Below are 57,671 nucleotides of genomic sequence, written 5' to 3'. Positions count from 1 at the left end.
CGCTTTTTATCTATATAATAACGTGTTTCACTCTATGATAATTCCATCATATATCTTTACAATGAAAATGTCAATAGCTGTGTTTTAATTAGCTCTTGTCTTCCTCCCGTTCGGCATTATCATCATCGGTATAAAAATCCTCCTCTTCAATATCGGCATTCAGAATTTCCGTCGCCTCTTGCAGCTTGTCCTTATGAACTAGCAAATCTATCCCGGATATGGGAACTCCTAAAATGATTTGCGCAAATCCGTCTACTCCTCTTACACTTCTTATTACAGGGATATTGCTTGCCTTGAGCAAGCCGGCAACCATTTCAAACTCAATATCATTAGGCACGGTAGTGAGATGAACCCAATCCTTTTTGTCCTCATTCTTTGCCATTTAAACACCCTCATTTCCTTTTATTTATATCTATTATACCATCTTTTATATACGCTTAAAATATAATATTCCAATACAAGATGCATAAAATATATCTGACACAGCATTTCGGAAAATCACCATAGGGATTACAATTTAAGCACCTTTTTCACATAACAGCATAATTATCCAAGAAAATGGTTAAAAAGAGCCAATATATTATGGCGTTTTATTCCAAATCCAGATTTTTAATAAGCTCCCTATCTATCTTCCCCTCACTTTGAGGGGAAGGAAAAGAAGGTCCATGTAGGACTTGTAGGATGTCTCTTCATTTCTTTTGCTAGCTGCTTTACATGCGCCTGCGTTGTTCTTCTCATTTTCTTCTCCAGCGCCCTTCTTTTTCTTCCCCTCGATGTGAGGGGAAGATAGAAGGGGAGTTAATATTTGCATTTTCGTCACTTAAATTAAATACACCCTCCAATGCAGTATGCATAAAATAAAAGGGGAGAAGAAATTTTCAAAAAATCACAAACCGCCCTCGTTAATTTATTTAAATTCCAGAATCTTTCCCGTATCCGGCTCCATATATATAAGCCAATACCCAAATGCCCCGTATCTAGGCTTGTTGCCCTCTATCTGAACCCATCTGCACAAATCTCCGAACGGCTTATCATCTACGCCGTAGACACCGGGAATTCCGCAAACCATATAATCTCTCTTTTTTGTTTTGTCCTCATATATACCGACTATAAGATACCTGTATTTATAATGGGCCATCATTACCAGAGGATTAAAGAAAAAAGGCGCCCTTATGCTGCTTTGATGAAAGATATTTCCAAGCTGTACAGGATTGTTCACCTTCCACCATTTGTAATCCTTCCTGTTGCTTCCGAACGGGTCGTATGGCTCAAAGCTGCTGTTAAAATTGCTCCTTAACATTCCCATATCGGGTAACGGCATTTTTAAATCCCCCGTATTGTCGGGCACATGCGGAGACGAATCATTTCCCGCAATACAGTCCCCGGAAGCGTCGTCTTCAGAGCAGTATGGGGCTTCGAGTGTTTCGTTTTGCTCCTCATGATTTATTTCGCAGCCTTCTTCCACAGCCTCGCTTATACCTTCGCATGTGCTTTGCTCCTCCTCAGCTGCCGCAATATTTCTCTCCTCCGTCCCGGCTTTATCATTGTCAATTTCTTGTTGCTCCGCCGCGCTGTCATTGTGCGCACACTGCTTTGCCTCCCCCTTTATTGCGTTTGAAGCTTCATTCAGCAGCTTTTTCCATGATGTAACGCTGTTTTTGCATGAGGATAGGGGATACTTAAATTTCACATTCTCCCCGCTGCCTTCCTGAGCTTGTATCGCGGCAGCATTAAATTGCTCTATCGGCACGCCCGTTTTCCCTACATTATCGGCATCAAATTCCCACTGCATAATGCCTTTGTTTTTTTGTACGGGTATAGTCCCCATGCAGACGCTCAGAAAGCTGTTCGGGTCATTTTTCATGATATACAATCTGTATGTAAGCTTGTCAGGATTCTCTTTAAGGTTGTGTACATTTAAGTCAATTACTCCTTTTCCGTCTCTGACCAGAATTTTGGCGTACCCCGACGGAGTGCCGGAGGAAGAGAAGCCGTCATCCTCATTGGCAAATATTAAAAAGCTTTTATAGAATCTATTCGCTTGCGCCACAATTTCACACCCCTTCATACCACAATCACTATCATTAAATATATATGTGTCAGGGATGAAAAAAAAAACCGTCCCTGTCTAACGCAAGGAGGTTTTTTTATTTTATTTTTATAAAGAATTGCCTTTTTCAAAAAAAGCATTTGATAGCTGCGCAAACTGTTCTATGCTGAGAGTTTCACCCCGGCGGCTTTCCCCTATGCCTGTATCCTCCAATACCTGCCTGATGTCTTGCTTGCCCTGTGCAAGGCACCCCGAGTTGCTGAGAGCATTTAAAAGTGTCTTTCTTCTCTGCCCGAAAGCAGCCTTAACTATTTTGAAAAACAGCTCCTCACTCTTTACCGTAACGGGAGGAGTCTTAAAAATATCCAGCCTGATTACAGTTGAGTAAACCCCGGGCTGAGGTATAAAGCAGTGGGGGGGGACATCAAAAACAGCCCTCGGGCGGGAATAGTACTGAACTGCAAGAGATAACGCACCATAATCCTTTCCTCCGGGGGCGGCAGTCATTCTCTCCGCTACCTCCTTCTGAACCATGAACACCATAGAATCTATTCCCGGATTCTCTTCCAAAAGCTTCATTATTATGGGAGTGGTTATATAGTAAGGCAGATTGGCGGCAACCTTAACAGCCTCCGGCTTCCGCTCCGGACTCAGCAAGCTTATTATATCCCTTTTTAAGTCCAGCTTCATGACATCATTATTTATTATATGCAGGTTGGAAAACCCCTTCAAGTTCTGCGCCAGCACTGGTATGAGGCGTGCGTCTATCTCTACCGCAAAAACCTCTCCCGCCCTTTTGCACAGCTCATGCGTCATGCTGCCTATTCCCGGGCCTATTTCAATTACCACATCCTCCTTCCCAACATCGGCAGCGTCCACTATCCTGTTAACTATGCCTTCATCATTAAGAAAGTTTTGTCCCAGAGCTTTTGTAAGCCTTATATTATTTTTTCTTATAATGCCTTTTATATTGTCCATAAGTACGCCCTTCATATGTAATTTTTAAGAAAACAATTAGCCGGAATACAAAATTCCGGCCAACATTAAAGTCCCTTATAAATGCCTGCATTTAAAGCAAGCCCAAATTCACATTGAATTTGCTTGTCTCCTTATATCAGCTTGTAAGCACATACACCTTTACGGTTTTACGTCCCCACTTACGGACCTCCTCACTGCTTTCAAAATAAAGGTCTATTATGTTTCCCTTTACTGCGCCGCCTATGTCGGCAGCCACGGCAAAGCCATAGTCGGCAGTCCGCCCTGTGCCTTCAATATACAGCCTGCTACCTAAGGGTATGACCTTGGGGTCCACAGCAACAATCCCTTTTTTGACCTTTCTTCCGGTATATGTTATTCCAAAGCCTGCGTCTCCGGGATTCTTCCCGGTGTCAGCATAGGAGGCCGTATAAGCCGTTGCCTTCATTGTTATCTGTTTTTTATAGCGCACGACCTCTCCCCTTGATGTCTTGAAGTTGAGAACCGTACCGTTTTCTATAATTTTATTCACCGGTGCAACAGCAACGCTGTCCTTTACAAGCTCCTTTACTACCTGCTTTCCATCCTCCATAATCACCTTGAAAAGCTTTTCTCTTATGCCCTCCTTTCCATTCTGTACCACTAACTGCTTGCCCTTGTCTATGCGATCGTTATTCTTGGTAACTACCTTGTACGGAACAGCGACCTTTTCCGTAACCATTTCCTCCTGAACCCTGATTATGCGTACGCTCAAATCCTTGGATATTTCAGTTCCAAGCTCCGCACCTACCAGCTTATCCTTATCGGATAATGCTATAGAATTTTTGGCAAGAACCTCTCCCAGCGTACCCTCATAAGCCATCAGCTTCTTCTGCCCGCCGTCAACAGTCACATAAATCGGCACTGCTCTCTTTATGTATATTTCGTTTCTTTTCATCTTTTGCAGCTTTCCGTCGAGCGGCAAATTAATATAATCATCGCTCCCCAGCTCTGTTCCACTTTGTTCCAGCACTTCTCTTACGGTATTTTTCATTGTTTTTAACAATGTGGCCTTGCCATCCACATTAATTGAAACTTCCTTTTTTAAGTTTAAAAAAACTCCCACTCCGGCGGATACGGATATTATAACCGCAATTAGTACAACCGTTATCTCTTTAAATGAAAAATACCTTTTAATATTTTTCGCAAGTGGTATCATCAACCAACCTCCTGTTTAAAATATTACAAGGGACTGTAGACATTTTATTGCAAAAAGAAATGTCTGTCAAATTTATTTCCATAATTATCCTTGTATCTCAAGTATTCTCTTAAGACTAATATATTATACCTGTAAATTAAAAATCTCAGAATTAAAATTACGGCAAGCTTCAAATCATTTTTAAGCAGTCTGAACATGATTCGTCCCTTCATCCTTTAATCTTGTTCAGACTATGTTAAAAGATGATACCTCCCGCGCACACAAAAAAACAGGCACTTACAGCACCTGTCTTCTATGTACCCTGTTTTTAATATTGAGGCCCCATATACGGGTTCATCATATTGTTCATATACGGATCATGGATTGAATTATCCGCTGGCTGCCCATACATCATAGGCTGCTGCATATTCATAAAAGGACACGGCACATTTGGCATCTGATTCATATACGGCATGGATGCCATATTGGGCATATACTCCATACCAGGCATCTGATGCATAGCCGGCATCTGCCCCATATTGGGCATGGGCGCCATATTGGGCATTTGACCCATAACGGGCATATAATTCATGCCATGCATGGGATTCATGTCAGGCATCTGTGCCATGTACGGCATGGGTGCCATATTTGGCATTTGATTCATAGATGGCATCTGCTCCATGTTTGGCATTTGATTCATAGATGGCATCTGCTCCATGTTTGGCATTTGATTCATAGATGGCATCTGCTCCATGTTTGGCATTTGATTCATGGAGGCCGTTTGCTCCATATTTGGCATTTGTCCCATGTATGGCATGGGAGCCATGTTTGGCATATGGCTTATGTATGGCATGTGTCCCATATTGGGCATGGGCATCATTCCGGGCATCTGATTCATAGCTGGCATCTGTGCCATATTAGGCATGGGCACCATTCCGGGCATCTGATTCATGTACGGCATCTGCGCCATATTTGGCATGGGTGCCATACCGGGCATCTGATTCATGGACGGCATCTGTGCCATATTTGGCATGGGTGCCATAGCAGGCATCTGATTCATGGACGGCATTTGAGCCATGTTAGGCATCTGTTCGGCGGGCTGAGCTGAATTCATGGAGGGCATCTGGCTTACAGGCGGTGTTTGTCCCATATGCTCAATACCCATATTCATGTTCATGTCAATATCTTCCTTTATCTTCTTTTCTTCCTTCATAAAAATACCTCCGGAACATAATTTTCTGTTATTACACTAACCATTATATGTCCCGGAGGTAAATTGGTGATAAAGCCTTGCATATCATGCAGAGATGCCGGAAATAAGCCAAAGATTTTTTGCCTTGTCAAAGGTCATTTCAAAGAATCTTTTGTTCACTCCCTCGGAATACTCCGACTCGCCGGCCCCTTGCGCCAGACCGACTTCAAGCTCAGCCTCAAGAGCTATACGTCCGTTTGCCGCCTCATTGCCGCTTTCCTGTGCTTGAAGCTTTATTGACTTAAGCTTTATACTGTTAATAATTTTTTTATACCTGTCCGCATATTCGGCCTGACTTAATATGTCTCCATTTTCCTTAAAATGCTCCGCCTCCAGCTTATATGAAATGTCATACTGCCCCTCGTCTATGCCCTGTACCCAATGCCTTACGGCTGTCTCCAAGGGCTTCAGATCCATCTGGCTCTTAAGCACATCAATTATGTCACTCTTCTCCTTTAGAAGCTTTTCATACTCAGCCTGCTTTTTTATCAGCTCATCCTTTTCCTTCTGCAGCTCGCTGTTGCTGCCCTCAAGCACATTAACACGGCTCTCTAAGTCTCTTGCCGAGTCCTCAAGATTTTTAATCTGCCTCCCCAGAGCGTCAATAGTAGCATCCTTATTCTCATTTGAATATTCAAGAGTTTTAAGACTCTCGGTATTCTGCTTTTTGTCCCACAGAAGGTAATTAAATGCCAAAAACACAGTCATAAGAATAGTGCATACCAGAACCAGCACAAGTTTTTTCATAATCCACCCCACATTTAAGCTTCAGGCATTTATATTAAACAGCCTTTTTGCGTTCTCGGTTGTTGCGCAAGCTACCTGCTCATATGTAAGACCCTTTATATCCGCTATTTTTTGCGCCACAAGACCTATATACCCGGAATCATTTCTCTTTCCTCTATAAGGCTCGGGAGTCATATAAGGGCAATCGGTTTCAATAAGAAGCCTGTCCATTGGGACATAATTTACAACCTCAATTGCTTTCCTTGCATTTTTGAAGGTTACCGCTCCCCCAATAGAAATATAAAAATTGTTGTCAAGAACGTCACGTGCCATTTCAACACTGCCTGAATAGCAATGAAAAACTCCTCCCGTCTCCTTAGAGTTCTCGCTCTTAATTATATCCAGAGTGTCCTCATGGGCTTCCCTGTCATGAATAATTGCAGGCAGCCCAAGCTCCTTAGCAAGGCCCAGCTGTCTGGCAAACCAGTGCTTCTGCAAATCCCTCGGGCAGGTATCATAGTAATAGTCAAGGCCTATTTCACCTATTGCGACAACCTTATGGTCAGATGCAAAATCCCGTATGGCGTTTAATATATTTTCATTAATTTCATGAACGTTATGGGGATGAATTCCCACAGCAGCATAAATAAAATCAAATTCCTGTGCGATAGAAACAGTTTCAACTGCCGACGACATGTTTGAGGAAGCATTTAATATATATGAAACTCCTGCTTCTCTGGCCCTTTCAATTACACTGTTCCTGTCTGCATCAAACTTAAGATCGTCATAATGTGCATGTGAATCAAACAGCATAAATATTCTCCTTACCGGTATTTATAGATAACGAGCCAAAACGCGCTGGCTATAAATATATTATATATCAAATTTAATATAGCGACAAATCTTTTTATTCCGGCATAGGCCCTGCGTTAAGCCCTTCTTGCGGTGATACCGTGAGAAGAGCTTAACGCAGGGCTAACTCTATCTTACCCTTGTTCCGCTTCCGATAATGCCGTCAACAGTTGCCAGCACCAGCTCCTTGTCATCGGAAGCCGCAAGGATCATTCCCTGTGATTCTATTCCCCTTAGCTTTACAGGCTTTAGATTTGCAACAAGTATTATATGCTTTCCCACCATATCCTTGGGAGAATAGCTCTTAGCAATTCCGGATACAACCTGCCTAACCTCGTCTCCCACCTGAAGCTTAAGCTTAAGCAGCTTATCCGCTCCTTCCACCTTCTCCGCCTCCAGCACCTTGGCAACCCTTAAGTCTATTTTGGAGAAATCCTCTATGGAGATCATGTCTCGCTGTAAAGAGTCTGAAGACTTCTCCTTGACTGCGGCTTTATCCTGCTTTTCAGGCGCCCCGGCCTCCGACATTTTTTCGAGCTCTTCCATTTCCTTTTTTAAATCTATTCTGGGAAAGATTATATCTCCCTTATTTACTGAAATTCCTTCCGGGTAAAGCCCCCATACCTTGCCCTCATCCCATGAGGTAAGAGTGCCCTCCTCTATTCCAAGCTGTGCCCATATTTTCGCCGGAGCTTCCACCATAAACGGCTGAAGCAGCACGGATATTATTCTTATACTCTCCGCAAGGTTATACATTACGCCTGCAAGCCTTGCCGACTTTGTCTCATCCTTTGCGAGCGCCCACGGCATTGTCTCATCAATATATTTGTTTGTTCTGGAAACAGCCGCCCATATTTCGGTAAGAGCAGAGCTGAATTGCATTTTATCCATCAGCGCCTCTACCCTTTGAGGCATTGATGCCACAACCGCCCTAAGCTCGGAGTCAAAATCCCCGTCAGCCCGGACAGAAGGAATCCTTCCTCCGAAATACTTGTCTATCATGGCTACCGTCCTGCTTACGAGATTTCCCAAATCATTTGCCAGATCGGAGTTTATCCTGTTTATAAGCGCCTCATTTGAAAATATGCCGTCAGAGCCAAAGGGTACCTCCCTTAAGAGAAAATACCTTATTGAATCAAGCCCGTACTTTTGTATCAGTATTTCGGGGTCTACTACATTGCCCTTTGACTTGGACATCTTTCCTCCGTCCAAAAGCAGCCATCCATGCCCGAATATCTGCTTGGGCAGAGGCTGTCCCAGAGCCATAAGCATTGCAGGCCATATAATTGTATGAAAACGCACAATTTCCTTCCCCACAAGATGCACATCAGCAGGCCAGTATTTTATGTAATCGTCCTCATTATCTCCCATATACCCCATGGCGGTAATGTAGTTGGATAGCGCATCAATCCATACATACACAACATGCTTTTCATCAAACGTGACGGGAATTCCCCAGTTGAAGGTTGTTCTGGATACGCACAAATCCTCCAGCCCCGGCCTTAAAAAGTTGTTCAGCATTTCATTCTGCCTTGAAACGGGCTGTATAAAATCAGGGTTGTCCTCTATATGCTTAATTAACCTGTCCTGATATTTGGACAGCCTGAAAAAATAGCTTTCCTCCTTTGTCAGCTCCACCTCACGCCCACAGTCGGGGCATTTCCCGTCCACAAGCTGCGTCTTTGTCCAGAAGGATTCGCAGGGTGTGCAATACCACCCCTCATATTCACTTTTATATATATCTCCCTGATCAAAAAGCTTTTTAAATATTTTTTGAACCACTTCCTCATGGTACCTGTCGGTAGTTCTTATAAACCTGTCATTCGTAATTTTCATAAGCTTCCATAAGTCTTTTATTCCCTCTACTATCTCATCAACATACTGCTTGGGGGTAATACCCCTCTCTTCAGCCTTTCTCTGAATTTTCTGCCCATGCTCATCGGTACCTGTAAGGAACATGACATCATACCCCTTAAGCCTTTTATATCTTGACATGGCATCTGCAGCAACGGTTGTATAGGAATGCCCTATATGAAGCTTTCCGCTGGGATAATATATGGGTGTTGTAATATAAAACTTTTTATTGCTCATAATATAAATGCTCCTTTACAATGTATAGTAATACTATACATATTCGGATTGATTTTTTCAAGGGTATTACATATATAGGACGCGATAAAGATTTTACAAACATAGAGGATATAATTGCTTACATCAAGTTATATCCTCTATGTAAAATCTTTATCGCTACATAATATGGTTAAGTAAAAAAAGCAGAAGGGTGGAAGGCCGGTATTAATAAGAAATATGACAGAGGAATGAAGCTTATATCTAAATATGTAAGGGATATTTTCCCTCAGGTTGACGAGGAGCTGTGCCGGTGGAAAAAAGCCTGCGCGGATGCAGGCGATCAAATGCTGCTGAATCAGGCTGCGGCAAGCATACGGGATAAAAAATTCCACTGTCAGGGCGGAAGTATTTATGCACTGTATCCCGGCATAGATACCAAAAAGGCAATAAAATTTATTGTATCTATCCAGACAATAAGCGATTACCTTGACAACCTGTGCGACAGAGCGGGAGTCTATGACGAAGAAGCCTTTCTCACTCTCCACCTGTCGCTGTCTGACGCCGTTACTCCCGACAGCCCCGCCTGCGACTATTACAAGCACTACCCATATAAAAATGACGGCGGCTATTTGACAAAGCTTGTAATGCAGGCTAAAAGTCAGTTGTCGGGGCTGCCCTCGTATCATCTGGTAAAAGATAAAATAAGGGATTATGCAAGGCGTTATTCTGAGATGCAGTCGTTTAAGCATCTCAGCTCTTCAGTCAGGGAAAAGCGCCTGAGAGAATGGGCAGAAGCTAATCTTTCAGAATACCGCGGCATAAGCTACTGGGAATATTCCGCAGCGGCAGGCTCAACACTCGGCATTTTCATTCTGTATGCTCTGGCCTTTGACCCTTCGCTGTCACCCCTTGAGGTAAGCAGTGTTGACAGCGCATATTTCCCATGGGTTTCGGGCCTGCATATACTTCTTGACTACTATATAGATCTTAAGGAGGATATTCAGGAAGGGGAGCTGAATTTTACTAGCTATTACAGGGATTTAACGCATTGCCGCGATAGGATGCAATACTTTATCCGCAAATCAACAGAGCACTGCTCAAGGCTTTGCTATTCAGAATTCCATATGACGGTAATAAAAGGCCTTCTATCGATGTATCTGTCCGACCCTAAAGCCTCTGAAAAAATGCAAAGACGGCCGGCCAGAGGACTCATAACGCAATCGGGAGTCAAGGCAGGGTTTTATTATAATATTTGCAGGCTTTTAAGAGCTGCAAGCATATTATAGAATTTTTTATTTAATTCTTGATTTTACAATATCGGTGAGTCTGAAAAGAAGCTCTGTATATTTTGAAGCCGGAAGTGCTTTAAGACTTGTCTTTGCTTTAGAAATATGCCTGCCCGCCGCGCGGAAGGAATCGGCAATGGCGCCTGAGTCCTCCAATGCCTTAAGCACCTCATCCATTACATTTTCCGGGTAAGCTCTTCCCTGTATTACTCCGTTAATCCATTCCGCGTACTTGTGATTTTTCTGTAAAAGCACTATGGGTATTGTAATGTTTCCCTGGCAAAGATCTTCACCCTTGGGTTTTCCCATAATATCGGCATTTCCGCAGAAATCAAGGATGTCATCCACTATTTGAAATGCAAGTCCAAGGTTAAGCCCATACTCTCCCACAGCCTCAAGACTTCTGATATCCGCTCCTGCCGCTGCGGCGCCGGACATGCAGCAGCATTTCAAAAATATGGCGGTCTTTTCCGAAATGCGTTCATAGTACCTTTTCATGTTCACCCTGGTGCTGTGGCGGTCATGGGCCTGAGATATTTCACCCCTGCACATGCTTTGAACCGCCTCTACCATATAGCTCATGCTTTTTAAAAGCCTGTCCTGAGCTAAAATGCCAAACGCCTTGGCAAAAAGGTAATCCCCGCACAATACCGCAAAGTGGTTGCCCCACAATTTATTTATGGACGGCCTGCTTCTCCTCATACACGATTCATCTATGATATCATCATGTACAAGAGACGCCATATGTATAAGCTCCGCTGCCGACGCGGCATGTACAAGCTCGGGACTCTGAGGCGAGAATACAAGACCGCAGCACATAACAAGCAATGGTCTTATTCTTTTGCCTCCCGCGCTCATTATATGACTGCACATTTCTCTGACACATCCTTTGCTGTCGGACAGTATATTATAAAGATCCCTTTCAACCGTTTCCAGGTCAATTATTTCGTATATATCCGGCTTAATGCCGCTATAATTCGCCTTACTCTCTCTATATGCAACAGTCAAGCTTATCCTCCCTGCAGGTCTAAATATTGCGGGCTGTGATACAACAACCTATCAGCTATAGTTTGCCCACAAAATTCATATATACACACTTTGCTTTAAAAAACCCGATTCGGTTATTTCCCAAAAAACAGAGTGCATACCCATACAGATGCCATAACGCTGATTAAATCGGCAAATAATGCCGCCGCCAGAGTATACCTTATATTTTTAATTCCCACCGACCCAAAATAAACCGCAAGGGTATAAAAAATAGTTTCGGTAGATCCCATCATAGTGGAGGCTACTCTTCCCACAAAGGAATCAGGCCCATTGGCCTTCAATATATCAGATACCAATGCAAGAGACGCACTGCCTGAAACAGGGCGCAGAAGCGCAAGAGGAATTGTCTGGCTCGGTATCCCCAGATACCTCACAACGGGATTTACGGCATGGATCAGAAGGTCGAGAGCCCCCGATGCCCTGAACACTCCAACAGCCACCATGAGACCCACAAGAGATGGAATAATGCGAACAATCGTAGCTATTCCTTCCTTTGCCCCCTCTATAAAAACATCGTACACCTTTACATCCTTATACATTCCCATTGAAAGTATGCAGAGAAAAATCACAGGCACGGCATAGGATGAAAGCATATTCATTATTTCCATAATTTTTTTCCTTACCTTCCGTACAGCTTTGACAAAAGCTTGGCGCATATTATTCCCGCAATGCTGGCGCATATGGTTGCCAGCCATATGGGCACAATAATCTCCGATGGGTTGGCAGAGCCCGCCGCAGCTCTCACCGCAATAATTGTGGCAGGTACAAGCTGTATTGCCGAGGTATTTAAAACAAGAAACATGCACATTGGATCTGTAGCCGTCTCCTTTCGAGAATTTAGCTTTTGCATTTCATTCATTGCCTTTAATCCCAATGGGGTGGCGGCATTGCCAAGACCTAAGAAATTGGCCGTAAAGTTCATTACAATAGCCCCAACCGCCGGATGTCTGTCAGGTATTCCGGGAAACAGGAATTTTACGGCGGGCCGTATAAGCCGTGATATAGACCTTACAAGCCCGCCTTTTTCAGCTACGTTCATAAGCCCTGTCCATAGGCACATTACACCTAACAGCCCTATGCACAGCTCTATTGCATCCTTCGCCGAGCTGATTGCGGCTTGAGTTACCACATGTGCCCTTCCATTCATAATTCCCACTAAAAAACCCATTATGAGCATAACAGCCCATACATAATTAAGCATACTACACCCCCATATATTTATATGTGCAAAGCCGCTGGAAGATTCAATAAACGCGTGTTCATTACGCACTTAATATATGTGTCGAATTATGTCGCAGAGTATTCAGACCCCCTTTCCCAGTTAAAATATGTAATATATAATTTAATATATTTATATATTTTTTGTTTTTAACATCATAAAATTGGGATATAATATATGTAATGCTTACTAATAAACGTCTGTATGCTTTTATTCATGCGGGTTTATACGCATATTGAAAGTTTTCAATAACATTTTTTTGAATTTTTTTAAATTAATTGTTGACGTTTATTGGAATTTATGGTACTATGATTTTAAAGAACTTTGTCGAATACTGTAATATTTAGGAGGAAGGAAAATGAAATCTACTGGAATTGTAAGAAAAGTTGACGAATTAGGGAGAGTTGTATTGCCTATAGAGCTTAGAAGAACTCTCGACATCGCTGAAAAGGACGCACTGGAGATCTATGTTGACGGGGCCACCATTATTCTCAAAAAATACGAGCCTGCATGTATATTCTGTGGCGATGCCAAGGATGTTACAGTCTACAAGGGTAAAAACATCTGTCCAAACTGCATGAAGGAATTAAAGAGCTAGTACTTTTTAATACGACAAATTTCCTTTAATTAAGGTAAAAGCACTTTATGCCTGTAAGGCACAAGACGTAATACAAGGACTTAAAAAAAATAAAAGTCTGACCGTTAAAGATAAAAGCGTGTCTTTTAATTTTTAACGCTCAGGCTTTTATTTTAATTCCGCCGGCTTTTTTACAGCAAGGCATTGTAAACATCCCTTTTACTAACTCCCCTGTCGTCGGCAGCTTTCCTAATTGCATCCTTCTTATCCAATCCTTCGGATATATAAATATCCACATGCTCTCTTATGCTTATGCTCTCCCATTTGCGTTTTTCCTTCATGTCAAGCTCACAGGCATCAGCACCCTCAAGCACGAGTACAAATTCTCCCCTTGGAGATACAGAGGAATATTTATCCACGGCCTGCGACAACGTACAGCCAAAAATCTCCTCATACCTCTTTGTCAGCTCTCTGGCAATCGTTATGTTCCTATCTCCCAGAGCTTCATACAGGTCGTTTAAGGTATGCGTCAATTTATGAGGTGCCTCATATAAAATTATTGTTCTGGTTTCATCCTTAAGGTCAGAAATTCTTTGCTTCCTCTGCTTCTTATTCATGGGCAGAAAGCCCTCAAACACAAAGCGCCCTGTGGGCATTCCCGACAATACCAGCCCCATAATTGCGGCAACGGGCCCCGGAGCCATGCTCACCTTTATATTGCTCTGCACAGCCAGCCTTACCAGGTCCTCTCCCGGATCGGATATCCCCGGAGTTCCTGCATCCGATACCACCGCAATGTTCTTTCCCTCGAGAAGCAGCCGGATCAGATAATTTCCCTTTTCGGCCTTATTATGCTCATAATAGCTTACCATGGGCTTTTTTATATCGAAATGGTTAAGCATCTTTATTGTCTCTCTTGTATCCTCCGCGGCTATTAAATCCACATCTTTAAGAATGTTTAAGGCCCTTATGGTAATATCTTCAAGATTACCTATAGGCGTTGCCACAAGATACAGCGTGCCGCTATTTATTGCGCCGCTATTCATTGCGCCTTTACTCATTTCTTAACCTCATCTCTGCAATAAATCTCATTAATTTCCCTTGAGTACTCTCCGGTTTCATCATAAATATACAGCGGCTCCATCATTTTGAGCTGCGGCCGCCCTCCCCGGGTTCCCTTTATAAGTATAAGGTTAGCTCTTTTGTAAGGTGACGGGTGGACAAATCTTATATATTTAGGCTCTATACCATAATTTCTCATAAGGCAAGCTATATCCACAAGCCTCTCAGGCCTGTGAACCATGGCAAGCTGTCCTCCCGGCACCAGCATCCTGCTGCCTGCAGCTATTACGTCCTCAAGCGTACACATAATTTCATGGCGCGATATTGCCTTTGTGTCATCAGGATTTACCAAGCCCCCTCCCTTATTCATATAAGGAGGATTGCTCACTGCCACATCAATGCTGGAGGGAGCAAAGAATTCGTGGCTTTTCTTTATATCGCCGCATATTATTCTTACTCTGTCCTGAAGGTCATTAAGCAAAACACTTCTTCCTGCCATTTCAGCCATTTCCTGCTGTATTTCAAGGCCCGAAAGGCTTTTTGCCTGAGTCTTTCCCGCAAGGAGTATGGATATTATGCCGGTGCCTGTCCCCAAGTCGGCCACTCTGTCATTCCTCTTGACATCGGCAAAGCTGGCAAGAAGCACCGCATCTACCCCAAAGCAAAAGCCTTTTGTTTTCTGTATTATTTTAAGACCCTTATACTGCAAATCATCAATTCGTTCATTCTCAAGCAATTCTATTTTCAAGCTTAAAACACCCATCCTGATTTATTTAAAGCTTTTATATTCATGTAAAAAAGGCCAAGTAAGATTAACTCCTACCTGACCCCTTTGGTAATATAATTATTTCTGCTGAGGAGCATCAACCGGACAGACATTAGCGCATGATCCGCAGTCTATGCATACATCCTCATCAATAACATATACATTGTCCCCCGCCGAAATACATGATACGGGGCATTCCGACTCACATGCACCGCAAGCAATGCAAGATTCGTTTATAACATATGCCATTATAACAACACCTCCTTAAAGGATTACTGATACTACTGGTATTTTCTGTATAATAAAACTTCTAATTACCGATATTATTCTATCATTAAAGCTTTAATATGAAAACCTTTTTTTTATTTTTAAATTGTTTTTAACATATCAAGCCCAAAGCTCATTATTTAGTCCTCGAGCTGCTTTAGAACCTCAATATCTATATCCCCGTAATCCTCACGGGCAACATCCTTTATTACCCTTACCTCACTTGAATTGTATAGCTTCAAATCCGTCTCATTGACCTTATCCAGCTTTACCTTAAGCATTTCCTTAAGCAGGCTTACCGCCATTACCGTTCCATTTCCCTCCGGTGTCTCCACGATAGCTCCCACCTTAGGCACTCTCCTCAGTATTTCATCATAGGCATCCTGCTCATATTTAAGGCAGCACATCAGCCTCCCGCAGGTGCCTGAAATTTTGGTGGGATTTAATGAAAGCCCCTGCTCCTTGGCCATTTTTATGGATACCGGCTGAAATTCTCCAAGAAAGGATTTGCAGCAAAGCACCCTTCCGCAGATCCCTATTCCTCCCATCATTTTGGACTCATCTCTCACACCTATTTGCCTTAGCTCTATTCTGGTTTTGAAAACTGCGGCCAGATCCTTTACCAGCTCCCTGAAATCCACCCTTCCATCGGCTGTAAAGTAAAACAATACCTTATTGTTGTCAAAGGTATATTCCACATCTATTAATTTCATATTTAAATTATGCGCCCTTATCTTCTGCAGGCATATGTCAAACGCTTCTTTTTCCCTTCTGTCATTGTCCTCAGCGTGCTTTCCGTCCTCCTCGGTGGCAATTCTGATTACCTTTTTAAGAGGAGCGACTATTTCCTCGTCCGGCACATCCCTGTTAGGCACCACGACAAGTCCATACTCTATGCCTCTTGCCGTTTCGACTATTACATTTGAATTCAACTGTATCTCAAAGTCTCCGGGGTCAAAATAGTATATCTTCCCCGCCTTCTTAAATCTCACACCCACTACCTTTACCATTAACTGTATTCCTCCTGCAGCTTCATAAGCATTACTTCCACGGATAGCTGAAAGCTTGCATTCTGAGCTATGCTTCTACGTGCCTTTTCTATTTCCTCAATACTGTTTACCAGCTTTTGAGACGTAAACTTATGCGCACTATTTAATATGATATCCCTTTTGTCTGAATTAATCAACATGTTTTCTTTTCCGGTATTTTTATACACCAGCAGATCTCTGCAAAACAGCAGCATCGCGTCAAAAATTACGTTTGCGCTCTCCTTATTGCTTTCAAAAAAATCATATTCACGGAATACACCTGAAAGAGAAGCTTTTGCCGAAAGCCTCATAAAAACATCCACCGCGGAATCCCTTAAGGAAGCAAATTCCTCTGAGTCCGCTATTTGAAGGGCAGCCCCTATTACTCCGTCTGCATAAGCGGCCAGAAAGTCAAGCCTTGGATTATTCTCTCCAAGCCTGTCCGCCAATACCGTTCTTACCTCTTGAGGTGTATTCTTTCTGAAATTATATCGCAGGGTTCTTGAGCGTATAGTCTCCATAAGCGCCTTGTAATTGGACGCAGTAAGTATTATAACGGCGTAGGGCGGCGGCTCCTCAAGTATTTTGAGCAGGCAGTTCTGAGCCTGCACCGTCATATTTTCCGCATCGGCAATAACATAAACCTTCTTTTCAGAGTACAAAGGCTTTACAAGTATACTGCTCTGGATTCCACGTATCTCCTCTATTCCTATCGCCGAATTTTCCCTCTCAATAACAAAAAAGTCAGGGTTTGAGCCCTCCATATAGGTGCTGCAGGACGGACAATTGGCGCAGCTTGCCATATCGGTCCTGCAGGTGCAAAGAAGCATTCCGGCAAAAAGCTTTGCCACCGTTCTTTTTCCTATCCCCTTAGGACCGGTAAAGACATATGCGTGTGCCACCCTGTCATTTTTTATTGAAAAAGCAAGTCCGTCAATCACTTCTCTCTGGCCTGTTATATTGTTAAAGCTCAATCCAAACACCTCATAAGCTATTTTCGTGACGCACTCCGGCCACTTTTACCATGCAAACGTCTATGATAATGGATCTATCCCTATATGGTCAGATCCATTATCAAGCCCCGTATATCATCAATTCTCTTCAATATCTTTATGTTATCCTTTTCTTCCTTTAACACCTGCTCGGTAAGCTCCTCAAGCTCGGAATTTATTTTTTTAACCGTCGCATAGACCTTAAACCTTCCCCTTCTGTCTAAAAAGCTTTCCTTTGAAAACTTGCGGGAGCTGTTCACAGCTTCATCCAAAAACTCCGAAATAAGCTTCTTATATACCTTTAGTTCCCTTATATCAACCTTCTTGCCTAGTTTTTCTCCCTGCTCTGAGATTTTTAACGCCAGCTCCCGGATCCTTTGTTCATGGTCCTGCCCCTCAATACGCCTTATCTGGCTTTGAAAAGCTGATTCCCTGCTGTTTAGAACCTTTTTTTCCTCCTTGGCCACAGTTCCCGCTATACCAGAAGACTTGCCAAGATTTTCGCCTACCTTCATAAAACTCACATCCTACACATATTTGTTTGAACATATTGCAAGGAGATCTCTTTTGTAAAAAGACCCCGCTACACCTTTTCAAACCTTTCAACATCCAGTACAAAAACAGTTGCTCCTCCTACCACTACCTCTACGGGATAAGGCATAAACATGCCGTTCATTCCGTTAGGAGGCATGGAGGAGTTAATAACCTGCTTCCTGCTCTTTGATTTCTTTTCTATGATGGCTATTACATCATTGACCTTGTCCTCATCAACCCCCGTTAAAAGTGTTGTGTTTCCAGCCCTTAAGAATCCTCCTGTGGAACAAAGCTTGGTTACACTGAACCCATTCTTATTAAGCTCATCCATCACCTTATGTCCGTCCTCATCATGGATAACCGCAAAAACAAGCTTCATAGAAAATAACACCAGCCTTTCTTTTAGAATAATTAGTTAATCTACACTATAAAAGAAGTCCATCCAGCAATACCCTTATGTCCTGTGCAATATCCTCTATGCTCCTGCTGCTGTCAACAGCTTTAATCCTGTCGCAGTACAGTGAAGCCAGCTTTTTATATCCCGAGTAAACCCTCAGGTGGAACTCTATTTTCTCATTTTCTATCCTGTCGGCACCCGTGGCGGCAAGCCTTCTTCCGAGTGCAAGCTCGGGCCTTATATCCAAAAATATGGTGATATCGGGTGAAACACCATCAAGCGCCGCTCTGTTAGCATCCTCTATAGCCTTAAAATCAATGCCTCTTCCAAATCCCTGATAGACATAGCTCGAATCGGCAAACCTGTCACATATTACGATTTTGCCACTGTCCACCGAAGGCTTTATGACTTCCCTCACAAGCTGCGCCCTGGCAGAAGCATATAAAAGCATTTCTGCGGCATCGCACATACCGGAGTTGTGAGGATCAAGTATTATATTGCGTATCTTCTCACCTATTATTGTACCACCGGGCTCTCTCGTTAAAACAACCTCATAGCCCTTATCCTTTAAATACGAGCTCATCAATTCAATCTGGGTTGTTTTCCCGGAGCCATCCATGCCCTCTACAGTTATAAACAAGCCCTTTTTCATAATATTCCCCCAAAAGCGTATGTGCATTTGCATTATTATTATTATATATTTAGCAATAAAGATTTTACATGGGGGATATAGTTTGATGGAAGAAATTTTTTCACCCGTAAGGAATACATCTAAGAAAAGCGCCTGATGACTTACCCGTGAGACATTTCCCCGCAAGGCGTCTTTTCGTTGTAGTTAAAAATTTCTGTAAGCAATTATATCCTCCATGTTTGTAAAATCTTTATTGCATCCTATATAGTAATTATAGCATATTATTTAACAACGCTTACCTCATATTTTTCACTCAGTCCGTTAACAATTCCGCCGCTGTCCAGTATATTATATATATATTCAACAGCCTCCCCCACAAATACTTCTCCAGGGCAAATTACAGGCACACCGGGAGGATATGGTGTTACGGCACATGCACAGACCTTACCGGCAGCTTCATGCAGTCCCACTCTTACAGTTTTTTTGCACATGACTTCGGCCGGCTCCATTTTCTTAGGAGGAATAATTATTTCTGTTATATTTGTATCGGCCAAAGCGGGCAAATCCTTAAATTTATAGTTCATATCCTTAAGTGCGCAATACAGCCTTTCATAGTGCTCCCACCTGTCAGACACTGTTGCTATGCATACGATGTTATAAAAATCAGCCATTTCCACCTGAATATTGTAGCTGTCTCTTAAAATTTCACCTGTTTCAAATCCCGTTTTACCTAAGTTCCTCATGTTTATTACAATACGGGTAGGGTCCTTTTTTCCATACTCCAGCATATCCTCCGTAATAAAGGCCATCCCCTCAAGCTCATTTATAAGGCCGTGGAGCCTGCCGACGTTATCGGCAACACCCTCCATGAGATGCGGAGCACCCGTATGCATTATTTCTCTTGCCACATCAAGCGACGACATGATTACATATGAGGGACTGCTTGTCTGAAGCAGCCCAAGGTTGAATCTCAGCCTGTCCCTGTCAATCCTCCCCCCCTTCACGTGCAGATATGCTCCCTGTGTCAGCGCAGGCAAGGTCTTATGCGCGCTCTGAACGCAAATATCGGCGCCTGCCTCCATGGCACATATGGGAAGGCACGGAGCAAAAGCCAGATGTGCCCCATGTGCTTCATCTACTGCAAGTATCCTTCCGTATGAATGCACTATACTTGCTATTGCCTCTATATCGGAGCACACTCCATAATAGTTGGGCCTTGTAATAAGCACGCCGGACGCATCCGGATGCAGCCTCAGCGCCTCCTCCACGCGCTCCGGGATTACAGCGGTGGAAATGCCGCACAGCCTGTCAAACTCAAGTCCCATATATACGGGCCGCACCCCGAAAAGAATCATTGCATTCAGCACCGATTTATGGCAGTCCCTTGATACAATAAGCTTGTCCCCCTCACTGCAGACGGTGGAAATAATCGCATGTATTCCGCAGGTAGAACCATTTACAAGGAAAAAGGTTTCATCAGCGCCAAAGGCTTGTGCCGCCAATTGCTGTGCTTTTAAGATAACCCCGCTGGCATTGTGAAGGTTGTCTGTACCGGGTATTTCCGTCAAGTCCAAGAGAGGGATATTGCTTGCAAAGCCTCCCGGCAGTCCGGCCCCCAGCTTGTGCCCCGGCATATGGAAGGGCACGGGATCAGAGCACGAATATTCCATTGCCGCATTGTATATGGGAGTATTCAAAAGCCACCCTCCGAATTTTTATTAATATAAATTTTATCATAAATATCCGGCGTAATAAAGCTGAAATAATAGATATTTATAAAGCATTGATATATAATGCTTATAAATGTGTTTTGTATATTTAACCAATGCATTCTTAGAGTATAATCTGCAAAAGAGGTGAAGCATGAGAAATGTACTCCTGGTATGGGACATAGACGGCACGCTTATACAGGCCGGAGGGCTTGGGAAGAATGCCATGGACAAAGCCTTCTTGGATATGTACGGTATAAAGGAAGCCTTCCGCACTGTTAATATGGCGGGAGCAATTGACGGGACAATTATAAAAGATGTCTTTTCGGTACACGGCATAGAAGATAAAGACCCCTCCCTGTTTTGTGAAAGGTATTGTGAATATCTGGCTGAAAATATTTCCTCACTCAATAATGATATAACGGCTCCGGGAATATCCTCCCTGCTTTCGGCAATCTCTGAAATGAAGCACGTCTTCAATGCTCTGGGTACGGGAAATATGGAAAAAGCTGCGAGAATAAAGCTTTCTTGCAATAATTTGAACCGTTACTTTCCAGTGGGCGGCTTTGGGAACATAGAAATGGAGAGGTGGAAGGTTATCCGGCAGGCTGTGCAAAATTCAAAACAGCATTTCGGTGTTGATTTTAAAAATGAGGATATATACATAATAGGCGATACCCCTAAAGACATAGAATGCGGAAAAAAGCTCAAGGTGAAAAGCATTGCGGTGGCAACAGGCTGGCACAGCTATGAGGAGCTTTGTGCTCACCAGCCCGATTACCTTTTCCGCGATTTAACCGACGCAGGAGGCTTTCTGGAAATACTTGAATGATACACGGGCAGCTGCAGCTAAACCATTATATCCTTACTGTCTATATTTCTAATGGTCAGATATGCAACAACCACTCCCGCTACAGCTAATAAAATAGGTATTATAATAATCGATCCCAGCGAAAAGTCCCCGCTGCCGGAGTTTAAAACAGAGCATATAATCACCGAGGACACAATCGTAGCGGACGTAGATTTCTTCCTCATGCCGAAATACAGCGGAGCAAGTGCCACACCCATATAGGCCGCCGCATCCACAAGGGAATTTCTCAAAAAGCCTGCAATATCTGCCGCTGTTAGTACAACCGGGATGAGATCATGCCATAAGCCTATAACATAAATGACAAAGCCTATAAAAATATCTGATAAAAATATACTGAGGAATGTAAATATCATAACTACAGCCAGCTTCGCCGCAATCAGCCTTTTGCGGCTTATAGGGTACATAAACAGCACTCCTATGGTATTGCTCTTATACTCCCCTATAACAATTTTTGAAAGGATGACAGCCGCAAAAATGGTAAACGTCATTTTAACAAAGGCTCCGATAATAAAAGCAGCCGTTCGATAATCCTCAAATGCAACTCTGTTTTCAGCTCTCTCTCCAAACATTATTAATACTACAACGCCTGCAATAATTAAATCTGCTATTAATACTCCTTTTATAAATCTCGACAATTTAAACTTTTTTATTTCAAGCTCTATTAGTTTAAGCACTTATGCCACCCCCGTTCAATATTTTCATAAAATAGTCCTCCAAAGAGACATCCTTCCTGTTTATGCTGTCAATAGCAATATCCTTCAGTATAAGCGTCTTAGACAGCTCGCTTTGCGGAATGCTTGATCCATATATCCTTATACAGTTGTTTTCAATGACCCTGAAGTTAGTTATCCCAAGGTCATTTTCCAGAACATATGCCGCTCCCTTACAGTTATTTGTGGTTATCTCCAGATATTCTGAATCTTCCTCCCGTATACTTTCCATAGATACCTGCTTCAATAGCCGTCCGTTGTTTATAACTCCTATTGTATCGGCTATCTGCTCAATTTCTCCTAAAATATGGCTGGAAATCAGCAAGGTTATTCCATATTCCTTATTTAGAATTTTAAACAGGTTTCTGACCTCCCTAATTCCTATTGGATCCAATCCATTGATAGGCTCATCCAGCATCAGGAATTCAGGCTTGGTGGTAATGGCCCTCGCAATCCCTAGTCTTTGCTTCATACCAAGGGAAAACTCCTTAACTGGTTTTTTCTCTATATCTTTTAAATTTACCAGTTCAAAGGCTTTATCAACCGCCCCCTTGTCATAATATCCCATATACTCGCAATGGAGCTCCAGATTCTCTCTGGCTGTAAGCTTTTCATAAAATACCGGAGTCTCAATTATAGTGCCCATTCTTTTCAGCACTTCATATGATTTATCCGTTAATTTGTCTCCGAATATCTCAATTTCCCCTTCTGTAGGCTTAATCAAGTTTGCCGCCATCCTCATAAGCGTTGTCTTGCCTGATCCATTAGGACCCAAAAAGCCGTAAATTTCGCCCTTTTTGATATGAATATTCACACTGGAGACAGCCTCTCTGCCTTTAAAGGCTTTCGTCAGATTAACTGTTTTCAATATATACGACATGCTATTCTCCTCTCAAATCTTGTTTATATTTTTATTATAGATATGAGAATTTTCTTTTTTCTTAATCAAACCTTACAAATTTCTTAAGATGGGTGGTAAACCGCTCTTTTTAGTCTGAAGGTAAATACCGTCTTATCATACGGCATACTGCACAGTGATATTTCACCGTTTAGCTTTTCCACAAGCCTTTTGGTTATGGTAAGTCCAAGCCCGCTGCCCTGATTCCGTTTATTTCTTGAGTCTTCAAGCGTATACATCCTCTCAAAAACCCTGTCCTTGCTTAATTCGTCGATCCCCTTTCCCCTATCCCAGACATCGGTGTAGACAAAACCATCATCAGCCCTGAGCGACAGCCCTATAACCTTCCCTTCGCTTCCATATTTTATTGCGTTGGAAATCAGATTGCTTAAAATCCTGTCCAGCGCTTCCTCATCCCCCCATACATAGATTCCATACTCCGGAATATCAATGCATACTTCAATCCCTCTGGAGGTTAGAATGTCGTAAAACCCCAGTATGTTCCTCTGGCAAATCTCGCTCATATTGACTCTTGTCAGAGGAATTTCCCTGTCGCCCGACTCCAGCTTTGCCAGATCAAAAAACTTGTTCATTAGCTCAAGTATTTCGTGCGCCTTGTTTTCAACCCTGTCCAAAAGAATGCTTCTATCCTCATTGCTTATATTTTTGTCCAGCCTGATTGTTTCGATGTATCCCAATACTACCGTAAGAGGTGTTTTTAAATCGTGTGAAATATTAGAAAGCATTTTTTTCATGGAAGCTTCTGTCTTTCTATGCTCCTGAGATATTTTAAGCCTGTATTCAAGCACCTTATTTATTTCGTTCAGTAAACGCATGAGCTCCTTATCGCCCGTAAAAGCCATAAGCCTCTCACCGGTATCATTTGCCATAATGCTGCCCAGCTTTTCACTAACATATCTCAAATCGGAGCTTCGCCTTTTTTGAGCCATACACTGGACAAAAACCATTCCTGCAAGAACAGCAACAACAATTACCAAAAAAACATTCATATTAAGCTTCTCCCAATTTGTAGCCTATGCCCCACAAGGTCTTTATGTACTGCGGGTTAGAAGGGTCATGCTCAATTTTTTCCCTCAGCCTTCTCATATGTACATTAATAACATTCTCATCTCCGAAATAATCATCCTCCCAAACGGAGGTATAGATCTGCGCCTTTGTAAAAACCCTGCCGGGGTTTGTGGCAAACAGCTTAAGAATATCAAACTCTTTTGATGTAAGCTTAATGCTTTCCCCGTTTTTTGTAACCGAAAAATTATCCGGATCAATAATAATATCATGAATATTTAAAAGCTTTGGCTTTTCATTTTTATTATCATGCGAATATCTTATGGAACGCCTTATTGCAGCCTTAATCCTGGCGGAAAACTCAATCATTGAAAAAGGCTTGGAAATATAATCATCGGCTCCCAGACCCAGCCCTATGGCCTTATCCACGTCAGTACCCTTTGCCGATACAAGCACAATAGGTATGGAGCTCCTTTCTCTGATAATTCTCATAGCCTCAATACCGTTAAGCTTCGGCATCATTATATCCAGAATTACCAGCTCAAAGCTTGCTTTAAAAAATTCCGATACCCCCTCTTCCCCGTCAAAGGCAGCCTTAACAATGAAGCCTTCTTTTTGAAGGTAGTCCTTAAGCATTTCGCTTATAGATATATCATCTTCAACAAGTAAAATTCTATTTTGCATAATACACCTGCTTTAATCATAATTGAAGCGGACCGCAATTAGAATGCCGCCGCATAAATAGAATTATACCATAAACTGCACACAGACCGGCACATAATAAAAATAATACCCGCAAACCCTCCGCAGGTATTATTGAAATTTTTAATGCTTTTATACAATCTCTATAGCTCCTTAACTATTCCCTTAAGGTATTCTGTGAGCTCGTCCTTCAAATCCTTGCGCTTAAGACCGAATTCCACAGTGGCTTTCACAAACCCCAGCCTGTTTCCCACATCATACCTGTTTCCGATAAAGTCATACGCATTTATATTCTCTTCATCCATAAGGTGCTTCAGGGCATCGGTAAGCTGTATTTCCCCGCCCTTTCCCGGAGAGGCGTTCTCCAAATGCCGGAATATTCCCGGTGTTATAACATACCTTCCCAAAATGGCAACATTTGAAGGGGCATTTTCTGCATCAGGCTTTTCTATCATGTCTGTTATGCGGTATACCCTGTCCTCAACCTGCCGGCAGGATATAATTCCATATTTTGATACATCCTCCCAGTCTACATGCTGCACCCCAACTATAGTAGTCTGATATCTGTCAAACACATCCAAAAGCTGTTTTAAGCAAGGAACCTGTGAGTCCACAATGTCATCCCCCAGCAGCACCGCAAAGGGTTCGTCACCTATAAAGGTTTTAGCGCAATGTATTGCATGTCCAAGTCCTCTAGGCTCCTTTTGCCTTATATAATGAATATTTACCAGATTTGATATGTCCTGTACAACATTCAGAAGATCCATATCTCCCTTTTTCATCAGCTCCTGCTCAAGCTCATATGCCTTATCAAAATGATCCTCAATAGCTCTTTTGCCTCTTCCGGTAACTATCATTATATCCTTGATTCCTGACTCTATTGCCTCCTCTACTATGTACTGAATTGTGGGTTTGTCAACTATTGGCAGCATCTCCTTGGGCTGTGCCTTCGTGGCAGGGAGAAACCTCGTTCCAAGCCCCGCTGCCGGAATTATTGCTTTTCGTACCTTCAATTCTCATACACTTCCTTATATCAAATTCTTTAAAAAATATTTCTATTCATTGTACCAAATTTTATATAGAAGTTACAATAACTTTTAAGCTTTGCCTTATTAACAATTTGTAAAATTGTCATGTAAATTTAACATTGCTTCTGAACAAATTATGATATAATAAATTTGCCACAGTTGGCAATATTATTTTTCAATTTTGTTCCTCCTTTTAATATATTATCTGGTTTTGTTTGTTGTTATTTAAAAAGCACTCAATATGGCAAAGCAATTATTTATACATATTATACCGGGTGCTTTATTTTTTTGCCTTAAAATACCATATTATTAATTTCCAAAACGTCTTGATATAAGCACATCTTTTATGTATAATAGAAAGGCAGCTTATGGACTGGCCTGCTATAGTATTGAAAAATTCACGCCTATGCGGGATTATTAACAGTCAGCGCTGTTTATTTATTGTCAAAAGTTTAGCCGTGCTAGATGGGGAGGTAGCGGTGCCCTATTCCTGCAATCCGCTGTAGCAGGGTTGAATTCCTATTATAGGCTTTTTCCTGTAGGGTCTGCCCCCTGCAAGTGGCAATGAAAACCGGGTCTTACGCAATGAAAACCTGTGAACCCCGTCAGGTTCGGAAGAAAGCAGCGGTAAGCAGACATTTTCATGTGCCGTAAGCATTGCCTGGTTAGAGTTAACTACAAGGGTTACGCTTGTAAGATTTAAGTCGAAAATAGGTGCACGGCTATTATTTTAATGCTTTGTGTAAGGTCTGCCTTCGCCGACCCGATTTGTGGATCGGTCTGCCGAAAGCAGATCTTTTTATTTTGAAGGATTTTTCATTATATGATATCATTATAGCTGTTAATCAGTTTAATAGTATCGGGAGTATTGTTTAATTTGCAGGAGGCTTTATGTCATACATTGCTTTATATAGAAAATGGAGGCCTGCCGTATTTGAGGATGTAGTTGAGCAGGAGCATGTAGTAAAAACCTTGAAACACAGCGTAAGCAAAGGGCGTATAGCCCATGCCTATCTTTTCTGCGGCACAAGGGGCACAGGAAAGACTACCATGGCGAAGATATTCTCGAGAGCAATAAACTGCTTGTCCCCACATGACGGGGACCCTTGCAACCAATGCGAGATCTGCAAGGGCATATTGTCTGAAAACATACTGGACGTTATAGAAATAGATGCTGCCTCAAACAACAGCGTAGATAACGTGCGCAGCATAAGGGATGAAGTAATCTATGCCCCTTCTCAGGCCAAATACAAGGTATATATAATAGATGAAGTCCATATGCTTTCAACGGGGGCTTTTAATGCGCTGCTTAAAACTCTTGAGGAGCCGCCTCCGCATGTAGTATTCATACTTGCGACCACTGACCCTCACAAGCTTCCCGCAACAATTTTATCCCGCTGCCAGAGATTTGACTTTAAAAGGATTTCAATAGACAGCATAGTAGAACGCATTATGAAAATTTCCCGGGAAAGCGATGTTGAACTGCATAAGGATGCCGCAAGACTTATTGCAAAAACTGCCGACGGTGCGCTGAGAGATGCCATAAGCCTGCTTGATCAATGCATAGGCTTGGGAAATAGCACAATATCCTATGAGGATGTGCTGTCCGTTGCGGGGATATCAAATGATATGTTTACAGCGGATATGCTTGACGCTGTGATTCAAAGGGATATAAGCAAAATCCTTGAGCTTGTCGATATACTTATTATGGAAGGCAAGGACATATCCCAGTTTGTTTCGGGACTTGTGTATTACTACAGGAATGTTCTGATATGCAAGATGGCATCTAATCCCAGAGATATTGTCGATGCCTCGGAGGACTCGATTAAAAGAATGCTTTTACAGCAAAAGGAATTGAGCAAGGAAAAAATAATGATGGCGATAAAAGAGCTGTCGGCTGTGGAGTCAAGCTTAAAGTGGGTATCCAGCCCGAGAATACTCCTTGAGGTTTCACTCATGAAGCTGTGTGATCCCGCATTAAATAAAGGTGATGACAGTGTTCTTGAGAGGCTTGCAGAGCTTGAAAAAAGAGCAGCCGGAGCGGCTTCTGTCCCTTCTCCCCAGCTAAAGCCCGATACAGAATTTAAAAGCTCCTCCCCGAAGGACTCAAAGAAGGTGCCTTCCGGGCAAGCAGCCTCCCATGCGGAAGCTAAGCCTGCCGAAAAGCCGCTTCTCAAGCATATCGCCGAGTGGGAGGCTGTGATAAACGAGCTTAAATCCTCCGGAAGAATGGTACTTTACTCAAACCTTATAGGTACAAAAGCATTGGTGCTTGATAACAGGTTTATAGGAATTGTTTTCGGGGCAGACAAGGGCTTTTGCAAAATGGTGGCGGCAAAAGCTGAAAACCTTGAGATCATAGAAGCCGCTGCTTCCAAAAAGCTTGGCCGAGAGGTAAAAATTAAATGCCTGAGCGAGGGCGACGTACAAACCAATACCGGGCAAGAACAGGATGCGCCCCCTGAGGATGAGCTTATGGCTACAGCCAGAGAGCTTGCTTCAAAGGCTAATGTTCCTCTGAATGTAATAGACGAGTAATCAAATATAAGTTGTGGAGAGTCGCTATGTATAATAATAAAATTATCATTGGGAAGGATAATGAAAAGCCGGGTGATAAGGAAGGGCTCCTGAAGGATGAAAAGCTGCGCAGGCCTGAGCCCGAGGACATCGGGGACGGAACCCTAGAGGAGCCTGAGGACGAATATGTATGGGGCAACGATCATTCCTTTAATAAAAAGCTTGACAAGGAGATACTTGACGAAAGAAGAAGGTATGTAAGAGTCAGATATATACAAAATATAAGATGCGAGCTTATCGCAGAGCCTCCGGGCACAGAGCTTGCGCCGCCGGAAAAGCCTATTACCCTTACACTGTTCGATGTATCCATGGCAGGCTTAGGTGGAGTGTGCGACAGTGAAATAAAGGTAGGCTCCATACTTGTATTTACTATGATGCTGGATCAGATGCCCTATGAAATAAAGTGTGAAATAATCTACTGCCTTAAAGAAAGCGATAAATTCAGAGTGGGCTTTAAAACCCTGAAAGGACATAAAAAATTCATCCACCATTTAAAGCTTCTTGTGGCAAGACTCTCTCTTACGAGCAAATACGGAGATATATAGGATGCAATAAAGATTTTACAAACATAGAGGATATAATTGCTTACAGAAATTTTTAACTACAACGAAAAGACGCCTTGCGGGGAAATGTCTCACGGGTCTGTCATCAGGCGCTTTTCTTAGATGTATTCCTTACGGGTCAAAAAAATTTCTTTCATCAAATTATATCCTCCATGTAAAATCTTTATTGCTAAATATATAGAAACAAAGACAAATAAAAATTTATTGTATATATTGTAATCTTTAATTATAATTATAAATAATGATGCGCCTTAGGGTGAATCTACCATAAGACACAGGCAGGAGGAAAAGGATATGGCAAAAGGCGGATTTTCGGGATTTGGCGGGGGAAACATGGGCAATCTTATGAAGCAGGCCCAGAAAATGCAAAAGGATATGGCAAAGCTGCAGGAGCAGCTTGAGTTAAAAACAGTGGAGGCAAGCGCAGGCGGTGGAGCCATAACCGTCATCGCTTCAGGTAAAAAGGAAATACAGGAAATAACTATAAAGGCTGAGGTTGTAGATCCCGATGACGTTGAAATGCTTCAGGATCTCATTATGGCTGCCGTTAACGAGGCCTTACGCAAGGCAGACGAAATGGTAAACAGCGAAATGGGTAAAATTACAGGCGGTATAGGCGGAATGCCGGGATTGTTTTAACTTAAAATAATGTCAAGCAATCAAATGGAGATAAATAAATGAGTTTCTACGCAGCACCAGTCGCACGCCTTATAGAAGAATTTGAAAAGCTTCCGGGCGTGGGACATAAAACGGCACAAAGGCTGGCTTTCCATGTTTTAAACCTTACCGATCAAAAGGCGGAAAAGCTTGCAAATGCCATTATGGAAGCAAAGCTTAAAACAAGATATTGCTCAATATGCAGCAACCTGACAGACACCGATCCGTGCAGCATATGCACAGGTGCCTCCAGAGAGCCCTCTGTAATATGCATAGTTGAGGATCCCAGAGACGTGGTTGCAATGGAACGCACAAGAGAGTTTAAGGGCGTATATCATGTTCTGCACGGTGCCATATCTCCAATGGAGGGCATAGGCCCTGAGGATATTAAAATAAAAGAGCTGCTGTCGAGGGTTAAGGACGGCAGCATAAAAGAAGTCATTCTGGCCACCAACCCCAATATTGAGGGTGAGGCCACGGCAATGTATATATCAAGGCTTTTAAAGCCTCTGGGGATAAAAACCACAAGAATAGCTCACGGAATACCTGTGGGAGGCGATCTTGAGTACGCCGACGAGGTTACTCTGGCAAAAGCGTTGGAGGGAAGAAGAGAGATTTAACGGGAAGCAGCGAGCTTGTGCTCGCTGCTCTTTTGTATATATTCCGCAATATTTTTAAATGCATCATTAAAAAAATTAATAATTTAATTGATAATGTTAATAATAATTATTGACATTTGTAAAAAACTTTAATAATATTAATATAGAGCATAATATTATTAAGGTTTTTTTAGTGGGCTTATTTATTTTATCAATCAAAAAGAGGTGAGTGAAATGTCTAAGGAGGTATTAGGGAAGTGCCCGGTATGTGGCAGCAATACGGAGGTTACCAGAATAAGCTGCGATGAGTGCGGTACAAATATAGAAGGTCATTTTAATTTATGCAAATTTTGCAGGCTTACAGATGAGCAGAAAGCTTTTATAGATGTTTTTATAAAATGCAGAGGAAATATAAAGGAAGTCGAAAAGGAACTGGGAATTTCATACCCCACAGTAAAAAACAAGCTTGAGGACGCAGCAGCAGCATTAGGCTACAGGGCTGACGCGGAGTCTTCGGCAAGCATTAAGAGAAAGGAAGTTCTTGACAGGCTTAACAGCGGCGAAATTTCCGTAGAAGAGGCTTTGGGCCTGATTAACGGCTAGGATTATTGATATTGGGAGGATGTGAATATAATATGTCTTTAAGTGAAGAAAAATTGCTCATACTTAAGATGCTTGAGGAAGGAAAAATAACCAGCGAAGAGGCTGCAAAGCTTATATCGGCACTCGAGGGTGGCGGCAGGCAAACTGCGGGAGAAAGCAGCTTCAAGCAGCAGCAAAAGCAGCCGTCGTTTCATGAGGAGGCTGCAAAGCTAAGGGATAAGATTCATGACTGGAAAAAGGATTTTAAAAACAACTACAGCCAAAAGGATTTTGACAATATGGTTGACGAGTTCAGCACAAAGGCTGAAAAGCTGGGGAAAAACTTAGCCTCCACTACCTTTGGCTTTGTAGACAAAATGGTGGATTTTGTGGGCAGCTTTGTTGACACAAACCTGTTTAATTTCTTCGGGAGCTTTCCCACTGTGGAAAAAGACTTTGAAGTGGTTGCCGCCGAAGGCATGGAGTTAAATATTGAGGGAATAAACGGCTATATCACGGTAAAAAAGCATACCGACAGTAAAATAGTAATAAAATCAAAAATAAAAAGCCCCGTCAACAGCACAGATGATATTTTGGACTTCAAGGATTCGGGCGGTAGTATTTCATTAAGGCCCAGCAGGTCGGGCAATATAAGCATTTCTCATGAAATATTCCTTCCTGCGCTTAAATTCGATAAAATCAGGCTGGAGACTTCAAATGGAAGGATATATGCGGAGGATTCTCTGTCAAGGGTATTTGAGAGCGTAACTAAAAACAGCCACATAGAGCTCATGGGGGTAAATAGCGATCGCATTTCCGCAAGCACGAAAAATGCCAAGGTGCAGGTAAATTACATCATAGGCCGTGACATAAGCATAAACACAAATAATGCGGTAATAGACATAAAGCATATAAAGGGGCAGGATGTAAAGGCTGTGACAACAAATGGAAAAATAAGTGTGGAAAATGTACAAAACCATGAAAGCTGCCCTGAGCTCGCAATGTCTCTTAAAACCACAAATGCAGGCATAAAGGTCAATATGAACGACATGGACAGCAGGGGCTATAAAATAAAGGCACAAACAACCAATGGGGGCATCAATCTTCTTATACCCGAAATGACCTACCACAATATCAATAAGCAGGGAGTGGGAGGAAGCTTTGTAGAGGCTGAAAGCAGCGGATACGGCTCATATGCGGAAAAGATTTTCATAAACGCCGAAACCAGCAACGGGTATATTGAGGTTGTAAAATAGATTTGCGGGTAAAAACCGGCACAGCCAAAAAAGCTGTGCCGGTTTTTTTATGTTCCTTAGATACCTCCTTAGCGACACCCATGTATATTTATGATATAAAAAATTCTATTATATATAAAAACATGTCTACTAGCTGTTTGACATATTATAGGTTTTTTATTATAATTTGACATGATATAGCAAAATAAATGTGTAATGGGAGGTATTTTATGTCAAAAACGTTAGTTCCCTCAGGAATCCTTGGGGTTGCAGCAGTAATCCCGCAAGAGGTTAGAAAAAATGATTTCTGGACAAACATCTGTTTTTCAAAGCTGAAAGAAGGAAAAAACCCTTTTGAAGGCATAAATGAAAGAAGAGTTTTCCCTATAGATATGCTTCCTTCCGAAGCCGAAGCCGAAGCCGGAAAAAGAGCTCTTGAAGTAGCAGGCGTTTCGCCTGAAGAAATTGACCTCGTTATAGTTCAGTCTATGATACAGGATGAAATTCTCCCCACTAATGCTTGCCTTGTACAGCACAAGCTTGGGCTGAAAAATTCCGGTGCCTGGTCCGTAGATACCTGCTGCTCAAGCTTTGTTACTATGGTAGTTACAGCTTCAAACCTGATCGCGGCAGGAGAATTTAAAAAAATACTTATAATAACCTCTGCCTTTTGCTCTCAACTGGCAGATTACAGCGACTACCAGTGCTGCTATCTGGGAGATGGGGCGGGTGCTGTGGTAATGGGGCAGGTCAGCGAGGGAAAGGGATATATAGCGTCATTTTGCAACTCTCACGGCCAGTACCATAAGGGCTTCACACTGCAAATGAGGCAGCCTGAGGGCTATAACCGCAAGCACTTTATGCCCTCCATGGAAAAGCCTCTTTTAACATTTGACCCCATAATAAGAGAGGTAGGAAAAGAATCCGTAAACCACATGAAGCTCCTTCTGGAAAAAACGCTGGAAAAGTCAAGGCTCAAAGCCTCCGATATAGACCTGTTCCTGTCTCACCAGCCATGCCACTGGGCACATGGAGCATGGAGGGACTGCGTGGGGATAAACCCTGAAAACTCCTATGAAACCTTCGTCAAGTATGGAAACATGGCGTCGGCATGCATACCCGTAAATTTATTTGAAGCCGAAATGAAAGGAATGCTGAAGGATGGAAGCATACTGTTCATTGCCTCCTCGGGAGCCGGTGAAAACCATATTGCCGCAACTCTGAGGTGGGGAAAATAGTTAAGCCCCACACAAAACGACATGCATTGTTCCCTTCAAGGATGCATGTCGTTTTGTGCAGCGGTAAAGCTTGGAATTTGTTCCAAAGAGCCTTAGGCTTCTTACGGGACAAAGGCTATAGCTTCAATTTCTATGAGGGCATCCTTAGGCATACGGGATATCTCTATGCAGGATCGTGCGGGATAAGGAGCTTCAAAATATTGTGAGTAGATATTGTTTACAGTATTAAAATCTCCCATGTCTTTTATAAATACCGTAGTTTTGGTTACATACTTCATTCCGCTTCCTGCCGCCTCAAGAACGGCCTTTAAGTTATCAAGGGCCTGTTTTGCCTCGGCCTCCACTCCACCTTGAACCATTTCTCCTGTTTCGGGAATAATTCCAATCTGTCCCGATGTAAAAATCCTCCCTCCCACATTCACTGCCTGAGAATACGGGCCTATAGCCTTAGGTGCCTTATCGGTATTAACTATTGTAATGTCTGGCATTCAACCACTTCCTTCTATAGCTTTTATATTGGCACCTATTATTCTACCATATTTATCTTGCTTCATATAGAGGCATAATAATTAATGGGTGCATAAATTATATCTGACACAGTATTTCGGAAAATCGCCATAGGCATTACAATTGAAGCACTTTTTTCACATAACAGCATAATTATCCAAAAAAATGGTTAAAAAGAGCCAATATATTATGGCGTTTTATTCCAAATCCAGATTTTTAATAAGCTCCCTATCTATCTTCCCCTCACTTCGAGGGGAAGGAAAAGAAGGTCAATGTAGGTTTTACTGGTCTTCTAAGTAGCAATTATGTCTTCAACATTTCTCCATAAAGCACTTTCAAATTTTGCTCTTAAAGCAGCAATATATGGTATATCCTGCCTCTACATCTCAATATGTTTAATACTAATCTCTACTACTTTCGCTTTCTAAAAACTCCAGCAACCTTTTCAATACATTATTTATATCCTCAATAATCTCTTCATTGGTGAATCGTATAATCCTTATTCCATGTGCTTTTATTACTTCTTCCCTTATTGAGTCATATTCCTTACGTTCGTCCTGTTCATGAATACTTCCATCCACTTCTACTGCTGTTTTGGCTTTGCTGCAATAAAAATCAGCTATATACCTACTTATGGCATATTGCCTTAAAAACCGGTACCCTCCCAACTGTTTATTTCGGATTTTATCCCACAACTCCTGTTCTCCACTTGTAGGATGTCTTCTCATTTCTTTCGCTAGCTGCTTTACATGCGCCTGCGTTGTTCTTCTCATTTTCTTCTCCAGTGCCCTTCTTTTTTCTTCCCCTCAATGTGAGGGGAAGATAGAAGGGGAGTTAAAATTTGCATTTTCGTCACTTAAATTAAATACACCCACAATTAATCGTCATACATGCTGCCCACCACGGTAAAGGCCACGACATCGGTCTGCCCCGCTCCGTTTAATTTGACAGGCTGTGCCGCGCTCCCGTCAGGCCCCCTTGTCCTGGTGTTTGTAAACTCACCGAAGCTCACAGATATACCGTACACCCCATCGGCAGTCTTAGGTATTATATAAAACTTAAGCTTTTCAGGGTTTACCGTAAATGTAAGTGTCGTTTGCTCCTCTATCTTGTATATATCCGCCTCACTCACATACTCCCTGTATTTATACGAAGCCGCGCTGTCCGTCCCTCCCCATGAGCCTTGCGTGCCCGAATATGTCCAGCCCTCCAGAATCCGTTTAAACAGCGGATCGGTATTTCCCAGAAGCTGTTCTTCACTTCCCGTAAGGTACATACCGGCATTATTTTCAGGCCCCCTGCCGTACTCAAGCTTGCGCTCCGATTTGCTGTACTGCTGCCCGATTTGCACAGGATAGCTGCCGTATTTCCTTCCGTCCGTATCAATCACCGCATCCCCGTTGCGCTTCATTGTAGGCAGTCCGATATCCAGCACAAACGAGCTCTTTACGCTGTTAACTATGCTGTTATGCTCCGTTTGCTGCCCCTCCCTTTTGTATATTTCAGTTTTGATGCTCACACGGTACACTGCATAGGGCACATAAAAGTACCCTGATTTTATGGGATATGCATACCTCTGGAGCTGCCTGTCGGTGGCAAAGGGCGCGTATTTAAAGCCATATCCCTTGTAGTTGCCCTCGTTATTGTATGCGTTGTCCCTGTCGGCCTGAAAATGCCCCGCAAAGGATGTATCCACACTATAAGACACCTCCGCGCTGTCAAGGTGCTGGAATATCCTTTGCCCTCCGTGGTTTCCGGGCACCACTGAAAGGCTTGAGGTATTGCCTTGACGGTCTATGCTTCTCATATACCGTACCACGGGTATTCCCCACCTGTCTCCCTCCCACACTATTTTTCTTTTTGCGCCGGCTCCCGCCCCGGTGCCCTCCGTCCTTTCATCCTTCTTAAGATTAATTAAAGGCATACCTTTGCCGTTGTAGGTCATTGACTGTATTTCTACCGTGTCGCTGCAATAAGGGAACCTGGCGGTCTGGGTAACAGTCCCCGACACATGGTTGTACGGCCCTGAGCTCCTGCCGCAAACGCGCACGCCTTCGGAATTATAGCAGCTGCTGCTGTGTGAATGGTAGCTCCTGTATGCACTGTAGCGTGCCGTTCTGAATATTTCCCCAAAGCTATCCAGCTTAAACCGCGCCAAAGGGTTGTTGCCATTGGCTGCATACCCGCTTCCGTAGGAAAAGCTGCCATTACTTTTAAACCTGCCTGTTGATGGCTCAAACCCGAAATGGCTTTTCTTAGTAGTCCAGCTTATTGACGGTAGCTTGCTGACACTCGTTTCAGAGGTGCTTATTGGGTCATATTCGACTCCATAATCCATACTTCCGGCTATAGAGGAGGGGTCTGACAGCAGCTTGTCCAATTGACCCGAGGTTTGGCTCCCCTCCGCCCAGCTCGCCGACCAGTCATACCAGCCGGAAGAGTTGTGCGGAAGCTCCAGCCTCGCGTTCAGTGGCTGACCGTTATTCACGCCGTATATAAAATCTCTGGAAACTACGTCATAATCCAGCACGTATTCTCCCGAGGCCGAAAGCCTTTTTGATATTCCCATAACAGCCTCGTCGTAGTTGTTTCCGGAAGACGCACCCTCCGTCAAATTGTTCGGCCCCATATTTATAGATACCTTCATTTTGACCTGCTCTGCGCTTTCATTGGGCTTCCACTTAAACCTTATATAACTTTTTACCGTCTTTTTATCGCTCCCTATCCTGCAATACGCGCTTACGCCGCCATCCAGCTCCTTTACAAAAGGCACATGCTCTCCCGCCCTGTACTCCTTGCCCCGTCCTCCTTCCGTTGTAAGCAATCTGTTCATCCAGTCTATCCCGTCCATGACAGGGGTTTTGTCGCTGACTGTAAACGTGCCGTTTCTGTGTTGCACCCACCCTTCCACAATTTCGGGAGTGAGAATACAGTAGCCCGGCACAGCTCCTTGCGTTATATGCCCTCCCTCAAGCTCAATAGTTACAGGGGGACGTACCTCCCCCGACTGAGGGCAATTATTCACTCTGAATTCTACAACAGCCTCATATTCCCCGTTTTCATCCGCTCCGTCCTCCGTGCCCGTTCTTAATATGGTGGCTGAATAGTCAGGCTGATCCAGAAATTTAAAAGGGGGTATCAGAATTGTTTTGTAATACTGCCCCCCGCTGTTCCACATCCTCCCCATCCCCCATGTATAGTAGGTGGGAGGCTGCATTATATGAATATATTCAAGCCAGTTTGTGGTTTTATAGCTTCCGTCGAATTTGGCATTCATGCCCTCGAAGGAGAGGGGGAAATAGTCCTGCACCAGCTTCCCTAAATCCTCATAATACTCCTCAAGCTCCTGCTTGCGGGCTGCGTCGGTTTGCCGGTTTATGATATTCTGTATTCTTAACAGATCAAAATCGCTTTGTGTACATATGGCCTGTTGTGAATTTGATGATGTATAAACTAACCATGGCTGGTATACCCATGAGTATTCTTCCACTGCTTTGTTATTATTCCATATATCCACGGGGTGATAGACGTTTGAGAAAAGATTACCCTCCATATCTTGTCCAAGATAGTGTGCATCTGAAGGTTTGCTTCCAAAAACAAAAACGTTAAAATACCTATCCTCATTATTAAATTCTATATTATACTGGGAAAGCTCTTTAAAATATTCACTGTTTGATGGTCTGTATGCAAATCCGTCTCTGTCCCAATTCCCAATGAGTAGATTTGTATTAAGTCTCTCTCCATTATTGTTTACAATATGTCCTGCATTTGCACCCTCTCCCTTAACATAGTAGTCGTAACTCATTCCATACATAAGTCTTATGTCGCTATTTGCACGCAGTATAGCATCTTCAATACTAAAAGCTGCAAAGACACTCAGATTTAAAAATTTAAGTTGAAGTATAATAAGCACAAATATGAGTAAGATAGATATCTTATTTTTCATTGTTCAATCCTTTCCTGACTCATCTCTGGTATATTACTAGATCAACAATATATCCATTTGAACCAACTAATATTTTTTGCCCATCTATATAAAATGCATTTTGCAACTTAGTAAAGCGATCTTTTTTGGTCTTAATATAATCAATAATAGGATTTATAGCTTCGGTACCAAATTTGCTTGCCAATACCTTTTCAAGAGGTTCATATTGAGAATCGTCAGACCTAGAAAGGTCTATACTCAAAAAAATATCTACATTATATTCTGAACCCGTACTGATAACGATATCAGACTTTATCGGCACGTCATAGCCCTTTATCTTGACTGTCTCTCCATCTTTTGCTACCGGCCCTTCCCTCAGCTCCGGCTCAAGCATACACATAATCATTTTGCAGGCCTGGGCCCTGGTGGACTTATCCTTCGGCCCGAAGTTTCCGCTCTTATATCCTCCCATTATGCCCAGATAATACACCTTCAGCACATAGCTCCTCATGGAGCTGTCTATGCTCATGTAGTCGCCTATCATGCCCTCAAATACGCTCAGGCTTACATTATACTTTTCGTTTTTCAACGCCCTCACTATTATCCTTGCCGACTCCTCTCTGGTTATCGCCCTTTCAAGACTCGCCTTTGTCGGAAATTCCCCCTCGTCCACCAGCCTTAAGTTCTTGGCCTTGTCCACATACCCCGAGTAATATTTCAGGTTGTCATAGCCTAAAGAACGCACCACCATGGTTATGAACTGTGCAACCTTCACATCATCCTCCGGCCCGAACCTGCCGCTCTGGTAGCCCCCTATGATTCCCTTTGCGCTGAGCTTGTACACATAATCCGCATACCATGCCTTATCCGGCACGTCGCTGAATTTTACCGCCGCACCGCATACCGCCCCTCCGCAAAGAGCCGCCCACACCATAACAGCCGCCAGAACCCCCGCCATTTTTCTCATAGCTTACCTCCATATGATTTTTTCTTTATTATATATTTAGCAATAAAGATTTTACATGGAGGATATAATTTGATGTAAGAAATTTTTTTGACCCTTAAGGAATACATCTAAGAAAAGCGCCTGATGACAGACCCTAGAGACATTTCCCCGCAAGGCGTCTTGAAGACTCTTAGAGTCTTACGTTGTAGTTAAAAATTTCTGCAAGCAATTATATCCTCTATGTTTGTAAAATCTTTATTGCATCCTATTTAGATCAGTTAACCACTCTAACCTCAAACACCTGCGCGGCATTAAGATCAAATGCCGTAAGCCCTGGAAGCTGCTGCTGCGCATACCTTAATATCTGCGTCTTATACCTGTACCTTCCCGACACGTTTATACGGCAGAGGCTTACCTTGCCGTACTCCTCATCTATTGCAAGCCTTGCCTCAAAGCCGTTAAACCTCTCATCGGCTCCGTCGGCAGGTGAAAAATATGCCCTGTCGGAAGATACACTTACCACCTTCATGTCCATCGCCGAGGCAAACGCCTCACTGAATATATCTATAAAGCTGTCCGCATCTATCTCCGGATTAAGCTCCGCCCTGTTATAATCCTCCACACTCCTTGCCGCTGCCAGCCTCCCGGCGTTCAGCACCGCCGAATCCACTCTTGCCTTCTCTGTGAATACATTAAGCATTTCAAAGAACGGCTGCAAAATTATTATCGAAAGCAATACAATCAATATTACATAGGCATATGTCCTCATAGTGCCTCCTAGAGTATATCCTTATAATACGGCAGATCCTTATAATATTTAAGCCCCGTTGTGGAAAGCTGGAAGCTTACAGGCAGCACCAGCTCCACATCGGCATTTGCCAGCTTTACCCTGAAAGGGTAAGCCGCCTTTATCCTTACCGTTATTTTCTCTCCCCTTTGTCTGTACGGCTTGCTGCTGTCGTCCATCCCTGACGCCACATATGCCTCGTCGGCATTGTCCTCGCCTATGGCTGTAGAGCCGTATGAATTCTTCGCCTCTATTTCTATTAAGTTTATTACAGAAGCGTCTGAAAATATAGGCTTGCTTTTCAAGCGATCCATTGCGGCATTAACATTCATATTCTTTAAATAGTTGTCGGCTGCCGCTACCTGCGAAAGGTTGAACGTCTCATAAACAAGAGACATATACCACGGGAAGAAAAATATCATATTCATAAACAAAAAAAACACTACGGCAACGAGGACAGATATAAGTATCGCCTTTGCAAACCCCGCCATAATCAGCTCCCACCTGTCCCACCTACGGTATTCTTTATATAATCTATAAACATGTCCCATATCTGGTTAATCCATTTCGACAGCAACCCCCCGTTTCCCGTTATGATTGTCACCGCGGCACCTATTACCACTATAACGGCAACGGTAACCGCTATCTGCTTTATGCCTATATCCCCCCTGCTGCTCTTAATCCTCGATATAAATTCCTTTCTGTCCATAGCTTAAACTCCCCCTAATTTTATTATATTTTATGAAAACAGCCTTATTGCCTCAATTGACTGGAAGTAGTAATAAATAACTATATAAGCCGCAAGTATTATTATCAGAACAAACTGCGTCCTGAAATTTTTTGCCTGACGCAGCCGCAGCTCATCCTCCAGCGCCGTTACCCTCAGCTCGTCAAGCTCGTTTTTAAGGTAGGCCATCTGAGAAATGTTGTCGTAGCCCTTAAGACGCGTTTCCATAATATCGCAGAATTTTATAATATGTCTCACAGGCACCCTCTTTTTGAGCTGCTTTAACGCGTATTCCTCCCCAAACTCAATGTTGTCAAGCATATTCCCCAGCTCCTCCGCCATATCGGCATTGGCATTGGGCAAAAAATCCCTTATTACATCGGCAAGATAAATATTTACCGATTTGGAATACTGGTAATAAAGCATTCCGTAAAACGACGGAAAGTCTAAAAGTATGTTTTTGTTTTTCAATTCCACCTTTTTCTCAAGCTCATCCACCGGATAAATCCACCCTATTACTATAAACATCATTGATATAAAGCCCAATACCGGGTTAAGCTTCAGCAGCAGGTACGACACCGCTGCAGCCCCCGCGACATACAGAATTTGCTTAAGCCTTATTTCCTCCGGCGTTGTCTTTAAATCAAGCCTTTTTATTATCCTCTCCAGCTCTTCCTTTTTGGCTTCACTTAGCAGCAGCCTTCCCGAAGCTCCCCTTATAAAAACATCCTTATAGTATAAAAGCCTTTCCTGCTTCCTTCTGTCCCTTGCATTTTTAATGAAAACCCGCGTTCTCTTTTTACGCTTACGGCTTATGGGCTTGAAGAAAGAGTATACGAACACGTAAGTGAGATATATAATGGCGGCAAAGGAGACAAGCTTAGCAACAAGCACCATTATTTCACACCTCCCCCGCTGCCTATATCGCTTTGAAGAGACTGGCACCTTGCAAAGCTTAAGCAAATAGCCACAATAGCTATGGTGTTTATAAGCCTGCCCTCTGCGCTGCCCATCATAAAAGCCTTAAGCTCTCCCGAGGTCATGGAATAACCCGCAAAAGCGGCTATCATAGCGGTTTTAATCAGGAAATCCCTGTTCATTTTTTTAAATATCCTGTTTTTTCTTACGTTCACCTCTCTCAAAACGGCATTTTCATCTACAATATCCAGAAAGATGTCCGCCATGCCCTTTCTTTCGTTATATTCAAAAATTACCGCTTTTTTTGTAAAATTGTCGAACTTTGGCCCAAGCTGCTTATTAAGTATTTCCATGGCACGCTTAAAGGAGTATCCGTGATTTTCGCAGTTGTCCACAAACTGCATAAAGTAGGGCCTGATATTTTTGTTCAGGTATCCTTCCGACTCAAGTACCTTTTTTATTGCCACAAGCACACCGTCTCTGGCAAGAGGGCATATGAGATCCTCCGCGTCCATTATGCTTTCAAGCTTGGCCGCCTTTGCAAGGCGTGACTGCATGGTTACAAAGGTAATCATCCCCACAAGTATGGATACCGATGCCAGCACCGAGAGGGACACATTTTTCAGAAAAACCACTATAATGAGCACCAGTGCCGCAAGCAGAATGCACAGAAGCGAATTGGCTCCTTCAAGGGTAAGGGGCAGGTTGAAATCGTATATAATTCCTTCAATTATATTGTTATATCCGGCTATAACAGTCTCTTTCCTCTTTTCGATCTTTTCCTTTTTCAGCCTGTACACAAACCTCTTTATGTTATGCCTGCCCACACTGTCGATGAATATATCAAAAAGCTTCTCCGCTCCCATTCTGAAATCCGCCAGCAGGCGAAGATCCATTACAAGGTTTATAACGCAAAGCACTGCTGCGCCTGCAAATATACTAAACATTAATGTTAATCCCACTGGTATCGTAAACCTCCTCTTCATCAGGGCTTGGAGGCACGGTTAAAAATTCAAACCGGCTTTTCCTTATGCCTGATTTCAGCATCCTCTGGCAGATTTCGTCTGAAATTACTCCCACTCTCTTATGCCTCCCTATTATTCTCAGTACCTTTCCCGTCCCTTCATCCTCCTCAACGTCCATGCACTCATACCTGTAAATCTGATTCACTATCGGTGACAACCCTTCGGAGCCCATCACTTCGGAAATAGAGGTAACCTTTCTCGTCCCGTCGGCAAGCTTTTCCTGAAAGACAACAAACTTAACCGCGCTGCATATGTTTCTCAAGGCCAGCTCGGCAGGCTCGTCCGACACCATAAGGTATGCGGTGAGAAACCTGAAAATAGCCTCCTTGTCACCTTCGGCATGAAGCGTTGTAAAAAAATAATGTCCCGTCTGGGCGGCCCTTAAGGCAGTGGCAAATTCTCCCGGAGCCCGCAGCTCTCCAGGCCCTATCCAGTGTGGGGATTGCCTCATAGCGTTTATAAGCAAATTCTCCATGGTGGCAGGGCTGCTGTCGTCATCCTCCGACACCGACTCGTATTGAAGCACATCGTTTATAACCCTGCCGCCGGCATCATCGTCCTTATGCCTTAAAAGCCTCATTTCAGCGGGGTTCTCTATGGTTATAATACGGCAGAGCGGGTCTATCTGGCGTATCAGAACCTCATTCAACGTGGTCTTGCCGCTGCCCGTGGGCCCTACCGTTATCCATGACAGATCCGCCTTAGGCATCATTGACAGCATTCTGAACATATTTGTGGAAAAGGATTTGTCCTCAATCATTTTCAAAGGAGACATGGCCGATTTTTTAAATTTCCTTATTACAAACGCGGGGCTGTCGTAGGGAGAAATATCGCCATGGGTGGCGTTTACCCTGTAACCCTCAATGGTGCGCGCATTTACCATGGGCATTCTGGGGGTAAGCCTCATCTTTGAAACCCCTATGAGCTTTGATATTATCCTCTCCATATGCTCCCTGTCATTAAACTGCTTGTCCAGCATTTCCGTCCTGCCATATCTTTCTATAAAAATCTGCCGGGGGCCGTTAGCCCTTATTTCATCAATCTCAGGGTCCTCCATAACCTCTGTTATGGGCCCGTATTGAGTTATTTCGTCAATCAGTGCGCCCTTTAGGGAAATTAAATCATCATATCCCTCCACCTCGGGCTTCTGCGTCTCAACATAATCAATGATATATCTTTCGGTCATTTCTCTTTTCTTGGCAGCGTCATCCAGCCTCCTGTAAAAGTTGGAGGCAGTCTTGCTTATATACTGCTGACAGTGCTTTAAAACCTCGTCAAAGGCTACACTGGCATATTTACGTGACGCATCGCCTTTCTGCACATATTTTGCCTGCCTCTGAAGCTCACTCACATTTCCCCTTGACAGCATTGCATTCCCCCCTTTTTACCCACTGTCAGCCTGCAATTACATCCGCCAATGCGTTTAAAGCCCTTTCAAATCTCTTGTCAAGCAGCGCGCTGTCCTGAATGTATACCTTTCCCTCAATAGAAAAGTCCGCCGCTTTAGGTATGAAAGGAAATTCCGCTATCAGCTTCATCTTCATTTCAGAAATTACCTCTCTGTCAAAGTTCAATCCGCTTATGTTGTTTATAACTATGTTTGTAAATTTTGATGCCCCAATACCGAGCGACCCCACAAACTCCAGAAATTTTTCAGTATTCTGAGGACATTCTATCCTTTCGCTCCATACAAAAAATCCGGTATTGCAGTGCTTTATTGAAGAGACACAGAACTCTAAGGGGGGTATGTTGGGTATATCCACTATTACCAGATCAAACATGTCCTTTACGGCAGTCATAACCCTCTCGATATCACCGAAGGTAAAATCAAAATAATCCTCCATTGCGTCCATAGGGCTGGGAGACAGAAGAAACAGGTTTTTATACCTGGTAGAATTTATCTCATCCCTGAAGTCCACCCTATCACTCCTCAGAAGCTTAATAAGGCCCCTGTCTCTCGGGTTGGCCTCACAGTCAAGAATTTTATAAATGCTCGGATAAAACACCTTGTTGTCCAGTATGCATACACTGTACTGCCTCGCGGCAAGAAGAGCCGCAAGGTTTGACACCAGTATGGACGTATCGCAGCAGTCGGAAGCCGGGATAAAGCCTATAACATTGTCAATAATTCTGCTTGCCTCCAGCTCGCCGTATACCCTGTCTCTGGGGGACAGCCTCTGCAAAACATCGTCAAAGCTCAGTTTGCCCCTTTGCCGGCCCATGACTGCACCTCCTTCTCAATAGTGGAAAGCTGGTCTAAAATGTTTACATCCTTATTCCTTTGCAGTATAGTAAATGTGAACGACTGAACACCCTTTCCCTTAAATTTGGCATACGCCTCGGCCTGACGTGAGGTAGCCTCAAGCACAAGCGATTTTGGCTGGATATTGTTCAAAAACTGATCGCTCTGCATTACAGACTCTCTTTTATCCGCCGCCAGCTTAAGAGCTTCCTTGTATACCTCATAAATGGAATGCCCCCTTGAATTTAAAAGATCCTTTATTATAATGGAGTCAAATAAAATCTGTGCCTGAACCTCTTTTTTTGAAGAGGGCTGAAAGCCGCCATAGTTTGGAACGCTTCCGTCAATGCCGTCTCCCTGCGGAGCCTCCTTCTCCTCCAGCACCCTCACCCTCACTCTGTCCCCCGGCATCAGTATATCTCCTCCGCATTCCATATAATTGTAGGGGAGCGTCAGTATTTCATTCTGCGGATCGCTGAAGCCGTATATCCAGGCATTTTTAAGCGGCCTTTCGGCGGTTAGCTGGTCCATATAAAGAATTGACTTTTTACGCAGGGTATACAGTGAATATTTATTCACAACCTCCCGGATATTGTCCTCGCTGTACCTTAGCATGTCCGAAGTAAATTCTCTCTGTATTATGGAATAGCCTTCAATATCCTTCTCGGCTATAAGGCTTCCGGCAGGGATACCGTCAGGTGCCTTTACCCTTATAATTTCCACGGTGTTTTTTGCCTCTCTGTTGACATCGTTAAGAAAAATAAACGATGCCACAACCACCATAATGCTTATGCCTACCGCAAGCACCTTTTTATACAGCTTGTTTCCGGGCTTTATGCCACGTATACTGTTTACCTTCATGTCACATATCCCTTCTTAAAAATAAATGTCCCACAGTGTTAAATCAAATTGTCCAGCACCTTTAAGTAATGCCCTTTATACTCGCCGCTGGCAGAGCACAGCTTCCTCCCGGTATCCACCTGCGTGTCAAAGCTCCCGCACCACGGTATCGCCCCGGCGCATACCGGCCTGTCGTCAAAAACCTCGCTTATCTCGCATAATATATCGCACATCAGCTGACATGTCATTTTTTTACCGTGGTGCCTACTTTCGTCGTTGTATTTTGTGGCAATAATTCTGGATTTCATCTTAAGCAGGGATAAAAACTCCCGTTCAAACATTTCGTCTACGGCTTTAGCGGTGTTTATCAGAGAATAGATATTATTATTGACACACAATCCTATGCCGTCCAAGTGTATAAGCATTTCTGAATACCGGCTGAGCACATGGAAGGGGATATCCAGTAAAACAAGATTAAAATCAGACTTTAGAACTGTTATAAGTCCAAGAAGCCTTTTAAGGTTAATAAAGTCCAAAAGCTTGTCTCTGTGAGGAACGGAGTAAGCAAGAGAGACTACATACAGCCCATCATTTATTTTGCAGGAATTTTTAAGATATAGATCGGGCTTTAAAAGGCATTTTACCAAAGATGCCTCCAGCTCAGAATTCAACTGGGCTTCCTCTCCGAATTTACTAAAGTAAAGATTCATTCCCCTGTACTCGATGTCCAAGTCCAGTATTATTGTTTTAAGTCCCTTCATGCCTGCCGCCACTGCAATATTTGCCGCCGTGCTAGTTGCGCCCGCTCCCCGGTGCCCCGTTATTGCCACCGCCCTGTTTAAGCCCGCCTGAACCGCCCGAAGCCTGCTTCTCGTATTTTTTTCTTCTCCGGGTACATCCCTAACCGAACCTTTAAAAGGAACTTCGCTATTCTTCCCACTGCTTTTCTCCTGCCTGCCAAAAAAGCTCCACACCCTTTTGCCCTCACTGTGCGGTTCCCCTTGAGACTCCAAACCGGCTTCCCCTCCGTCATTGCGGCAGACATCTCCGCAAATATCCCTAAGAAGCGAGGCAGGAATTTTGACCCTGTCAATAAGGTGGCTGCGGTAATTTTGCGCCCCTCCCGCGCCATCTGTAAAGGCCCTGTCATACAAAGGGTCTTTTGTAATAAATTTAAATACGTACTTGTCCGGCATACTGCCGGTATGCCGCCTAAAGCTTTCTATTGCGGCCTTGAGCTCGGAAGGCGCACAGCTTATGCCCTGATCCGTCAATACTATAATATCCGCGCTCACATTTCGGTTCATAATCCGCTCCAGGCCCTTAAAAATGTCCTGTTCATATGCTGTAACCCTTATTCCGCAGTCTCTTTCAAGGATCTGGCTTAAGCTTTTGCAACCTCCTCCGGCGATCAAAAATGCATCCATAATATTTCATTCTCCTTGGGCTTACGCACATATACCTGTAAAATCCTCTTAGATCATACAAATTACTTAATAATTTTCGATTAATATCTGTTATTAAATATAATAAATGATTTTTCTGGATTTTTCAAGTATTATATGACAAAAAATACTACAATACCATCTTTTACCCAAAGAAATTTAGTGCTATAATAATACAAGAACGGCTTGCTGTGTATAAATTATGCGGGGAGAATGTATATGAATAAACTAACAACGGTTGATGCCTCAGTCGTTTGCAGCACGGGGCTTGTACGGACAAGCAACGAGGATAACTTTTATTTGAACGGCTTGTTTATGCACCCACACGAAAGATCTCAAAGCATTCGGCTAAGCTATGGAGAAACCTGCAGAGAAATGATTTTTGCGGTATGTGACGGCATGGGGGGAGAAGCATTGGGGGAATGTGCCTCGCTGACAGCGGTCTCGGAGCTTAAAGACTTTCACGACACCATATGGGCGGGAAAATCCTGCAGCGATATAACAGGTATGCTCACCCTGATGGAAAAGTACGTGGATAAAGCAAATAAATCAATATATGAAATATCGGCTCAAAATTCCGTCAGCATGGGGACTACTCTTGCAATACTACTTATATTTGACGGACAAAGCGCCGTTCTTAACCTCGGGGACAGCAGAATATATCTGGCAAGAGAAAATTCCTTAGAGCAGCTCACAGTAGATCATACCGAGGCTGAAAGGCTTATAAGACTGGGTATACTGACAAGGCACACGGCGAAAGGGCATAAATCCCGCAGCCTGCTTTCAATGCATCTTGGCATACCTCCGCAGGAGGGAAGGATAGAGGCACACACTGGGTGCATTTTGCCCCTTAAGCGCGACGATGTTTTTTTGATTTGCAGCGACGGTCTTACAGACATGGTGGACGACGATGAAATAAAGGAAACCATACAAGCCTGCGGTGAAAGCTCACACATGGCATCCTCCCTCGCACAGCGCGCGCTTCAAAACGGGGGGAAGGACAACATAACGGTTATCACCGTAAAAATCGAGGATATATGCTATATAGTTTAGGCTTTTACATATCGGATAACGGAGGATGTAAAATAATATCCCGGTCACGCATTCCGGGGAAATTATCCTTCCGGAAATTATTTTACATTCTTTTTAGATAGTTTGTATCCTAATTTATATAAAATAAGGAGGGCTTTTAACATGCACGATATGGAATATGTCAAGAGGTATGAGCCTGTATGGGGGAGCTGGAGCATAGACTCCTTTATAGGAGACGGAAGCTTCGGAAAGGTTTACAGGGTTTCAAAGGAGGATTGGGGCTTTAAGTACATATCGGCGTTGAAATTTATAAGCGTACCCTCGCCGGAGCAATACAGGGAGGCCGTTGCGTCGGTATCCTCAGACCCCCAAATACTTGCGGCCTATTTTACCGATGCAGTAAAAAGCATTATAAACGAAATAAGGCTGATGTACTCGCTGCGCGGCAACAGCAGCATAATAAGCTATGAGGATCACCTCGTTGAAAGAAGAGCCGACGGCACCGGCTGGGACATACTTATAAGGATGGAGTATGCCTGCTCGCTTTCGGAATATGCGGCCCGCAACGATATGTCGGCTGAAAAAGTCATAACGCTGGGAATTGACATATGCGAAGCTCTTGAGGCGTGCTCAAGAAAGGGCATAATACACAGGGACATAAAGGGCGAAAATATATTCATTTCCGAGGGAGGAGGCTTCAAGCTGGGGGATTTCGGAATATCGAGAGAGCTGTCGGGAAGCGGCAGAGCGGGATCAATGAAGGGAACTCCCCTTTACATGGCGCCTGAGATCTACAGGGGCCAGACATATGACTCGAGAGCGGATTTGTATTCTCTGGGCATTGTGCTCTATAAGCTTATGAACTACGGAAGGCTGCCCTTCATGCCCCCGTATCCCCTTGAAATAAAATACAAGGACAGTGAAGCCGCCTTTGAGAAAAGGATGTGCGGGGAAATGCCTCCCCCTCCGCTCCAAGCGGGCGAGGACTTCGGAAAGGCCATAATGAAGGCGTGCTCCTTCAATCCCGAAGAAAGGCACGCATCTGCCTCAGAGCTGAGAGCCGAGCTTTCCACAATACTCCTCGGGATGTCCCAAAACGCAAGATCCCAATTGGTGTCCTGCGCAAAATCCCCCCGGCAGGAGGGCAATTCAGTTCAGGCAGAGCCAACAGAAATAATCTCTTCCCCGGCAAATGCATATAACGCCGCTCTGGAAGAGACAGTGAGTATTTTCAGCGTCAGTCCGCAATACTCCCTCAATCGGCATGACTACGAGAAAGGCACTCCGGGGAACATTGTAAATGGAGGTATTGTATGCGCTCACGGAGCGCACATATACTATTCACCCGTTAATCACGACAGCCTGCTTATAAGAGAGGGGCATGACGGAAGCGGGCAAATTATTCTAAGCCGCGACCTGTGCTGGTTTATAAACATAGCCGGAAATACACTGTGCTACAGCAACGCCTCTGACGACGACAGCCTGTATAAAATAAACACCGACGGAAGTGGGCGCACAAAGCTTAGCGATGACAGGTGCTGGGATCTTCGCATTGCCGGAGACACCATATACTACATAAATGAAAGCGACGGGTACGGCATATACTCTATAAAAACTGACGGCAGCGGCAGGACAAAAATCGCAGGCGACAGCTCGGGCAGCCTGAATTTAAGCTCAGAATGGCTTTACTATTCCAATAAAAGCGACGGAGGCAAATTATACAAAATGACTTCCGGCGGCATGGAAAGAACCAAGCTTAATGACGATAATTCCGATTTTGTAAATATAAGCGGCGAGTGGCTTTACTACTGCAATAAAAGCGACGGCTTCCGCATGTACCGCATAAAAACCGACGGCACTTGCAGGGCAATGCTGTGCGGCGACATGTCCTTAAGCCTCAATGTCCATGACGGCTGGGTATACTACAGCAATAAAAGCGATAACGGCAGCCTTTACAGAATAAGCATACACGGCCGCGACAGACTGAAGCTTACACATACGGGAGCGGACTATATAAATATCGCGGGAGAATGGATTTATTACTGCAGCACGGATGAAGGAGGCAAGCTGTGCCGGATAGGCCTCGACGGAAAGGGCAGATCAAACTCTTCCTCCTCTGAAGGAATGTCCTTGCAGTCAAGGCAATAATCGTTCAGGGAAGGCGAATATGCACGCACTATTATTCTTTCTCCCTTGAGGTCAAAATGCATAAGCCTTATATAGCCCTGTCCGCCCTCCTCCGCGTCCTGATAATCGAACAGGAGCTGATGCACCGTGCGGTCGGGAACTCCGTCTCCATTGTCATCTATCTGATCCGCCCTTCTGTTTGCGCAATAATAATGGCCCGACAGCACCATAAAAACATTTGAGTTAGGCTTCACCACTTCGTTATATACCCTTCGGGACTCCTCCCTGAAGCCTCCTATGGAGGGCAGCGTCAAATACTCATGAAGGCAGAGCATTGCCCTGTGGCGGGGATACCTTTCAAGTACGCTGTTTATCCAGTCAATCTCGCTGTCTCCTATTCCCCAGCCCATATATACCATAATAAAATCAATACCTCCCGCCGATATCAAATCATAATGTCCCTTATTATTTTTGTAGCTGCCTCCGTACCAGGGATTATGCCGATACCGTCGCTCTCCGAAATACTTGCAATAGCCGGTATAGTCAAAGGCTCCGTGCGCCACATCATGGTTTCCCGCCAGAACTCCGTAGGGCAGCCCCGCCTCATCCAGTATTCTGTATGCCGGGTCCGCGTTTTCCCACTGCCTCGCCTCCCTGCTGTCATCCACAATATCGCCGGTATGGAACAAATATCTGATATTCATCCTGTCCCTGTTGGAAACAAGCCAGTTGTGAATGTTTATCTGATGCTTGTTCCACAAATCATTTGAATTGTAGTACTGCGTGTCCGATTCCCACGCATACGTAAAATCATAATTACTCCTTGGCGTATCCTTGGGATTGCCATTCTTGATGCCTCCTCTGCCTGTGAACCTGCCTATATTAAAAGCACTTTCTTTTGAGAAGGCATTGCCCGCAAAAGCAACGCCCGTGGAGCTCAAAAGCACCGAGCTTATTGACACCGACAGTAATAAAAGCAATGCTGTTTTTCTCTTTAGCTTAATCATTTCCAGCCCTCCGCGCACGCTTGACAAACAAATGCCACAAAGTTTCAAATTACGAAGCAAAATGGATTTGCATTATGTAATCCCACGTGAATAGTATGACCGTAACTAAAAAAAGTATAAAAGAAGAATATGAGAAAAATTCCAATCGTGTGAAAGCTAGAAAAAATAATGATTTAATTCCCATAAAATTATAGATATCAAAAACCATATTGTAGTTATTGAAAATGAACATGGTATAAAACCCGCTTCCCTGATGGACGGATATAAACAGCTATATGAAGGGCAGCAGCAAATAACTACCGCCCTTTTATTATCCCCTCAATTCCGCCGCTGTTGAATTGCCTTTCAGCTTATGCGTCTTGAACTCATTTCCGTTATATATACACCCTCCCCAGGCCACAGCTAATGCGGCTAAAATCCCCAGCACTGTAAAATAAACCGTCAGCCCTCCGAAGGCTGCAGCCCCCGCAAACGAAGAAAATAATAGAAAGCTTGTGTTGAGAGTAAATGAATTTACAGAGGACATGCCCATTAAGCCCATTAAAAACGGGAACCCGAATAAAACTGTTGCTGCAAATATGCAAAAGGATTGCTTTTTCACAAGCTGTGAAATCAGAAGAATAAACGCGGTCATTGCAAGGCATCCCCCAAGCTGCAACAAATTGGCCAGCACTATGAAGCCTGAAATGCTTATGTCTATATCTGCGCCGCCCAAGATGCGTATGCTCTGGATAGGGGCCGACCAGTCCTTTATATCATACTTCGTAAGCAAATTTATATAATATGGCGAATAAACAATAATGAGCAGAATTAAGGCAGTTATACCTCCTATAAGGCTTTTATATGCAAACAGCTTCAGCCTTCCGTGCCGGGTGCATTTCAAAATATTAATCATGCCGTTCCTATAGTCCATGGGAAAAATATTGCTGATGCAAAGTATGAGCAAAATGCAGTACAACAGCCCATTGAATAAGTCTCTGGTCTTATTATTGAATATATAGTCTGACGACAATTCACAAACAAAGCTTCCGTTGATGTTGCTGTCCTTCTTTAAATCCACAAGGTATTGATACTGGTTTTCCAGCCTGTCAAACCCCTGCCGCATTTCGGCAAACAGTGTTATTTCCCTCAGCTTGTAAGACAGCTCCTGCCCGGTTATAGCACCGTTCTTAAAGGATATGTTAAGCTTTTCAATCTCTAATGGGATATCATCAAACCGCTTCCGCTCCGCTTTAATCCTCTCCGTCTTTTCGGGGGTAATCCCGCCTGCCATGGAGTCAACATATGACTTGTATACGGCGACATCCTGCCCCATCAGTAAGGGCGTAAAGTCGATATTTCCATATGATATAACCAGAGCTATTAATATTACCAGATACACCTTTCCCGCGATAAACACCTTATAAGCCTCGTGCCGGAAAAGGCTAGTATTGCCGGAAAGCCTTGCGCGCTTTAAAGAAAGCTTGTTTAAAAGCATGTCAAGCATACCTCCCGGGCCGGTGTAAAGCCTTGAATACGCAAATATATTTATAAGACACGCCGTGGGCGAGATTATCAAAAATACAAGCAGCGAAGCAAAAACGGTGCTTACGGGAAACCCGAAAAGATTAATGTTTGTATACTCGCCGTACAGTCCGAACACATTAAAAAATGCAAATATATTTAAATACTTAAATACATTAATATAGGACGCAGGATGGATAAACGCATAGCACATATAGCTTGCGCCCATAAACAGTCCCAGCCCTATGTATATGGCTTTTGCATTTGACAGGACATTAAAAAGCATTGCAAAAACAAGGGAAGTAAGCACCGCCGTAAGTACCTTTGTAAAAATAAAAAGAATAATGTATTCCTTCACAGTAAGCAAAAGACTGCAATCCCTGAAGGCGCTCATGGACTGTACATAGCGGGAACCATCTCCAAAGCCGTAAAGCCTGCTTCCAAGTATTAATACACTACCGTAAAATACAGCTGAAAGCGCCGCGGCTGCCAGTGCAAGAACGGCAAGCTTGGATAAAATAACAGGTATGCGCCCATTTTCACAAGCCTTCATCAGATTGATAAGGCCGTTCTCCTTCTCATGCAGGAAAAGATAAATACATAATAAAAATATCAATGCAATAATGACAATGTCGGTCATTCCAAATTTTGTAGATGTAACAATTCCCTTTTGGTCTCCTGGCTTGAGCTTTATACCCTTTAAGTGCTCAAAATCCCCTGGAGTTTTCACCGTATTTCTATAGGAAAAGGTTCCGGGCTTATTAAAGATTGAAACGCTTTGCATTTCTCTGGCTTTTTCCTCCATAGAATCTATAAAGCCGGGATAGTCTTTGATGTATTGCAGTTTCTCCTTCAACAGAGAAAGAGAATAGCAATAGTCATTTAAAAGCTCGCCGTCGTTCATGTACCTGCTGTCTTTATACTTTGCGATAAGCCCTTCATATGAAAGGGGCTTTTCCAATTGCTCCAGCATAGGGCTGATTTGCTCCTTTACCAGCTCCTCCTGCATTTCCTTTGACCTGAAGTACCTGATGAAGCCCAGTGCCGACAGCTCGCCCTCCTCCTGCGCCAGCCTTGAAACAGCTTGATCCGGCGGCAGTCCGGCATACTCCTTTTCCAAGCTGTAATATACCTCCGGCGTCAGGGCTCCGTCATTTGTATGCTCATTTATATACATGTAGCCGTTCACAAGGAATAATGCCAAGATCAGGAGCAGAAGCAGCTTCTTGCACATTATCTTGTAAAATTCATATTTAAGTATGCTCAAAATTCCATCCCCGCTTTCTATGATGCTGTGCTGCCGTTAATTGCGCCGTCGTCCTTGAACATATAAAGGTAAATGTCCTCAAGGGTTGGAAGTGCGGGCTTTGAATCAAGTCCTTCAGGGCATTGGTCTCCCACTGTTTTCACCGCGGCGATACCATCCTGCTCACCTACGATGCTGCTTACAGTATATTTCTCCTGCACGCGGCATAATTCTTCAACAGGTACGTGAACCTGCCACACCTTATCCTTCATTTGAGACAATATGTCAGACGGCCTGTCCTGTAATATAAGACTGCCCTGCCTGAGGAAAATAACCTCCTTTGCGGCGTATTCTATATCGGATACCACATGCGTGGCGAATATGACTATCTTGTCGAGCGCAATCTCGCTTATGAAATTGCGTATGCGCACCCTCTCCTTAGGGTCTAAGCCCGCAGTCGGCTCGTCCAGAATTAGCACCTTAGGGTCGTTCAGCAAAGCCTGCGCTATCAGTATCCTCTGCTTCATACCCCCGGAAAACGCCCCCAGCCTCTTATGCGCGTCACCGCGCAGGTTCACCAGATCAAGCACATATTCTATCCTGTCTTTTGCCTGTTTTTTTTTCAGTCCCTTCAGGGCCGACATATACCACAAAAAGCGGTTTGCAGTAAAGTCGTCATATATTCCCTGATGCTGGGGCATGTATCCCAGTATGCGCCTGAAGGCCTTTCCCATTTTTATAATATCCGTACCGTCAAACTCCACGCACCCCGCACTGGCCTTTATATTATCGGTTATTATATTCATAAGCGTTGACTTTCCCGCACCGTTCGGCCCCAAAAGCCCGTATACCCCGGGGGTCAATACGGCACTGAAGCCGTCAAGGGCCTTCCTTTTGCCATTCTTATACGATTTGGTAACATTTTTAATTGCAAGCTCCATAAGCTCCTCCCTCTTTTTGCTTAATGTATTATCTCTATACCCGGTCTCGCATGTTCCTGCTCTATCTCGAAGAACGGCTTTAATTCTATTTCGCCCGTACCAAACTCGCTTTTGTCAGCGTAAAAGATTTGGAATTTGTCCTCCGTATATGTTGTAATAAACAGATGGGAATCCCCCCCGCATATTACGGAGAAGTGCTTATCTATATGGCCTGTTTTTATGCTGCCGACAGACTTTCCGTCCCTGTCCAGTATCCTGAGTGCCTGCTGATCCCTTGGCTTTGCATCAAGCGAAAATCTATTGTCATTTGCATACAAGTATTTGCGGTCGGCTAAAATGATGCTGTCCTTATCTATACTAAAGCTTTTGCGGCTGTTCTCGCCCTTCAAATCGGAAACAAAAGTGTCTCCTTCTTTTACAACGCCATCCTCCAAGATTTCCATAGTGTAATATAACTTATTATCATAAATTTCCGGATCCAATACTATTTCCATATCGTTGTCGGTAAAAAGCCTTGCAGTTTTACCTGTTATAATATCATAGCGCATTGCCCTTGTGGTTATCATTTTCTCAGTGTGGGCATATTCGGTGAAGTAAAGGCTGTCTCCATAGCATTTCAGATCCTGAATATGACCTCCCTCAAGCTTGCCCGCATATATATCTCTGGGCTTTGCACCAAATTTTTTTAAGTCAAACTCGCTTATTTTATAATAGGACTGGAGGCTTTTGTCATACACATTCTGCACATAATAGACCTTTCCCCTGTGAATCGCCAGTGACCCAGGCTGGGAATCAAATGTCAGGACAGACTTTCTGCTTGTCCCGTCCTGCGACAGCTTCACAAGCTCATAGTCCTCTCTTCCCTTCCCGAATATGGTTGACGTAACATAGAGGCTTCCATCATAGTATGCTAAAAAAGGACTGACCATTCGAAAAAAAGCATTACAGTTATAAACCTTTTGAGGGTCGGTTTCCGCGTCATGCAAACAATTGGGCTTATTGCATAATATAACAGGCTTCATCGTTTTCTTATCCGCATAGTACAGGTAAAATCCGCTGAAAAAGTAATACCCGCTTTCAGATTCAGCCATCATTGGAACCCTCCCCTGCGTAAAATACATGTACTGGAAATCCTGTCCCTCTATATATGTGTTTCCCGTTATATTTTTTCCGGCGCATCCCGGCAATAAAGCCACACAAATTATCAGGTAGGCTATAATAAGGCTGTTTTTAAAGCTTTTCATTCCAATCCCCCTGTTTTTGGGTTAAATTGACACCCCGTTTCATTAAGAACGAGGTGTCAACCTTAAATAACCAATATTATGCCATTATCATATACTTGTATATCCGTACCAGGTACTTCCACTGGCGTAAACATAATGTGTTCCTATAGCACTAATATTTTGTGCCGGTACTAAACCAGCAATCGCTGTTGCAGTTACTGATGATGACGGATAAGTATTTTCTGCGCTTTCTTCGTAAATCATTGAACCAAATTGATACTTATACGTAACACTAGCAGTACAAGCAACTGAAGATGATACTGCCGTGGTTGTCGCAGTTGCTCTGTTAGTACCAAATGATAAAGAACCAGTACACCTGATATTGCCGCAATATCCACTCGTACTTGAGGCAGCAAAAGCACACACCGAAGATATTATCATACAACCAATCAATGCACCTATTCCTGCTAAAAATTTTAACTTTATAAATTATACCTCTGTAAATTATTTTTATTTTTTATAAACTACTGCAGTGTTTAGTACATGACTGAGCATACCATTACTTGCATATACTGTCAATATATTAGGCACATGTAACTTTTTTGTAATAATTAGACATTCTTAGGAATTTGAAATGTTTAAGACCCTTTAGTAGAAGTTTTTGTTTAAGGGCTAAGAACGTGTTCAAAATCTTTTTAATCTAATGATTATAACGAGCATTCTCCGCAATATGCAATAATTAAATTTTTTCTTCTTTCCCAATCGCGGCTTGCTCCTGAGCTTCCATTTTTTCTTTTAATGCTTTATACTCAATACAAGCCTGCTCTAACCTTTTAAAATCAAAACATCTTTGTGATACCCTATCATTTGGATATCTATATTTATTCTCATAAATCTTTATAGCACTCGTAATAATAGGAAGTCTATTAATTGCCTTTATTTCTATATTTAATAAATCAATGTACTTACTTTTTGCTATATCACTTGTAAATGTCCTGTAATTTTCTATATTCTTATATTCTAAATCAATTAACAAAGACTTATGTATTGGAAACATATAGTTTAGATTTATTACACACATCAATCTTCCATCTTCAGGATTATAGATTTTATAAAAATCTACCTGTTGTTTTAATTTTAAATGCCTGTCTTGAGGATGAGATACTTGAGATATATATTCCATGTCACCGTTCTCAAACAAAGACCCAAAAAAACGGTTTGAATTTATCGTCTCCGTAATCTGAATATGGTATTCTTTTTTCATAATTATTTCTCAGATAATTTAAATAAGTATCATTTGGAACTTTCCACCATATCGCCATTTGCCCCTCTTTGCAAAATAAAATGGACTCCTTAACGAGTCCATTTTATTAATACGATTTTGATAGGATTCGTAACCTCTATTAATACGATTTTGATAGGATTCGTAACCTCTATTAATACGATTTTGATAGGATTCGTAACCTCTTAATATAATTATAATGCATATACCATATAATGTCAAGCTGTTTCTTATTATGCCTCATATTTATTTTTCACATACATATTATATTAACTATTTTTCACCATTCTAATTTATTAAATATTTTACATAAAGTTTTTTCCACTTTTGTATAAAAACATCTTGCCCTTCCAGCATAAAGAAGATATAATATACGCAAGCTGTACCGCACATACATTATTATAAAGCCTTTTTCCTTTTATAGCAAGGAGGTGTTTATGATTTTGTATGTACGTCTGTATTGCACATGGTTTAGAAATATGTGTGCTGTGTATGGGTGAACCCGTATACAGCACTTTCCCGTCTTTAGACTTTAACACCATAATTTTTTAGGAGAAACCAGCATACAAAACTCAGGAAATCGGCGCAAATACGCGCTTTTTTTATTCCAAAAACACTTGAAAAAATAATATTTTTAGTGTATAA

Annotated in this window: 57 protein-coding genes and 1 other RNA gene; 13 read left to right on the top strand and 45 right to left on the bottom strand. The window is 43.0% G+C overall.

Annotation, left to right across the window (positions count from 1 at the left end):
* Positions 1-88: 88 nt before the first annotated feature.
* The 9 genes from DFR58_RS05685 to metG all read right to left on the bottom strand — a co-directional run bounded on the left by DFR58_RS05685 (position 89) and on the right by metG (position 9,123).
* On the bottom strand, positions 89-382 hold the full coding sequence (locus DFR58_RS05685) for a putative signal transducing protein (RefSeq protein WP_114296851.1): 294 nt from the start codon (positions 380-382) through the stop codon (positions 89-91).
* Positions 383-625: 243 nt separating this feature from the next.
* Positions 626-811 (bottom strand): hypothetical protein, encoded by a 186-nt coding sequence (locus tag DFR58_RS05680; protein ID WP_114296850.1) that lies wholly within the window; start codon positions 809-811, stop codon positions 626-628.
* A gap of 96 nt (positions 812-907) precedes the next feature.
* Positions 908-2,050 (bottom strand): hypothetical protein, encoded by a 1,143-nt coding sequence (locus DFR58_RS05675; RefSeq protein ID WP_114296849.1) that lies wholly within the window; start codon positions 2,048-2,050, stop codon positions 908-910.
* A gap of 108 nt (positions 2,051-2,158) precedes the next feature.
* A complete protein-coding gene (gene rsmA / locus DFR58_RS05670) occupies positions 2,159-3,028 on the bottom strand; it encodes a 16S rRNA (adenine(1518)-N(6)/adenine(1519)-N(6))-dimethyltransferase RsmA (protein ID WP_242987407.1) in 870 nt (289 codons plus the stop codon).
* A gap of 136 nt (positions 3,029-3,164) precedes the next feature.
* Positions 3,165-4,223 carry a 3D domain-containing protein gene (locus tag DFR58_RS05665; RefSeq protein WP_114296847.1) on the bottom strand — a complete coding sequence of 353 codons (1,059 nt, stop codon included), beginning with the start codon at positions 4,221-4,223 and terminating at the stop codon, positions 3,165-3,167.
* Between the two features lie 307 nt (positions 4,224-4,530).
* Positions 4,531-5,415, bottom strand: coding sequence for a polyadenylate binding domain-containing protein (locus DFR58_RS05660; RefSeq protein WP_114296846.1), 885 nt, complete (start codon positions 5,413-5,415; stop codon positions 4,531-4,533).
* Between the two features lie 84 nt (positions 5,416-5,499).
* A complete protein-coding gene (locus tag DFR58_RS05655) occupies positions 5,500-6,201 on the bottom strand; it encodes a coiled-coil domain-containing protein (RefSeq protein WP_114296845.1) in 702 nt (233 codons plus the stop codon).
* A gap of 21 nt (positions 6,202-6,222) precedes the next feature.
* Positions 6,223-6,993: a TatD family hydrolase gene (locus DFR58_RS05650; RefSeq protein WP_114296844.1), complete on the bottom strand. Its 771-nt coding sequence runs from the start codon at positions 6,991-6,993 to the stop codon at positions 6,223-6,225.
* Positions 6,994-7,161: 168 nt separating this feature from the next.
* Positions 7,162-9,123 (bottom strand): methionine--tRNA ligase, encoded by a 1,962-nt coding sequence (gene metG / locus DFR58_RS05645; protein ID WP_114296843.1) that lies wholly within the window; start codon positions 9,121-9,123, stop codon positions 7,162-7,164.
* Positions 9,124-9,350: 227 nt separating this feature from the next.
* Here metG and DFR58_RS05640 point away from each other — a divergent pair, with 227 nt between their 5' ends.
* Positions 9,351-10,388 carry a tetraprenyl-beta-curcumene synthase family protein gene (locus DFR58_RS05640; RefSeq protein ID WP_114296842.1) on the top strand — a complete coding sequence of 346 codons (1,038 nt, stop codon included), beginning with the start codon at positions 9,351-9,353 and terminating at the stop codon, positions 10,386-10,388.
* 6 nt (positions 10,389-10,394) lie between these two features.
* Here DFR58_RS05640 and DFR58_RS05635 read toward each other — a convergent pair whose 3' ends face one another.
* The 3 genes from DFR58_RS05635 to DFR58_RS05625 all read right to left on the bottom strand — a co-directional run bounded on the left by DFR58_RS05635 (position 10,395) and on the right by DFR58_RS05625 (position 12,636).
* The gene (locus tag DFR58_RS05635; RefSeq protein ID WP_114296841.1) at positions 10,395-11,396 is read right to left on the bottom strand and encodes a polyprenyl synthetase family protein; all 1,002 of its coding nucleotides are present in this window, start codon (positions 11,394-11,396) and stop codon (positions 10,395-10,397) included.
* Between the two features lie 113 nt (positions 11,397-11,509).
* Complete coding sequence (locus DFR58_RS05630) at positions 11,510-12,034, bottom strand: spore maturation protein (RefSeq protein WP_479722728.1); 525 nt, start codon at positions 12,032-12,034, stop codon at positions 11,510-11,512.
* Between the two features lie 20 nt (positions 12,035-12,054).
* The gene (locus DFR58_RS05625; protein WP_114296839.1) at positions 12,055-12,636 is read right to left on the bottom strand and encodes a nucleoside recognition domain-containing protein; all 582 of its coding nucleotides are present in this window, start codon (positions 12,634-12,636) and stop codon (positions 12,055-12,057) included.
* Positions 12,637-13,012: 376 nt separating this feature from the next.
* Between DFR58_RS05625 and DFR58_RS05620 the strand changes: the two genes are divergently transcribed.
* Entirely contained in the window at positions 13,013-13,252 is a 240-nt protein-coding gene (locus tag DFR58_RS05620; protein WP_114296838.1) for an AbrB/MazE/SpoVT family DNA-binding domain-containing protein, read from the top strand.
* A 170-nt stretch (positions 13,253-13,422) separates the two neighbouring features.
* Here DFR58_RS05620 and rsmI read toward each other — a convergent pair whose 3' ends face one another.
* The 9 genes from rsmI to DFR58_RS05575 form a co-directional block, all read right to left on the bottom strand.
* On the bottom strand, positions 13,423-14,292 hold the full coding sequence (gene rsmI / locus DFR58_RS05615) for a 16S rRNA (cytidine(1402)-2'-O)-methyltransferase (protein WP_423230828.1): 870 nt from the start codon (positions 14,290-14,292) through the stop codon (positions 13,423-13,425).
* Entirely contained in the window at positions 14,289-15,056 is a 768-nt protein-coding gene (locus tag DFR58_RS05610) for a tRNA1(Val) (adenine(37)-N6)-methyltransferase (RefSeq protein ID WP_114296837.1), read from the bottom strand. Before DFR58_RS05610 ends, rsmI begins: the two co-directional genes overlap by 4 nt.
* An 81-nt stretch (positions 15,057-15,137) precedes the next feature.
* Entirely contained in the window at positions 15,138-15,308 is a 171-nt protein-coding gene (locus tag DFR58_RS05605) for a DUF362 domain-containing protein (protein ID WP_114296836.1), read from the bottom strand.
* Between the two features lie 158 nt (positions 15,309-15,466).
* Positions 15,467-16,336, bottom strand: coding sequence for a PSP1 domain-containing protein (locus tag DFR58_RS05600; RefSeq protein WP_114296835.1), 870 nt, complete (start codon positions 16,334-16,336; stop codon positions 15,467-15,469).
* Positions 16,336-17,328: a DNA polymerase III subunit gene (locus DFR58_RS05595; protein ID WP_114296834.1), complete on the bottom strand. Its 993-nt coding sequence runs from the start codon at positions 17,326-17,328 to the stop codon at positions 16,336-16,338. The genes DFR58_RS05600 and DFR58_RS05595 overlap by 1 nt, the downstream gene beginning before the upstream one ends.
* Before the next feature lie 80 nt (positions 17,329-17,408).
* A complete protein-coding gene (locus tag DFR58_RS05590; RefSeq protein ID WP_114296833.1) occupies positions 17,409-17,861 on the bottom strand; it encodes a YaaR family protein in 453 nt (150 codons plus the stop codon).
* Positions 17,862-17,929: 68 nt separating this feature from the next.
* Positions 17,930-18,259 (bottom strand): cyclic-di-AMP receptor, encoded by a 330-nt coding sequence (locus tag DFR58_RS05585; protein ID WP_114296832.1) that lies wholly within the window; start codon positions 18,257-18,259, stop codon positions 17,930-17,932.
* Between the two features lie 46 nt (positions 18,260-18,305).
* Entirely contained in the window at positions 18,306-18,929 is a 624-nt protein-coding gene (tmk, locus tag DFR58_RS05580) for a dTMP kinase (protein ID WP_114296831.1), read from the bottom strand.
* Positions 18,930-19,189: 260 nt separating this feature from the next.
* Positions 19,190-20,605: an aminotransferase class I/II-fold pyridoxal phosphate-dependent enzyme gene (locus DFR58_RS05575; protein WP_114296830.1), complete on the bottom strand. Its 1,416-nt coding sequence runs from the start codon at positions 20,603-20,605 to the stop codon at positions 19,190-19,192.
* 166 nt (positions 20,606-20,771) lie between these two features.
* On the opposite strand from DFR58_RS05575, the gene DFR58_RS05570 reads away from it, so the two are divergent.
* The gene (locus tag DFR58_RS05570) at positions 20,772-21,449 is read left to right on the top strand and encodes an HAD family hydrolase (RefSeq protein WP_114296829.1); all 678 of its coding nucleotides are present in this window, start codon (positions 20,772-20,774) and stop codon (positions 21,447-21,449) included.
* Positions 21,450-21,466: 17 nt separating this feature from the next.
* On the opposite strand, the gene DFR58_RS05565 is transcribed toward DFR58_RS05570, so the two are convergent.
* From DFR58_RS05565 to galU, 5 genes are all read right to left on the bottom strand, one after another.
* Positions 21,467-22,162, bottom strand: coding sequence for an ABC transporter permease (locus tag DFR58_RS05565; RefSeq protein WP_114296828.1), 696 nt, complete (start codon positions 22,160-22,162; stop codon positions 21,467-21,469).
* Positions 22,155-23,078, bottom strand: coding sequence for an ABC transporter ATP-binding protein (locus DFR58_RS05560; protein WP_114296827.1), 924 nt, complete (start codon positions 23,076-23,078; stop codon positions 22,155-22,157). The genes DFR58_RS05565 and DFR58_RS05560 overlap by 8 nt, the downstream gene beginning before the upstream one ends.
* An 83-nt stretch (positions 23,079-23,161) precedes the next feature.
* Complete coding sequence (locus DFR58_RS05555) at positions 23,162-24,106, bottom strand: sensor histidine kinase (protein WP_114296826.1); 945 nt, start codon at positions 24,104-24,106, stop codon at positions 23,162-23,164.
* Position 24,107: 1 nt separating this feature from the next.
* On the bottom strand, positions 24,108-24,806 hold the full coding sequence (locus tag DFR58_RS05550) for a response regulator transcription factor (protein WP_114296825.1): 699 nt from the start codon (positions 24,804-24,806) through the stop codon (positions 24,108-24,110).
* A gap of 161 nt (positions 24,807-24,967) precedes the next feature.
* Complete coding sequence (gene galU / locus DFR58_RS05545; protein WP_114296824.1) at positions 24,968-25,837, bottom strand: UTP--glucose-1-phosphate uridylyltransferase GalU; 870 nt, start codon at positions 25,835-25,837, stop codon at positions 24,968-24,970.
* A gap of 471 nt (positions 25,838-26,308) precedes the next feature.
* Between galU and ffs the strand changes: the two genes are divergently transcribed.
* From ffs to DFR58_RS05505, 8 genes are all read left to right on the top strand, one after another.
* Positions 26,309-26,574, top strand: an RNA gene (ffs, locus tag DFR58_RS05540) — signal recognition particle sRNA large type.
* Positions 26,575-26,743: 169 nt separating this feature from the next.
* Entirely contained in the window at positions 26,744-28,390 is a 1,647-nt protein-coding gene (gene dnaX / locus DFR58_RS05535; RefSeq protein ID WP_114296823.1) for a DNA polymerase III subunit gamma/tau, read from the top strand.
* Between the two features lie 26 nt (positions 28,391-28,416).
* Complete coding sequence (locus DFR58_RS05530) at positions 28,417-28,974, top strand: PilZ domain-containing protein (RefSeq protein ID WP_114296822.1); 558 nt, start codon at positions 28,417-28,419, stop codon at positions 28,972-28,974.
* A gap of 312 nt (positions 28,975-29,286) precedes the next feature.
* The gene (locus DFR58_RS05525; protein ID WP_114296821.1) at positions 29,287-29,631 is read left to right on the top strand and encodes a YbaB/EbfC family nucleoid-associated protein; all 345 of its coding nucleotides are present in this window, start codon (positions 29,287-29,289) and stop codon (positions 29,629-29,631) included.
* A 38-nt stretch (positions 29,632-29,669) separates the two neighbouring features.
* The gene (gene recR / locus DFR58_RS05520) at positions 29,670-30,269 is read left to right on the top strand and encodes a recombination mediator RecR (protein ID WP_114296820.1); all 600 of its coding nucleotides are present in this window, start codon (positions 29,670-29,672) and stop codon (positions 30,267-30,269) included.
* Between the two features lie 213 nt (positions 30,270-30,482).
* Positions 30,483-30,851, top strand: a complete 369-nt coding sequence (locus tag DFR58_RS05515) for a DUF2089 domain-containing protein (protein ID WP_114296819.1) — start codon at positions 30,483-30,485, stop codon at positions 30,849-30,851.
* 32 nt (positions 30,852-30,883) lie between these two features.
* Entirely contained in the window at positions 30,884-32,086 is a 1,203-nt protein-coding gene (locus DFR58_RS05510; RefSeq protein ID WP_114296818.1) for an SHOCT-like domain-containing protein, read from the top strand.
* Positions 32,087-32,295: 209 nt separating this feature from the next.
* On the top strand, positions 32,296-33,303 hold the full coding sequence (locus tag DFR58_RS05505) for a 3-oxoacyl-ACP synthase III family protein (protein ID WP_170138047.1): 1,008 nt from the start codon (positions 32,296-32,298) through the stop codon (positions 33,301-33,303).
* Between the two features lie 101 nt (positions 33,304-33,404).
* Here DFR58_RS05505 and DFR58_RS05500 read toward each other — a convergent pair whose 3' ends face one another.
* The 13 genes from DFR58_RS05500 to DFR58_RS05440 all read right to left on the bottom strand — a co-directional run bounded on the left by DFR58_RS05500 (position 33,405) and on the right by DFR58_RS05440 (position 46,647).
* Entirely contained in the window at positions 33,405-33,791 is a 387-nt protein-coding gene (locus DFR58_RS05500; RefSeq protein WP_114296816.1) for a RidA family protein, read from the bottom strand.
* A 420-nt stretch (positions 33,792-34,211) separates the two neighbouring features.
* Positions 34,212-34,583 (bottom strand): endonuclease domain-containing protein, encoded by a 372-nt coding sequence (locus DFR58_RS05495; protein WP_114296815.1) that lies wholly within the window; start codon positions 34,581-34,583, stop codon positions 34,212-34,214.
* Between the two features lie 104 nt (positions 34,584-34,687).
* Entirely contained in the window at positions 34,688-37,756 is a 3,069-nt protein-coding gene (locus DFR58_RS05490; RefSeq protein WP_114296814.1) for an Athe_2463 domain-containing protein, read from the bottom strand.
* 19 nt (positions 37,757-37,775) lie between these two features.
* Complete coding sequence (locus tag DFR58_RS05485) at positions 37,776-38,702, bottom strand: S-layer homology domain-containing protein (RefSeq protein ID WP_114296813.1); 927 nt, start codon at positions 38,700-38,702, stop codon at positions 37,776-37,778.
* A 253-nt stretch (positions 38,703-38,955) separates the two neighbouring features.
* Positions 38,956-39,450: a hypothetical protein gene (locus DFR58_RS05480; protein ID WP_114296812.1), complete on the bottom strand. Its 495-nt coding sequence runs from the start codon at positions 39,448-39,450 to the stop codon at positions 38,956-38,958.
* Between the two features lie 8 nt (positions 39,451-39,458).
* On the bottom strand, positions 39,459-39,959 hold the full coding sequence (locus DFR58_RS05475; protein WP_114296811.1) for a hypothetical protein: 501 nt from the start codon (positions 39,957-39,959) through the stop codon (positions 39,459-39,461).
* A gap of 2 nt (positions 39,960-39,961) precedes the next feature.
* Positions 39,962-40,177 (bottom strand): hypothetical protein, encoded by a 216-nt coding sequence (locus DFR58_RS05470; RefSeq protein ID WP_114296810.1) that lies wholly within the window; start codon positions 40,175-40,177, stop codon positions 39,962-39,964.
* 30 nt (positions 40,178-40,207) lie between these two features.
* Positions 40,208-41,092, bottom strand: a complete 885-nt coding sequence (locus tag DFR58_RS05465) for a hypothetical protein (protein ID WP_114296809.1) — start codon at positions 41,090-41,092, stop codon at positions 40,208-40,210.
* Positions 41,092-42,075 carry a hypothetical protein gene (locus DFR58_RS05460; RefSeq protein ID WP_114296808.1) on the bottom strand — a complete coding sequence of 328 codons (984 nt, stop codon included), beginning with the start codon at positions 42,073-42,075 and terminating at the stop codon, positions 41,092-41,094. The genes DFR58_RS05465 and DFR58_RS05460 overlap by 1 nt, the downstream gene beginning before the upstream one ends.
* Entirely contained in the window at positions 42,053-43,507 is a 1,455-nt protein-coding gene (locus DFR58_RS05455; RefSeq protein WP_114296807.1) for an ATPase, T2SS/T4P/T4SS family, read from the bottom strand. The genes DFR58_RS05460 and DFR58_RS05455 overlap by 23 nt, the downstream gene beginning before the upstream one ends.
* A gap of 25 nt (positions 43,508-43,532) precedes the next feature.
* A complete protein-coding gene (locus DFR58_RS05450; protein ID WP_114296806.1) occupies positions 43,533-44,360 on the bottom strand; it encodes a CpaE/TadZ family protein in 828 nt (275 codons plus the stop codon).
* Positions 44,336-45,241, bottom strand: a complete 906-nt coding sequence (locus DFR58_RS05445; protein ID WP_114296805.1) for a flagellar biosynthesis protein FlgA — start codon at positions 45,239-45,241, stop codon at positions 44,336-44,338. Before DFR58_RS05445 ends, DFR58_RS05450 begins: the two co-directional genes overlap by 25 nt.
* A gap of 38 nt (positions 45,242-45,279) precedes the next feature.
* Positions 45,280-46,647 carry a CpaE/TadZ family protein gene (locus tag DFR58_RS05440; RefSeq protein ID WP_114296804.1) on the bottom strand — a complete coding sequence of 456 codons (1,368 nt, stop codon included), beginning with the start codon at positions 46,645-46,647 and terminating at the stop codon, positions 45,280-45,282.
* A 237-nt stretch (positions 46,648-46,884) separates the two neighbouring features.
* Here DFR58_RS05440 and DFR58_RS05435 point away from each other — a divergent pair, with 237 nt between their 5' ends.
* Both DFR58_RS05435 and DFR58_RS05430 read left to right on the top strand, forming a co-directional pair.
* Entirely contained in the window at positions 46,885-47,718 is an 834-nt protein-coding gene (locus DFR58_RS05435) for a PP2C family protein-serine/threonine phosphatase (RefSeq protein ID WP_170138046.1), read from the top strand.
* A gap of 141 nt (positions 47,719-47,859) precedes the next feature.
* Positions 47,860-49,845 carry a DUF5050 domain-containing protein gene (locus tag DFR58_RS05430; protein ID WP_114296802.1) on the top strand — a complete coding sequence of 662 codons (1,986 nt, stop codon included), beginning with the start codon at positions 47,860-47,862 and terminating at the stop codon, positions 49,843-49,845.
* Here the strand turns inward: DFR58_RS05430 and DFR58_RS05425 are convergent.
* From DFR58_RS05425 to DFR58_RS05400, 6 genes are all read right to left on the bottom strand, one after another.
* Positions 49,737-50,831, bottom strand: coding sequence for a metallophosphoesterase (locus tag DFR58_RS05425; RefSeq protein ID WP_114296801.1), 1,095 nt, complete (start codon positions 50,829-50,831; stop codon positions 49,737-49,739). The two genes, DFR58_RS05430 and DFR58_RS05425, sit on opposite strands and share 109 nt — an antisense overlap.
* 310 nt (positions 50,832-51,141) lie before the next feature.
* Positions 51,142-53,601 carry a hypothetical protein gene (locus DFR58_RS05420; protein ID WP_114296800.1) on the bottom strand — a complete coding sequence of 820 codons (2,460 nt, stop codon included), beginning with the start codon at positions 53,599-53,601 and terminating at the stop codon, positions 51,142-51,144.
* Positions 53,602-53,618: 17 nt separating this feature from the next.
* Positions 53,619-54,521 carry an ABC transporter ATP-binding protein gene (locus DFR58_RS05415; RefSeq protein WP_114296799.1) on the bottom strand — a complete coding sequence of 301 codons (903 nt, stop codon included), beginning with the start codon at positions 54,519-54,521 and terminating at the stop codon, positions 53,619-53,621.
* A gap of 20 nt (positions 54,522-54,541) precedes the next feature.
* Positions 54,542-55,765, bottom strand: a complete 1,224-nt coding sequence (locus tag DFR58_RS05410; RefSeq protein WP_114296798.1) for a hypothetical protein — start codon at positions 55,763-55,765, stop codon at positions 54,542-54,544.
* Positions 55,766-55,852: 87 nt separating this feature from the next.
* Positions 55,853-56,185, bottom strand: coding sequence for a hypothetical protein (locus DFR58_RS22135; protein WP_207659136.1), 333 nt, complete (start codon positions 56,183-56,185; stop codon positions 55,853-55,855).
* 298 nt (positions 56,186-56,483) lie between these two features.
* Positions 56,484-57,008: a type III toxin-antitoxin system ToxN/AbiQ family toxin gene (locus DFR58_RS05400; RefSeq protein WP_114296796.1), complete on the bottom strand. Its 525-nt coding sequence runs from the start codon at positions 57,006-57,008 to the stop codon at positions 56,484-56,486.
* Between the last annotated feature and the right edge of the window lie 663 nt (positions 57,009-57,671).

This window comes from Anaerobacterium chartisolvens (assembly GCF_003337415.1).
Lineage (GTDB): Bacteria > Bacillota > Clostridia > Acetivibrionales > DSM-27016 > Anaerobacterium > Anaerobacterium chartisolvens.
The sequence above is the reverse complement of the archived record's forward strand: the minus strand, read 5'-3'. Positions and strand labels throughout refer to the sequence as shown.

Bases quoted from the DNA above. Each gene is read 5' to 3' on its own strand.
- tmk (WP_114296831.1), bottom strand. From the start codon at position 18,929: ATGAAAAAGGGCTTGTTTATAACTGTAGAGGGCATGGATGGCTCCGGG.
- DFR58_RS05445 (WP_114296805.1), bottom strand. From the start codon at position 45,241: ATGAAGGTAAACAGTATACGTGGCATAAAGCCCGGAAACAAGCTGTAT.
- DFR58_RS05440 (WP_114296804.1), bottom strand. From the start codon at position 46,647: ATGGATGCATTTTTGATCGCCGGAGGAGGTTGCAAAAGCTTAAGCCAG.
- DFR58_RS05660 (WP_114296846.1), bottom strand. From the start codon at position 5,415: ATGAAGGAAGAAAAGAAGATAAAGGAAGATATTGACATGAACATGAAT.
- DFR58_RS05480 (WP_114296812.1), bottom strand. From the start codon at position 39,450: ATGAGGACATATGCCTATGTAATATTGATTGTATTGCTTTCGATAATA.
- DFR58_RS05400 (WP_114296796.1), bottom strand. From the start codon at position 57,008: ATGAAAAAAGAATACCATATTCAGATTACGGAGACGATAAATTCAAAC.
- DFR58_RS05515 (WP_114296819.1), top strand. From the start codon at position 30,483: ATGTCTAAGGAGGTATTAGGGAAGTGCCCGGTATGTGGCAGCAATACG.
- DFR58_RS05560 (WP_114296827.1), bottom strand. From the start codon at position 23,078: ATGTCGTATATATTGAAAACAGTTAATCTGACGAAAGCCTTTAAAGGC.
- DFR58_RS05415 (WP_114296799.1), bottom strand. From the start codon at position 54,521: ATGGAGCTTGCAATTAAAAATGTTACCAAATCGTATAAGAATGGCAAA.
- DFR58_RS05435 (WP_170138046.1), top strand. From the start codon at position 46,885: ATGAATAAACTAACAACGGTTGATGCCTCAGTCGTTTGCAGCACGGGG.
- DFR58_RS05475 (WP_114296811.1), bottom strand. From the start codon at position 39,959: ATGGCGGGGTTTGCAAAGGCGATACTTATATCTGTCCTCGTTGCCGTA.
- recR (WP_114296820.1), top strand. From the start codon at position 29,670: ATGAGTTTCTACGCAGCACCAGTCGCACGCCTTATAGAAGAATTTGAA.
- DFR58_RS05630 (WP_479722728.1), bottom strand. From the start codon at position 12,034: ATGAATATGCTTTCATCCTATGCCGTGCCTGTGATTTTTCTCTGCATA.
- DFR58_RS05680 (WP_114296850.1), bottom strand. From the start codon at position 811: ATGCAAATATTAACTCCCCTTCTATCTTCCCCTCACATCGAGGGGAAG.
- DFR58_RS05505 (WP_170138047.1), top strand. From the start codon at position 32,296: ATGTCAAAAACGTTAGTTCCCTCAGGAATCCTTGGGGTTGCAGCAGTA.
- DFR58_RS05550 (WP_114296825.1), bottom strand. From the start codon at position 24,806: ATGCAAAATAGAATTTTACTTGTTGAAGATGATATATCTATAAGCGAA.
- DFR58_RS05490 (WP_114296814.1), bottom strand. From the start codon at position 37,756: ATGAAAAATAAGATATCTATCTTACTCATATTTGTGCTTATTATACTT.
- DFR58_RS05465 (WP_114296809.1), bottom strand. From the start codon at position 41,092: ATGGTGCTTGTTGCTAAGCTTGTCTCCTTTGCCGCCATTATATATCTC.
- DFR58_RS05585 (WP_114296832.1), bottom strand. From the start codon at position 18,259: ATGAAGCTTGTTTTTGCGGTTATCCATGATGAGGACGGACATAAGGTG.
- DFR58_RS05625 (WP_114296839.1), bottom strand. From the start codon at position 12,636: ATGCTTAATTATGTATGGGCTGTTATGCTCATAATGGGTTTTTTAGTG.
- DFR58_RS05450 (WP_114296806.1), bottom strand. From the start codon at position 44,360: ATGGGCCGGCAAAGGGGCAAACTGAGCTTTGACGATGTTTTGCAGAGG.
- DFR58_RS05530 (WP_114296822.1), top strand. From the start codon at position 28,417: ATGTATAATAATAAAATTATCATTGGGAAGGATAATGAAAAGCCGGGT.
- DFR58_RS05500 (WP_114296816.1), bottom strand. From the start codon at position 33,791: ATGCCAGACATTACAATAGTTAATACCGATAAGGCACCTAAGGCTATA.
- DFR58_RS05570 (WP_114296829.1), top strand. From the start codon at position 20,772: ATGAGAAATGTACTCCTGGTATGGGACATAGACGGCACGCTTATACAG.
- DFR58_RS05665 (WP_114296847.1), bottom strand. From the start codon at position 4,223: ATGATACCACTTGCGAAAAATATTAAAAGGTATTTTTCATTTAAAGAG.
- DFR58_RS22135 (WP_207659136.1), bottom strand. From the start codon at position 56,185: ATGATAATATCTTCGGTGTGTGCTTTTGCTGCCTCAAGTACGAGTGGA.
- DFR58_RS05485 (WP_114296813.1), bottom strand. From the start codon at position 38,702: ATGAGAAAAATGGCGGGGGTTCTGGCGGCTGTTATGGTGTGGGCGGCT.
- rsmA (WP_242987407.1), bottom strand. From the start codon at position 3,028: ATGGACAATATAAAAGGCATTATAAGAAAAAATAATATAAGGCTTACA.
- dnaX (WP_114296823.1), top strand. From the start codon at position 26,744: ATGTCATACATTGCTTTATATAGAAAATGGAGGCCTGCCGTATTTGAG.
- DFR58_RS05510 (WP_114296818.1), top strand. From the start codon at position 30,884: ATGTCTTTAAGTGAAGAAAAATTGCTCATACTTAAGATGCTTGAGGAA.
- DFR58_RS05620 (WP_114296838.1), top strand. From the start codon at position 13,013: ATGAAATCTACTGGAATTGTAAGAAAAGTTGACGAATTAGGGAGAGTT.
- DFR58_RS05430 (WP_114296802.1), top strand. From the start codon at position 47,860: ATGCACGATATGGAATATGTCAAGAGGTATGAGCCTGTATGGGGGAGC.
- DFR58_RS05555 (WP_114296826.1), bottom strand. From the start codon at position 24,106: ATGAATGTTTTTTTGGTAATTGTTGTTGCTGTTCTTGCAGGAATGGTT.
- DFR58_RS05590 (WP_114296833.1), bottom strand. From the start codon at position 17,861: ATGAAGGTAGGCGAAAATCTTGGCAAGTCTTCTGGTATAGCGGGAACT.
- DFR58_RS05455 (WP_114296807.1), bottom strand. From the start codon at position 43,507: ATGCTGTCAAGGGGAAATGTGAGTGAGCTTCAGAGGCAGGCAAAATAT.
- DFR58_RS05610 (WP_114296837.1), bottom strand. From the start codon at position 15,056: ATGGGTGTTTTAAGCTTGAAAATAGAATTGCTTGAGAATGAACGAATT.
- DFR58_RS05425 (WP_114296801.1), bottom strand. From the start codon at position 50,831: ATGATTAAGCTAAAGAGAAAAACAGCATTGCTTTTATTACTGTCGGTG.
- DFR58_RS05600 (WP_114296835.1), bottom strand. From the start codon at position 16,336: ATGGTAAAGGTAGTGGGTGTGAGATTTAAGAAGGCGGGGAAGATATAC.
- DFR58_RS05525 (WP_114296821.1), top strand. From the start codon at position 29,287: ATGGCAAAAGGCGGATTTTCGGGATTTGGCGGGGGAAACATGGGCAAT.
- DFR58_RS05650 (WP_114296844.1), bottom strand. From the start codon at position 6,993: ATGCTGTTTGATTCACATGCACATTATGACGATCTTAAGTTTGATGCA.
- DFR58_RS05495 (WP_114296815.1), bottom strand. From the start codon at position 34,583: ATGAGAAGAACAACGCAGGCGCATGTAAAGCAGCTAGCGAAAGAAATG.
- DFR58_RS05410 (WP_114296798.1), bottom strand. From the start codon at position 55,765: ATGAAAAGCTTTAAAAACAGCCTTATTATAGCCTACCTGATAATTTGT.
- DFR58_RS05470 (WP_114296810.1), bottom strand. From the start codon at position 40,177: ATGGACAGAAAGGAATTTATATCGAGGATTAAGAGCAGCAGGGGGGAT.
- metG (WP_114296843.1), bottom strand. From the start codon at position 9,123: ATGAGCAATAAAAAGTTTTATATTACAACACCCATATATTATCCCAGC.
- rsmI (WP_423230828.1), bottom strand. From the start codon at position 14,292: ATGAGTAAAGGCGCAATGAATAGCGGCGCAATAAATAGCGGCACGCTG.
- DFR58_RS05640 (WP_114296842.1), top strand. From the start codon at position 9,351: ATGAAGCTTATATCTAAATATGTAAGGGATATTTTCCCTCAGGTTGAC.
- DFR58_RS05655 (WP_114296845.1), bottom strand. From the start codon at position 6,201: ATGAAAAAACTTGTGCTGGTTCTGGTATGCACTATTCTTATGACTGTG.
- DFR58_RS05605 (WP_114296836.1), bottom strand. From the start codon at position 15,308: ATGGCATATGTTATAAACGAATCTTGCATTGCTTGCGGTGCATGTGAG.
- DFR58_RS05685 (WP_114296851.1), bottom strand. From the start codon at position 382: ATGGCAAAGAATGAGGACAAAAAGGATTGGGTTCATCTCACTACCGTG.